Genomic DNA, 55448 nt, shown 5'->3' with positions numbered 1-55448 from the left:
GCCACCACCCCCCGCTCGCACTCGCCGGCCACGGCCCGCACGTCCGGCTCGCCTCCCCCGGGCGCCGGCTGCCCCGGCGGCAGGTCGGCGGGCACCCCACCGGCGTCGCCGCCGCTCCCGCCGCCGGTGTAGCGGTCCGCGCAGGTGCCGAAGACCGGCTCGTTGCGGCCGCCGCACGTCTCGCCGTAGGCCTCGTACTCCGATCCGACGTCGCTGTCGAAGTAGAGGGAGTCGCAGGCGGCCCAGTCCGCGGCGAAGCAACCCTCGACCAGGGCGTCGAGCTCCGGGTCGTCGCCCAGAGTGCCCGGAGGCCGGCCCGCCGGCACGTCCTGCGGCCCGCCCGGCGGCGAGGACGAGGACGAGGTGGACGACGAGGGAGCAGACGAGGACGTCGAGGAGGAGGAGGAGGAGGACGAGGCCGACGACGAGGAGGTGGCGGTGTCCGTCGTGGTCGACGCCGGGTCGGGGTCGCCATCGCCCCGGAGCAGGAAGAACGAGCCGGCGGCGATGGCGGCCACGACCACGACCGCCGCCACCACGATGGCGATCACGCGGTTGCGACCACCGCTGCCGCCGGGGCCGCCGCGCCCCTGACCGCCCGGCCCGCCAGGCGGTCCGTACCCGGCCTGCCCGTACCCGGGAGGTCCGTACCCGGCCTGCCCGTACCCGGGAGGTCCGTACCCGGGAGGTCCGTACCCGGGAGGTCCGTACCCGGGCTGCCCCCACGGCGGCTGCCCCTGCTGCGGGGCCTGCCCGTACTGCGGCGTCGCCCCGTACTGCGGGGACGCCCCGTACTGCGGCGCCCCGTACTGGGACGGCTGACCGTGAGGAGGCGGCGCCCCGTACTGCGGCGGCGGACCCTGGGGTGGCTGCGGGCCGGAGGGGGGCTGACCGTAGGGGGGCTGCTGACCGAACTGCGGCTGGTCGAACTGCGCGGTCTCCTGCCGGTCCTGCCCTGCGGGAGGTGGCAGGGACCCGCCGGGTCGGATCTCCCGCGTCGTGCCGCCGGGCTGCCCCAGCACCTGCGTCTCGTCGTCCGGCCGCGCGAGCTGCTGGGTCGGCTCGTCGCCGTCCGGATCGCGCTTGCTCAGCCAGGCCGGCAGACGCGGCTGGTCGCCCGTGGGGTCCGGGCCACCCTGCGGCGGGTCGGGCGGCTGCGACATCGGTCCGGGCTCCTCGGGTGCGGGTGGCGGCGGTCGGGATGCTAGAGGCCCCCTGCTGCGCGGGACAGGACGGCGGCCGCCCTCCGGCGCGGTCCCGGGCGCGTCCTGCCGGGGATCTAGGGTCGGCCCCGGAGAACTGTGACCACACACCACACACGGGAGCTGCAGCATGCCCGCCGACAACACGGCCCCTCAGGACGGCGCAGCGCAGGACGGCGCTGAGTACCGCGTCGAGCACGACTCCATGGGCGAGGTGCGGGTCCCCGCCTGGGCGAAGTGGCGGGCGCAGACGCAGCGCGCCGTCGAGAACTTCCCGATCTCGGGGACCCCCATCGAACGGGAGCTGATCGGCGCGCTGGCCGCCATCAAGGGGGCGGCCGCCGCGGTCAACGCCTCCCTGGGTGTGCTCCCGCAGGAGGTCGCCGACGCCATCGTCACCACCGCGGCTGCCGTCGCCCGTGGCGAGTGGGACGACCACTTCCCCATCGACGTCTTCCAGACCGGCTCGGGGACGTCGAGCAACATGAACACCAACGAGGTCATCGCCACCCTCGCCACCGAGGCGCTGGGCAGCCCGGTCCACCCCAACGACCACGTCAACGCCTCGCAGTCGTCCAACGACGTCTTCCCCTCGGCGATCCACGTGGCCGCGACCGGCGCCATCGTCCGCGACCTGATCCCGGCGCTGCAGCACCTGGAGCTGTCGCTCTCGCGCAAGGCGGACGAGTTCGCCGAGGTGGTCAAGAGCGGGCGCACGCACCTGATGGACGCCACCCCGGTCACCCTCGGCCAGGAGTTCGGCGGCTACGCGGCCGCCATCCGGTACGGCGTCGAGCGGCTGCGCGCCTCGCTGCCCCGGATCGGCGAGCTGCCCCTGGGCGGCACCGCTGTCGGCACCGGCATCAACACCCCGCCCGGGTTCGCCGCCGCCATCATCGAGCGGCTGGCCGGCGAGCTGGACCTCCCGCTCACCGAGGCCCGCGACCACTTCGAGGCGCAGAGCTCCCGCGACTCGCTCGTCGAGGCCTCCGGGCAGCTGCGCACCATCGCCGTCGGCCTGGTGAAGATCGCCAACGACCTGCGCTGGATGGGCTCGGGCCCGCGGACCGGACTCGGCGAGATCTTCCTGCCCGACCTGCAGCCGGGCAGCTCGATCATGCCGGGCAAGGTGAACCCGGTGATCCCCGAGGCGACGATCCAGGTGGCCGCCCAGGTCATCGGCAACGACGCCGCGGTCGCCTTCGCCGGCACGACCGGCAACTTCGAGCTCAACGTGACCCTGCCGCTGATGGCCCGCAACGTGCTCGAGTCGATCCGGCTGCTGTCCAACGTCAGCCGGATCCTGGCCGACCGGACCGTCGACGGCATCACCGCCAACGTCGAGCGCTGCCGAGAGCTGGCCGAGTCCTCGCCGTCCATCGTGACGCCGCTGAACAAGTACATCGGCTACGAGGAGGCGGCCAAGGTGGCCAAGCAGTCGCTGGCCGAGCAGAAGACGATCCGTCAGGTCGTGGTGGAGCGCGGCTACGTCGAGCAGGGCAAGCTCACCGAGGCCCAGCTCGACGAGGCGCTCGACGTCCTCTCCATGACCCACCCCTGAGGACGGGCCCCGTCCTCCGACGCTGAGGGCGGGGCCCCCGACGGGGTCGGACGCCGGGGCCCTGTGCGGCGTCCCGACGTCGTGAGTAGCGTCCGTACCGATGAGCGAGACAGCGAGCGCACCCGCGGCCGGCAACCCCGACGTCGCCCTGCGCTACCCCGGTGGAGAACTGCCCCTGCGCGTCGTACCGGCCACGGAGGGGTCCGACGGCCTGGACACGGGCAAGTTGTTGTCGACGACCGGTCAGGTCGCGCTCGACATCGGCTTCGTGAACACCGCGTCGTGCACCTCGGAGATCACCTACATCGACGGTGACGCCGGGATCCTGCGCTACCGCGGCTACCCGATCGACCAGCTCGCCGGCAAGGCCAGCTTCGTCGAGGTCAGCTACCTGCTGATCTACGGCGAGCTGCCGACGGCCGACCAGCTGGCCGAGTTCGACCAGCGGATCCGCCGGCACACGCTGCTGCACGAGGACCTCAAGCAGTTCTTCAAGGGGTTCCCGCGCGACGCGCACCCGATGCCGGTCCTGTCCTCGGCGGTCAGCGCCCTGTCGACCTTCTACCAGGACTCGCTGGACCCCTTCGACCAGGAGCAGGTGGAGATCTCGACGCTGCGCCTGCTGGCCAAGCTGCCGACGATCGCGGCCTACGCCTACAAGAAGTCGGTCGGCCAGCCGTTCCTCTACCCGGACAACTCCCTCGGGCTGGTCGAGAACTTCCTCCGGATGACCTTCGGGCTGCCGGCCGAGCCGTACGAGGTCGACCCCGAGCTCGCCGCGGCGCTGGACATGCTGTTCGTCCTGCACGCCGACCACGAGCAGAACTGCTCGACCTCCACCGTGCGGCTGGTCGGCTCCTCGCACGCGAACCTCTTCGCCTCGGTCTCGGCCGGGATCAACGCGCTGTTCGGCCCGCTGCACGGCGGCGCCAACCAGTCCGTCCTGGAGATGCTCGAGGCGATCCAGCGCGACGGCGGCGACATCGACCGCTTCGTGGCCCGCGTCAAGGACAAGGAGCCGGGGGTGAAGCTCATGGGCTTCGGCCACCGGGTCTACAAGAACTACGACCCGCGTGCGGCGATCGTGAAGTCCACCGCCGACACCGTGCTCGACAAGCTGGGCGGCAACAACCAGCTCCTCGACCTGGCCCGCCAGCTCGAGGAGGTCGCGCTCTCCGACGACTACTTCGTCCAGCGCAAGCTCTACCCGAACGTCGACTTCTACACCGGGCTGATCTACCGGGCGATGGGCTTCCCGACCCGGATGTTCACGGTGCTCTTCGCCCTCGGCCGCCTGCCGGGCTGGATCGCGCAGTGGCGCGAGATGATCGCCGACCCGTCCACCAAGATCGGCCGGCCGCGGCAGGTCTACACCGGCGCCACCGAGCGGGCGTTCGTGCCGATCGCCGACCGCTGAGAGAGGACCCCGCTGCCCCCATCGCTCGCCAGCTCGCGGCGGGACCTGCAGCGGGGACACGGCGATGCTCCCCGCGGCGTCCGACGCGGACGACGGGACCTGGGCGTTTCCGGCAGCATGCACGCCGGGACCGCCGACGCCACCGCCCGGGAAGGAGCCGCATGGCCGAGTCCTCCACCGCCGGGGATGCCCTCGTCCTCCCGCCGCTGCCGCTGGCGACCGGCCGGGTGGTGCGGGTCGCGGGCGCCGACCGTCGCGTGGCGCGGGTCGAGCTGGTCGTCTCCACCGAGGACGGCGGTGAGCTCCGCATCCCGCTCGAGCACCGTCACGGTGCGTGGTGGCCGCCGGCGGCCGACACGTACGCCGATCGGGTGCCACCTGTGGATCACCCTCCCCCGGAGGGGTGACCCCGCCCCCGGAACCCCTCCGCTGGCCTCCCGGGCCCGTCGATACGACGGCACGAGCTCCGCTGCACCTGCGGAGCCGGCCGCGTAGGACGAGACCGCCGGGGGACCGCAGTGCCTGCACCACGCACGCCCGGTCCCCGGCCGGGCCGGCCCCGCCCCGCGGACGCGCGCGGCGCCACGCCCGATGCCGCCCTGCTCGCCTCGGCCCGCGAAGCCGCCGCCCGCCGCACCGGCGCCCGCCCGTCCTCGGCGGGCCGACCGTCCACCCGGACCTCCCCCGCCGGGACGGCGCGGTCCCGCCCCCCGCTCACCCCCGCGCAGGCGAAGGCGCTCGAGGCCGCCCTCGCCGCCCGGACCGCCGGCTCCACGACCGGCCGCCCCGCCCGCCGCCCGGCCCCGGGCCGGCGCGGTCGCCCCACGGCGGGCAAGCCCGCCCGGACGTCGCGCAGGAAGCCCGGCTCCCGCCGCACCGAGCCCGGCACCGGGACCCGGCGCTGGCGGCTGCGGCTGTCGCTGGCGGCGCTCGGTCTCGCCCTGCCCGTGCTGGCCGGCCTGGTGTTCCCGGGCACGCAGGCGACCGGCACCGCCGCCGAGCCGACCGGCACACCGGACCTCGCCCTCACCGCCCACAGCAGGATGACCGACGGCGCCGCCCGCTACCGCTCCCTCGAGCAGGACCTCGCTGCCCGGCGGGCCGAGCTGGCCAGCGCCCAGGAGGCCGAGCGGGCCGCCCGGGCGCGGGTCGCCGCCGAGCGGGCCGCCGTGGGCGCCCGGGCGGCCGCCCTCTACCGCTCCACACCCGAGAGCCGCCATCCGCTGCTCACGCTGGACCTGGACGACCCGGCAGCGGCCCCCGACGTGCTGCACGAGTCGTCGGTGGCCGAGCGGGCCGACCGCGACCTGGAGCGCACCGTCGTCCGGGCCGGGCGGGCCGGGACCGATCTCGAGCTCGCCGTCCACCGGGTCGCCACCGCGCAGGCCGCCGTCGCCGCGATCGAGGCGCAGGCCGCCGGCGTCCTCGCGGACCTCCGCGCGGAGGCCGGCGGGCTGCCCGCGGACGTCGCCGCCCGGCTCACCACGGTCGGCGCCGTCCCGGTCCCCGCCCAGGAGGGCGCCCAGCAGGCGCTGCGCCGCTGGCAGGACCTCCTCGGCACACTGGCCGCGGCCGGCATCCGGCCGCCGTCGGCGGCGTCCCTCGCCGATCCGGCGGCCCTGCCCCCGGGCTTCTCCCCCGCGCTGGACGGCGAAGGCCAGCCGGTCCCCGGCGTGGCATGGTCCGTCGCCGGCAACCGGCCGGTCACCGTGCTGCCCGCGGAGACCGTGGCCGCGGTGAGCAGCGCGCTGGCCCAGGTCGGCAAGCCCTACGTCCCCGGCGGCGTCGGGCCCGACGCCTACGACTGCGGCGGGCTGGCGGCCGGCGCCTGGCTGCTGGCCGGCCACGCGGTGCCGACCTCGGCCGCCGACCAGTGGCGGACGGGGTCCGCCGTCCCCCTGAGCCAGCTGCAGATCGGCGACCTGGTGTTCGCCGACGGCGGGTCGGACGTGGGCATCTACCTCGGCGAGGGGCAGGTCGTCGGCGCGTCGGCGGCCACCTACCAGGTCGGCGTCCGCCCCCTGTCGGACGTCACCGGGGCGGTGCGGGTCACCCTGGCGGCCGCGGCGCAGCCCAACGCCGCACTCCCGGCCGGCACCTCGGGCCGCAGCGCCTGCGGTGCCGTGCCGCCGCCACCGGGTCCGGTGAGCCCGGCCTGGGGCGGCTGGACCAACGGGGGCATCCCGGCGCCCGCGCTGTGCTCGATCGCCCGCGGGCACGCCCTGCGGTGCGATGCCGCGGCCGGCTACGCGGCGCTGGCCGAGGCGTTCACGGCCGCCTTCGAGCGCCCGCTGTGCATCACCGACTCCTACCGCTCGCTGGCCGCCCAGGTGACCGCGTTCCGGACCAAGCCGGCCCTGGCCGCCGTCCCCGGCACCTCGAACCACGGCTGGGCGCTGGCGATCGACCTGTGCGGCGGCGTCAACGTGGCGGGGACGCCGCAGTCGGCGTGGATGGCGGCCAACGCGGGCCGGTTCGGGTTCGTCCAGCCGGACTGGGCGCGACCCGGCGGCGAGAAGCCGGAGCCGTGGCACTGGGAGTTCGGCCACCTAGCCTGAGAGAGGCCCCCCGGAAGGACCCCACCCCCCTCACCTCTCGCAGGCCCGCGGCGAGCCTGGGCCACGGCAGGGCGTGGAGCCCGGGACGGGGTCTTCAGGTCCAGCGCAGCTGGGACAGCTGACGCCAGGGCAGCCGGAGGCACGCCTCGCCGGTCTCCCCGGCCAGCCGCGCGGCGACGCCCGCGTCGGCGCAGGCGACCGCCGAGCGGGGGGTCACCACGACGTGCGGGTCGGCCATCCGCAGGCCGGCCGCGGCGATCCGGGCGAGCAGCCGCTCGGGGCTGGCGAGCACCGCGGAGGCGAGCAGTGGCAGCTCCGGATGCGACCAGAGCGCCACCGGCCCCTCGACGCGCAGCTCACCGGCGACGCTCTCGGCGCGGCCGAGCGCCGCCGTCCGGACGGCGTGCACGGCGCGCCCGTCCGCAGCGGCCGACGGGCGCCACGGCAGCGCGGCCGGACCCCGGCGGACGACGATCCGCCAGCCGACCGCTGACTGGCTGCGATCGGTCCAGTCGAGGACCGCGATGCCGGTCGCCGCCGCCGCCGCATCGGGGACGGGGCGGGCCTGGACCCAGGCGGTCAGCGCCGCGGCCAGCGCCTCGGGCGTCGCGCCGACCCGGGCGTCGGTCATGTCCTCGGCGAGGTCGCGCAGCGGCGTCCGGGCCCGCCGCTCGCCCTCCTCGACGACGAGGACCGGGCCATCCGCCCGGTCGTCGGTCACGCCGAGGACCAGTCCCTCCGTGGCCAGCGCGGGGAGCACCCGGTCGGCCACCCGGCGCAGGTCGGCCGCGGTGACGGGCACGGGTCGCAGCCGCTGCAGGAGCCCGGCGCCACCGAACCGCCCCGCGGTCACGGCCGCCCTCCGACCAGCCGCCCGCGCAGCGGGTCCGGCGTCGTCGGCAGGGCGAGCACGCTCGCGAGCTCGCGGGCGGACAGCCGCACGGGCAGGACGTCGGCACTCCACCCGGTGACCCGCCGGACGCGGGCCGCCGACGCCGGCCACACCGCGTCGCGGGCGGCCGCGACGTGCAGTTCGGTGAGCACGTCGGCCAGGTGGACGGCGGCGACGGGATGCAGGTCGGGGTCCTCCAGCGCGGCACGGACGACGTGGGCCAGCAGCGCACGGTCGGTCTCGGCCAGCCAGTGCGGCACCAGGACGTCGGGCATCGGCTCCCCCGCGGCGAGCGCGCTCACCGGGCGGTATCCCGGGGCGGCGCCGCCGGCACGGGCCCGCTGTCGCGGTGGGCCCCCGTGCAGTCGGTCACGCTGGAGATATCGGCAGGCCGGGGCCCCGATGGACCCGGATCGGCGGCATTTCGGCGCGGAACCCGGTCAGTCCGCGAGCTCCTCCAGCCGCTGCTTGAGCACCTTCTCGACCCGGTCGGCGTGCACGTTCATGTTGCGCACCGAGGTCCCCAGGTCGGCGGAGAGCTGGGTCTTGGTCCGGCCACCCCACGTGGTCAGGTACCACGTCGCCCAGCCCAGCACGTTGGGCTGCCCGGCCCGCTGGTCCGGCCGTGCCGACGGATCGGGCGCGCACGCCGCGGTCAGGGCGTGCGAGAGGAGGGTCTGCTCCGCCTCGCCCATGATCTCGTCGGGGGCCTCGCTGGTGTCGGGCAGCATGATCTCGGTGGCGTCGGGGCCGCCGTCCAGCGACTGCAGGTTGCGCAGCCCGTTCAGCGTCGCGACCGTCTGCGAGTTGCGCCGCAGCGTCGCCACGGTCTGGCCCATGTAGGCGGCCAGCTCCTTCTCGCTGGGGCGACGCTGGTGCTCGGTCAGGAACGCCGCGATCGCCTTCTGCTGCTTGTTCTCCGTGTCGGCCGCGGTGCGCCCGTGCGCGTTGCGCCCCAGGTCGTGGACCCACTTGGACAACTGGGTGGCCAGGAACGCGCCGAAGGGGACGCCCTTGGTCTCGTCGTACTGGCCGACCGCCTTGAGGATCCACTCGCTCACCTGCTGGGTGAGGTCGTCCGGGTCGGGCAGGTGCAGCCGGATCGTGCTCATGTTGCGCTGCAGCCGCTTCAGGCTGACCGGCAGGTAGTGGCGGCACAGCGCGTCCAGGTAGGCCGGCGGCAGGTCTCGCGGCGCGCGGCGCCGGACGTCGGCCTCGGCCCGCAGGCCCACGGTGCTGCACCCACGCCCTGCGCACCAGGCACGCACCCAGTCGGCCAGCACCTGACCCGAGCCACTGGCGCCGTCCACCCGGTAGAGGCCCTCGCCCTGGTCGTAGCTCACCGTGACGCCGTCGGGCAGGTCGCGACGGAACTCGTCGAGCGGGAGCTCGCGGTCCACCCGGAAGTGGACCCGGTCCCGGGCGGTGATGGGGGCGAGGACCCAGCCCTCGGTCTCGGGGAGGCCGCCGAACACCAGGGGTGCGCGGTCGCGGAGCTGGGCGGCGCGGTCGGCGGGGACGGTTGCGGACATACGGGTGTTCACCGGGACTCCTGAGCGACTGTGGGGAAGACAGCGGCGCCGTGCACGCCCCCGCCCGCGGACCTGCGGGCGGTGGGGCAGGGACTCGCGACAGGCAGCAGGTCCCCTGCAGGGGCCCGCCGTGCGCCTACGAGTGGTGGGGGGCAGGGGGTCCTTGCTCAGGCCAGGACGTGCTCGGCCGGGGAGGGCTGCCGGGGAGCCGGGACGACGTCGCCCGCGGAGCCGGGGACCAGTCGGGTCATCAGGTCGGCCGCGGCGGTGCGCTCGGCACCGCTGGGCTCCACCGCGTAGACCGGCATGTGGTCGTAGAGCGACGTGAACACGGCGCTCACGAACGCGTAGGCGGCCTGGGCCTGGGGCGAGAACCGGGCGACCGCATCGCGGGGGCCGAGCTCCACGCCGACGGTCACCCGGACCACGCGGTCGTCCTTGCTCAGTCCCGTGACGGCGAAGGACACCTCGGGGTGCTCGCCGGCCAGATCGGCCAGCGCGGCCAGGCACCGCCGGGTCGAGCCGCGCCGGGGCCGCAACTGCACGTGGACGACGACGGTGTCGGACTCGGTGCCGAGACCCGCGGTCGATGCGGCATCGATGCCGGACCCAGTGACTGCGTTCTGTTGCATGTTGATCGCCCCCTGTAATGCGCTTGGGGCAACTCTGGCGCATGAGGGGCGCGACATGGGCACAACACTCGATGTGCGATCCGCAGTTGTGCGGGCATCTCTTCGGCAGTTCTTGCCCGTGTCGATGGCCCGGTCGACCCCTCCCGTGCGGTCATCAGCAGATGTAGCCAACCGGGAGGGGTTCAGACCGGGCGTGTCCTGTCAGGTCGTCGCGTCCTCCGTGGCCGGGTCCTGGGCTGCGCCGGCGGAGGGCATCGAGGGCGGGGCGAAGGCAGCGAGCGCGCTCAGGGTGTCGGCGGTGACCTGGGCCGCCAGGAGGTTGGCCTCGGCGATCTGCCGGTAGACCTCCTCGCGGTGGATGGTCACCTCCCGGGGGGCCTTGAAGCCGAGACGGACGGTGCCGCCCCGGACCTCGACGACGTGCACCTCGATGTCGTCGCCGATGCGGATCGTCTCGCCGACGCTACGGGTGAGTGTGAGCATGGGTACCCCTCCATGGGTGTGGGTGGCCGTCCGTGGCGGTGCCCGCGGCGCGGGCGGAGGAGCGGCGGTGCCGCCCAGGTGTGTTATCGGCGCAGGGGACGCCGGATCTGATGCGAACTGTCGGTGAGGACCACCTGGACGGCACGCCAGTTCGCCGGGTTGACCACGATCGGGGCGCGCAGGTTGGCCGTCGCGGCGGACGGTCCCTCCGGTGGCACCGTCAGGAGGCAGTACAGCCGCATCTCCGTCGATTGCTCGAGTCCGAGCTCGCCGCACACGGTCGGCGGCAGCGTCGGCGCGTACTCCGGGAAGTACATGGCCGGGTCGATCGCGAGGAAGCGCGGGCCGTCGGCGTCCATCGACTGCAGCCAGAACAGCCGCCCGTCGCCATCGGCGGTGACCAGCACGTAGTCCCGGTGCCCGGGGAAGCCGGGCAGCGGCTCGGTCAGCGACAGCAACGGCAGGGTGGCAACGGCCGAGAGGGTCATCGCAGGAAGTCCACGAGCGTCGGCTGGAGCGCCTTGGCGGTCGCGGCGAGGGCAGCTTCGTAGCCGACCTTCTGCATCTCCAGGTCCATGATCGTCTTGGGCAGGTCGATGTTCTCGGTCTCGGCCAGCAGGCTGCTCAAGGACAGCGACAGGTCCGTGTTGATCTGCTGCGCGCCCTCGATCCGCTTCGACCGGGTACCGATGTCCGCCAGTGCGCCGAGCATCGTGTTCATCACCGCGTCCAGGGAGTTCAGGTGGTCGCTGAGCTTGTCCGGGTCGGTGACCACGTCACCCGCGATGGCACCGACGACGGCGAACAAGTCCTCGCCGTCAGCACTCACGAAGGCCTCAGGTCCGGTGATGTCGATGCGGATCTGCTCGACGTCCGACACCCGGCGGGTGATCGGGGGACCCGCCTGCCCGACGTATGTCCCGTCCGCGGCGTAGGCAGCCGTTCCCGGGGTCACCCCGCCGAAGATCGGCCGCCCCTGCACGTTGCGGTTGGCCAGCCCGACCAGCGCCTCCCGCAGCGAGGCTACCTCGGTGGCGATGGCCGACCGGCTGCTCTCCGACGACGACCCGGTGCTGGCGCCCTGGACGGTGAGGTCGCGGACCTTGCGGACCATGTCGAGCATGCCCTGGATCGTCGAGTCGCTGCTCTCCAACCACGACTTGGCATCGCTGATGTTGCGAGCCTGCTGCGCGGTGGCGGCCTGCTCGCTGCGGGTCTGCATGGCCCGGTTGGCACCCGTCGGGGAGTCCGACGGGTTGCTGATCAGCCGGCCGGAAGTCAGCTGCTGCTGCAGCCGGCCGACGGCGTCGAGATTGCGGTTGAGCCCCTGCAGACTGGTGAGCGCGACGGCGCGCTGGGTGATCCGCATCAGGTCAGCGCCCCACGACGCCGGTGCGGTTGATCAGCACGTCGAGCGCCTCGTCGATGGCGGTCACCATCCGCGCCGCGGCGCTGTAGGCGTGCTGGAACTGCAGCATGTTCGACATCTCCTCGTCGAGGTTGACCCCGGACACCGACTCCCGCGCCGCGTCGACCTGGGTGAGCACGACCGACTGGATGTCGAGGTTCCGCTTGCTGACCGCGCCTTGCACACCGAGGTCGACGATCATCCGCCGGTAGTCGGCGTCCGGCCCGGAAGGCCGGAGCCGCAGCTCGGAGAGGGCGTCGGCGTTGCCGCTGTCCAGGGCCGGCACGCCTGCCGTCGGCCCGACCGACGAGGCGGCGACCTTCAGCGGGTCGGTGATCTCGAGCCGGAGGTTGGCGGCGGTGATGGTCGTCGCGCCTCCCTTGGCGCCGAGCAGGTCCGTGCCCGGGTCTCCGTTGCGGTCGAAGCCCTTGCGGTGGGCGGTGTTCAGGGCGGACGCCAGGTCCTGCGCCAGCTGATCCAGCCGCGCCCGGTACTCCGGGACGACGGAGTTCAGCGCGGTGAGCTGACCGCCGGCCTGCCCCCCGGCGGGGATGGTGACGCCACCCGGTGTGGTGACGATGCGGGGCCGATCGGCGAAACCGGGGTTGCGCAGGTCGTCGGCGGCGAGCGTCCCCTGCACCTCCAGCGCGGTCGCCGTCGAGCCGGACACCAGGCTGATCCCGCCGACGACGACGTCCACGGCACCGTCGGCCCCCGGACGGGCAGTGGCGCCGACCTGTCCGGCGAGCTTCATCACCAGCACGTCGCGCCGGTCGGTCAGCTCGTTGACCGGCATCCCGGTCAGGCTGGCGCGCGCGATCGCGTGGTTGAGCTCGGCGATGGAGCGGCTCGAGCTGTTCACGTCCGAGACGAGGACCTCGATGTTGTCCCGGTTCTGGCCCCACTGGGCGACCAACGCCGCGTCCGCCGTGTTGATCCCCGCCACCAGGGTGGACGTGCGCTGCAGCACCTGGCTGCGCGCCGCCTCGTCCTTGGGGGCGTTGGCCACGTCACCCCAGCCGGACCACATGTCCGACAGCAGGCTCTGGATGCCGGTGTCGCCGGGCTCCCGGAAGGCCTGCTCGACCAGTCCCAGCGCCTCCGTCTCGGCCGTCAGACGGGCGTGGTTGCCGAGCTCCAGGTGCCCCCGCCCCTCGAGGAAGGAGTCACGGATGCGGATGACGTCCTCGACCTTCACCCCGCCACTGGTGGCCGGGCTCACTGAGTAGAACGCCGCGACGCCGGTGCCGCCCATGGCCCGCAGCTCGGCGCGCTGGCGGGAGTAGCCCTCGGTGTTGACGTTGGCGATGTTCTGCCCGGTCACGTCGAGCCCGCGACGCTGCGCCCAGAGCGCGGTGGTCGCCGTGTTGAGCGACCCGAAGGTGCTCACAGGGCACCGTCCAGCGTCACGGCGCGGGCGGACCGCTCGGTCGTCCGGCCGGTGGCGCCGTACGTGCCGGCGGTGGGTGCCTTGACCGACAGCAGGGCGTCGCCGATGGCGGCGAGGCCACCCTCGATCAGCTCGCGGTTGGCGTCGGAGAGGCTGCGGAGGTCGGTCACCAGGACCAGCAGCGCCTCGTGGTGCTTCGCGAAGAGGTCGTCCCATGGCGCCGGAGCGGCCTCGGCCAGCTTCCGCAGTGACGGATTGACACCCACACCCAGACCGGCGGCCAGCGCCTCGGTGGCCGCCGCCCGCTCCACCTCGAGGGTGCGCAGCTGGTCGAGGACGACCTCGATCTCGTGAGCGATGCGGGCCAGCCAGCGGGTCTTGCCCGTGACGATCAGGTACTGCTTCTCCTCCGCCTTGAACAGCAGCAGGTCCAGCAACTCCTGCTCCCGCCACAGCAACGTCGACAGGTGCTGGTAGTCGGTGCTGATGACCATGGCCCCCACCGTCCTTCCGTCGTCTCCCCACGGCCGGCATGGGTGCCGTCGGCGGGTTCTCAGGAGGTGGCTTCGGCACCTCGGCCAGGTCCCTCAAGCCGAGGGCCGGAGTTCGGCGAGATCATCCCGGCCGGGCGGTGCCGACCGGGGTCAGGTCCGCCGAGAAGGAGGACGTGAGAGCATCTGCCGCCTCGGCTCCTCCGTGGATCCCCGCCCCGCGGCCGCCGTCCCCTCCGCGGGACGTGGTGACCAGGGACGTCGACGCCCTCGTGACCGCGCACCTCCCGCTCGCCGCGTTCGCGGTCAACGCGGTGGCCTCTCGCATCGCGCTGCCCAGCCACGTCAGCCGCGACGACCTGCTCTCCTGCGCGCGGGTCGCGCTGGTCGAGGTGGCCCGGCGGTTCGACCCGTCGGCCGGCGCCTCCTTCGCCACGTATGCGCTCGCCCGGCTGCAGGGCGCCGTCCTCGACGAGCTGCGCTCCGGGGACTGGGCCAGCCGCAGCGTGCGGGCGGCCGCCCGGCGCACGGACGCCGCTGCGGACGCGCTCGCGATGTCGCTGGGCCGGCCGCCGACCCGCGAGGAGCTCGCCGCCAGCCTCGGGATCGCGCGCAGCGACCTGGAGAGCCTGCAGGTCGACGTGCACCGCGCCGTGATGGTGAGCATCGACGCCGAGTCCGGGCCCGACGGCGGCTCTCTCGACCTGCCCGACACCGGCGAGTCCCCCGAGCGCGCCGTGCTGCGCAACGAGCGGTCCCGGTACCTGCACGACGCCATCCGCGCGCTGCCCGACCGGCTGGACGAGGTCGTGGAGCGCAACTTCTTCGGCGGGGAGTCCCTCACCGACATCGCCGCCGACCTCGGCGTCACCCTCTCCCGCGTGTCCCAGATGCGGGCCCGCGCGCTGACCCTCCTGCACGCGGCGATGAGCGAGCTGTGGGAGGGGCAGGCGGTCCCCGCCGACGGCGGGGTGCGCGCCCGCAACCAGCAGCGTTCCTACGTCGACCGCGTGGCCGGGCGGAACGCCCCTCCCCTCCCCGCACAGCGCAGCGCGTGGGCCGGCGGTGCTCGGAGCGCCGCGCGACCCGCCTGAGTGAGACGGGACGGAGAAAATCCGGAACTCGCCTCAAGTCCCGGTTCACCCCAGCCGTAACAAGGGGTGCACGGCCCGCAGCACGGATGCAGCGGGAATCAGGAGAAAGACCCCATTCCAAGGAGGAACACCATGGGTCTGCGCATCAACCAGAACATCGCGGCGATGAACTCGTACCGCAACCTCTCGGCCACGGACACCCAGATGTCCAAGAGCCTGGAGAAGCTGTCGAGTGGTTTCCGCATCAACCGTGCCGCCGACGACGCGGCCGGTCTGGCGATCTCCGAGGGCCTGCGCTCGCAGGTCGGCGGGCTCAAGGTCGCTGTGCGCAACGCCCAGGACGGCATCTCCGTCGTCCAGACGGCGGAAGGCGCGCTGACCGAGGTGCACTCCATCCTCCAGCGCGTCCGTGACCTGGCCGTCCAGGCCGGTAACGACAGCAACAACACCGAGTCCCGGACCAACATCGCCACCGAGGCCACCAGCCTCGTCGCGGAGCTGGACCGCATCGGCAAGTCGACCAACTTCAACGGCATCAAGCTGCTGGACGGCACGGCCGGCACCCTGAAGTTCCAGGTCGGCGCGGACGGCAACGCGAACAGCAAGATCGACGTGGGTCTCACCACGTCGAACGTCGTTGCCATTGCCTCCTCGCTGTCGGTCGGTTCGGCTGGTGCCGAGATCGCGGTGGCGACCCCCACCGCGGTGACCGGCGCCCAGTCGTTCTCCGTCACCAACAGCGCCGGCAACACCAGCACGGTCAACGTCACCCTCGGCGCGGCTGGTGACTACGACACCGTTCAGGACGTCGCTGACGCCCTGAACAAGGACGCCGGCTTCAGCCAGTCGCTGAGCGCCACGGTGAACTCGGACAACGAGCTCGTCGTCCGCTCGCTGAGCGGTGGCACGGTCGTCGGTGGCGCCACCGCGGGCACGCACGGCGCGGCCGGTACCGGTCTCGCCGCTAGCACCGCCGGTGCCGCCGGGGCGCTGGACTTCAGCAGCCACGCCGGCGCTCAGGCGGCCGTGACGCTGCTCTCGACCAAGATCGAGGCCGTGTCGACCGCCCGCGCCAACCTGGGTGCGCTGCAGAACCGGTTCGAGCACACGATCAACAACCTGAACGTGTCGGTCGAGAACCTGTCCGCGTCGGAGTCGCGCATCCGCGACGCCGACATGGCCCAGGAGATGATGCAGTTCACCCGCAACCAGATCCTGTCGCAGGCCGGCACCGCGATGCTGGCCCAGGCCAACCAGGGTTCGCAGGGCGTCCTGCAGCTGCTCCGCTGATCCCCGCCAGGGACCAGCTGACGCAGTAGCACCACCGCACCACCCGGTGAGGGGGGAGGTCCTCGGACCTCCCCCCTCACTGGTACCTGCCCCATCCGCACCAGCAGCACCGAGCACCAGGAGGCCCCACCGTGGCAGGCATGACCGTCGACGGGATGATCTCCGGGCTCGACACCACCAGTCTGATCAACTCCCTGGTCCAGGCCGAGGGCGCGCCCCAGGCGCAGCTGAAGACCCGTCTGTCGACGACGACGGCCAGCGCGAACGCCTACCGCTCGATCAACACCCGCTTCGACGCAGTGCGTGCCGCTGCCGAGACGCTGACGAAGCCCGAGACCTGGGCGATGTCCAGAGCCAGCAGCTCGACGAACACCGTGACCGCCTCCCTCGGCTCAGCTCCGCAGACCGGTTCGCTGGCCTTCTCCGTCGAGAAGCTCGCCTCCTCCCACGCCGTCATCACCAACGGCACCCCGTTCGGGAGCACCGCCGACAACGCCGGCTTCGGCAGCTCGATCCAGGTGCTGAACAAGGACGGCTCCTCCCGGGGCACTCCGATCGCCATCGGCGGCACCGGCTCGCTCGCCGACGTCGTCACCGCGATCAACGGCAGCACCGACGCGAAACTGAGCGCCACCGCCGTCCAGGTGTCCCCCGGCAAGTACCAGCTCCAGGTCACCTCCAAGGAGACCGGGGCGGCCGCCGAGTTCTCCCTCGCCGGCCAGACGATGGGCATCGTCACCCCCGCAGGAGACGCCCAACTCAAGGTCGGCACCGGGCCTGGCGCCTACGACGTCTTCTCGGCCACCAACTCCTTCGTCGAGTTGATGCCGGGGGCGACGATCGCAGTCAGCAAGGCCGACCCCGGCGTCCAGGTCACCGTCGGTGTGACCGCCGATCCCGAAGGCGTCGCCGCCAAGGTGAAGTCGCTCGTCGACGCCATCAACAGCGCCCTGGGTGGCATCAAGACCTTCACCGCGGCAGAAGGCGGCCCGGCCGCGGTGCTCAAGGGCGACTCCGCCCTGATGAACCTGTCCGGCCGTGTACTGACGGCGGTGTCGGACGCCGTCGGCAGCAGCGGCTCCCCCGCCGCCGCAGGCCTCCAGCTGCAGAAGGACGGCACGGTCCTGTTCGACGCGGGCAAGTTCGCCGAGAAGCTCAAGGCCGATCCGGCGCTGGTGCAGAAGCTGTTCACCGGCACCCCCGCCGATGGCGGGGCGGCCGCGGTCAAGGGCGTCGTCCAGCGGGTGCACGAGCTGGCCAAGAGCAGCACCGACGTGACCACCGGCACTCTCACCCTCCTGGCGCAGGGCCGGGACGCCCTCGCCAAGAACATCCAGACCCGCATCGAGGCCTGGGACCTGCGGCTGGCCCAGCGCAGGGACACCCTGACCCGCCAGTTCACCGCCATGGAGACGGCGCTGAGCTCGATGAAGAACCAGTCGAGCTGGCTGGCGGGCCAGATCTCCTCCCTGCCCAGCTACAGCTGACCGCCGTCCCGGCCGATCCTCCTTCCAACGCCCCGCCTTCCCAGGAGCTTCGATGAGTGCCGCCTCTCTCCGCGCCCGCTACATCGGTGACACCGTCACCACCGCCTCGCCCCAGCGGCTGCTGGTCATGCTCTACGACCGGCTCGCCCTGGACCTCGAGCGCGCCCAGGCAGCGCTGGCTGAGGGCGACCGGGCCGGCGCTCGGGAGCAGCTCCAGCACGCGCAGGAGATCGTGCTGGAGCTCCGCAGCAGCCTGCAGGTCGACGCGTGGGAGGGGGGCCCCCGCCTCGCCGCGCTCTACACGTGGCTGATCGGCGAGCTCGTGCAGGCCAACATCAAGGGCGATCGCAACCGGGTGTCCTCCTGCCTGCAGGTGGTCGAGCCGCTGCGTGATGCCTGGCGGCAGGCGGCGGCCGCCCTGGCCGCCACCCCCGCATGACCGCCGCCGGCGACGGGGTGCCGGCCGACTGGGCGACCGTCCTCGACGACCTCGAGGGCGAGGTGCTCGCCGCCGAGGCGAGCATGGACCGCGCCCGCACCGAGGAGATCGCCGAGTGGGGCCGCCGGGCCCAGGAGTGGGTGCCACCCACCGGGCTCGGCCCCGTCCCGCCGGACCTCCGCGAGCGCGCGGCCCGCCTGCTGCAGCACCAGCTCGCTGTCGCCGAGGCCCTCGTCGAGGCGATCATCCAGTCCCAGCGCCAGCGCGACGTCGCGGCCCGGATGTCCTACGCGCCACCGCGTCCGGTGGCCTCCTTCATCGACCGGGCTCTGTAGACCCGCACTCCCCCGCCCCCCGCGGCCGCCGGATCCCCGGCGTCCCGGGGGGCTCTCGCGTTCCGGGCGACGATCGCTCCCCGTTCGCCACACGAGCCACCGGCACACCATCTGCCAACGGCAGTCACTCCCGTGGGCGACACGTGGTCATCCCTGGGGCCGGGGATGCCGATGGAACAGGAGCACGGACAGCACAGCCCTCGCCACGGATCGGCGGACCCCTCACTCGCTCGCGAGTGTCTTCCGCCTACCCGGAGGCCGATCGTGTCCTGCCGTCCTGCCCGCTCGACGAGCGTCGCCCGATGATCGGCGACGTCACCTCGTCGGCCCTGCACGCCGCCCTCAGCGGGCTCTCCCAGCGGCAGCGCGTCACCGCCGACAACATCGCCAACATCCAGACGCCGGGGTTCCTCGCCGGCCGGGTCGACTTCGAGTCCGGCCTGCGCGGCGCCCTCGCCAGTGGGCAGTCGCCGACCGCCTCCGGTGGCAGCATCGCGCGCTCGCTGGAACCGACGAACACCAACGGCAACAACGTCAACCTGGACGCCGAGACGGTCATCGCGACCGAGACCGGGCTGCGATACCAGCTCGCTCTCAACGCGCTCGACGGCAAGTACAACGTCATGCGCACCGCCCTCAGGACGCAGTGAGATGGCCGTCTTCGACACCCTCGGCATCTCCGGTTCGGGACTGCTGGTCCACCGCAAGTGGATGGACGCCGTCTCGGACAACATGGCCAACGTCAACACGGTGAACCCCTTCGACGAGGAGCCCTTCCGCGAGCGGCTGATCGTCGCCCAGTCCGTGGACTACGGATCCGGCGAGGGTGGCGTCCGCGCGGCTCGCGCCGAGTTCGGCGGCGACCCCCAGGGCCGCATCGTCTACGAGCCCGACCACCCCCTCGCCAACGAGGAGGGCTACGTGCGCTACCCCGACGTCGACATGGGCGACCAGATGGTCCAGCTGCTCATGGCGCAGCGCGGTTACCAGGCCAACCTCGCCGTCGTCGAACGCGCCACCAACGCCTACCAGGCCGCACTCAACCTCGGGAGGGGCTGACCATGACCTCACCCATCGGCGGCATCTCGTTCCCCGTGATGCCCACGCCCGCCATCGGCAGCGTGGCCGGCCCGGAGGCCACCACCGGGACGGCGGCCGCCCAGGGCGGCGACTTCGCCTCGGTGCTGGCTGCGTCGCTGGACCAGCTGCAGGCCACCCAGTCCGCGTCCGACAGCCTGGCCACCCAGGCCGCCACCGGCGACCTGCGCGACGTGCACGACTACATGATCGCCGCGAACGAGGCGAAGCTCGCGACCGAGATGGTCGTGACCATCAAGAACAAGGCGGTTGACGCCTTCACCGAGATCATGAGGATGCCGGTCTGATGCCCGCCGCCCTCGCCGGGCCGCTGGAGCGCATCCGCTCCACGCTGTCCACGATCAGCCTCGGCCAGAAGGTGGTCATCGGCCTCCTGGCCGTCGGCCTCCTCCTGGGCGGGTTCTTCTTCGTCCGCTGGAGCACCGCGCCGACGATGGCGCCGCTGTTCTCCAACCTCGCCTCGAGCGACGCCTCGGCGATCGTCGACGAGCTGAACGCGGCCGGTGTCGCCTACGAGCTGGCCGACGGCGGCGGCACGATCATGGTCGCCAACGACGCGGTCTACGACCTGCGCCTGTCGATGAGCGGCAAGGGCCTGCCGGCCGGCTCCGACACCGGGTACGCCCTGCTCGAGGAGCAGGGCATCACCACCAGCGAGTTCCAGCAGCAGGTGTCCTACCAGCGCGCGCTGGAGGGCGAGCTGTCGAAGACCCTGGAGGCGCTGGACGGCGTCCGGTCCGCCGTGGTGCACCTCGCGCTGCCCGAGGAGGAGGTGTTCGTCAGCGACCAGGCCGAGCCCACCGCGTCGGTGCTGCTGGACCTCGCGCCGGGCACGACCCTCGCGGGCGAGCAGATCCAGGCGGTCACCAACCTGGTGTCCTCGAGCATCCAGGACATGGCGGCCGACCAGGTCACCGTGGCCGACTCCACCGGCCAGGTGCTCTCGGCTCCCGGCCAGGGGGTCACCGCGGCCGCCGGCGACGCCCGGTCGCAGCTGGAGCAGGAGTACGAGGGCCGGCTCGCCGCCAACGCGCAGATCATCCTCGACCGCGTGCTCGGCCCCGGCCGCGCGCAGGTCTCGGTGCGGGCCGACCTCGACCTCAACCGGCGTGACACCACCTCCAAGACCTACAACTACGAGGCGGGCACCCCTCCGGTCTCGGAGAGCACCTCGACCGAGGACTACACCGGGACCGGGGCCGCCGTCGGCGGTGTGCTGGGCCCGGAGAACGCCCCGGACGCGGCGGGGGGCGGCGACTCCACCTACAACAAGGAGTCGACGACCGCGAACAACGCCGTCGGGGAGACCGTCGAGACGGTGCAGGGCGCACCCGGCGCGATCAACCGGCTCACGGTGTCCGTGGTCATGGACCAGGCCGTCGCCGGCAACCTGAACCAGGGCCAGGTCGAGGACCTGATCGGCAACGCGGTCGGCCTGGACGTGGCGCGTGGCGACGACATCACGGTGGCCGCGATGGCCTTCGACACGACCGCCGCCGACCAGGCCGCCGCCGAGCTGGAGGCCGCCCGCGAGGCCGAGCAGCAGGAGCAGCTCTGGTCGATGGTGAAGACCGGTGGCATCGCCCTCGGCATCGGGCTGCTGGTGCTCATCGTCTGGCTGCGCTCGCGCCGCCGGCAGGACGACGAGGAGGACTACGAGGCGCTCGACCTGCCCGACGACGTCATGGCCGAGCTCGACCGCATCCGGATCGCCAGCACCCGCGACGAGGCGATCGACAGCGAGCAGATGGAGCTCGAGGCCGCCGAGCGGGCCCGCGTGCGGGGGGAGATCTCGTCGATGGTGAGCGAGAAGCCCGACGAGGTCGCGGCGATGCTGCGCGGCTGGCTGTCGGAGTCGAAGTCATGACGATCGCGAGCGTCGAGCAGATGGTCGGGCTGACGCCCAACCTGCCCGCCACCACCGCCGTCCTGCCGGTCGCCCGGCGTGCCGAGATGCCCGGCCTGCGCAAGGCCGCTGTGTTCATCGCCCAGCTGTCGAAGGAGGAGGCCGGCGCGCTGCTGGCCAAGATGCGCCCGCGGGAGGTGGAGCTGGTCACCCGCGAGCTGATGAAGCTCGGCACGGTGGAGGCCGACGACGTCGACGGCGTGCTCGAGGAGTTCCACCACCTCATGAGCGCGCAGCGGTTCGTGGGGCGCGGCGGCGTCGACTTCGCCCGCGAGATCCTCGCGGCGGGTCTGGGCGAGGACAAGGCCGACGGCATCCTGTCCCGGCTCAACGTCGTCTACACCGAGGTGCCCTTCGCCTCGCTGCGCAACGCCGACGTCCGGCAGCTGGTCACCTTCCTCAAGGACGAGCACGCGCAGATCATCGCCCTGGTCCTGGCGCACCTGACGCCGGCGCAGTCGGCCGAGGTGCTGTCCGGGTTCGCCCCCGAGCAGCAGGCCGCCGTCGCGCACCGCATCGCGACGATGGACCGCACCTCGCCGGAGATGGTCCGCCTCGTCGAGGAGGAGCTCGGCCGGCGGATGGGGTCGCTGCTGGCCCACCAGGACATGAGCACGGTGGGCGGTGTCGAGACGCTGGTCGAGATCATCAACCGCTCGCCGCGGCCGACCGAGCGGTCGATCCTCGAGTGGCTGGAGAACACCGACCCCGACCTCGCCGACCAGGTGCGGGCGCAGATGTTCGTCTTCGAGGACATCGTCACCATCGACGACCGCTCGCTGCAGCTCGTGCTGCGCGAGGTCGAGGCCAACGACCTGGCCACCGCGCTCAAGGGCGTACGTCCCGACGTCCGGGACAAGGTGGTCCGCAACCTCTCCGAGCGGGCAGCCGAGAACCTCGCCGAGGAGATCGAGCTGCTCGGCCCGGTCCGCACCCGGACGGTCGAGGAGTCGCAGGCCAAGGTCGTCGGGGTCATCCGCACCATGGAGGAGCAGGGCGTGCTGACCATCTCCCGGGGAGTCGACGATGAGTTCGTCGCCTGAGAGAGGACCCCGTCCCCCCCACCCCTCGCACGCTCGGGGCGGGACCCTGGACGGGGCCGGGGGACGCCCGGGGACACCGCGGGAGTCCCTGCTGCTGCGGGGCGACACCACGGCACAGGCGGCGCCCTACACCCGGGTCGCGGTCCCCGAGCCGCAGACCGCGGAGCGGCGGACGACGATCCGGCGGGCGGCGGACATGCCGGTACCGGCCAACCGGACCTCCTTCCGGCTCGGCGACGTCTACGCCGAGGAGCTGGCCCGGCTGCGCGAGCACGCCCACCGGGAGGGCTTCGCCGCCGGCCACGCCGAGGGCAGCCTGGCGGCCGAGTCCGTCGTCGCCGAGGCCGAGCGGTCCGCCGAGGCCCGGCTGGCCGAGGTGCAGGCGCGCTGGGAGCGGCGGCTGGTCTCGGCCACCGCCGCCCTCGGCGCGGCGGTCACCCAGCTGGAGGAGGCCGCCCTGCCCGTCGCCGAGGACGTCCGCGACTCGATCGTCTCGATCGTCGTGACCCTCGTCGAGGACCTCCTCTGCCGGGAGCTGGCGCTCGCCGACTCCCCGGTGATGGACGCCGTCCGCCGGGCGCTGACGCTGTGCCCGGTCGACGCGCCCTCGGTGGTCCGGCTGCACCCGGACGACCTGCGCGAGATCCCCGCCGAGGCGCTCGCCGAGCTGCCCGCCACCGTGCGGGTCGTCGCCGATCCGGCCGTGGAGCGGGCCGGCGCGGTCGCCGAGACCGGCTCCTCCCGCATCGACGCCCAGCTGGGCACCGCCCTCGAGCGGGTGCGGGCGGTGCTGGTGCCGTGAGCACCGGTCTGCTCGACCGCGCCCGTGCCGCGGCGCGCCCCCAGCTCACCGGGCAGGTGGTGGGCGCGATGGGCCTCACGCTGACCGTCGAGGGCATCGTCGCCTCGGTCGGCGACCTCGTGGAGGTCAACCCCACCCCGCACGGCGGCCTGCTGGCCGAGGTCGTGGCGGTCGGCCGCGAGCGACTCACCTGCATGCCGCTCGGCGAGCTCTCCGGCGTCCACTCCGGTGCGCCGGTGCGCGCCACCGGGATGCCGCTGCAGGTGCCGGTCGGCGAGGCGCTGCTGGGCCGGGTGCTCGACGGACTCGGCCGGCCGCTGGACGGCGGACCGCCGCTGGACGCCGGCATCGAGTTCGTGGACCTGGCCAGCGAGACCCCCCACGCGCTGTCCCGCAGCCGGGTGGACCGGCCGCTGACCTTCGGCGTCCGGGCCCTGGACACCCTCGTGCCCTGCGGGAAGGGCCAGCGCCTGGGCATCTTCGCCGGCTCCGGCGTGGGCAAGTCGACGCTGCTGTCCCAGATCACCCGCGGCACCGACGCCGACGTCCGGGTCATCGGCCTGATCGGGGAGCGTGGCCGCGAGGTCAAGGAGTTCCTCGAGGAGAACCTCGGTGCCGAGGGCCTGGCCCGCACCGTCGTCGTGGTCGCCACGTCCGACGAGCCCCCGCTGGTGCGGCTCAAGGCGGCCTTCGTCGCCACCCGCATCGCCGAGGGCTTCCGCGACCAGGGCCGCGACGTCCTGCTGCTGATGGACTCCATCACCCGCACCGCGATGGCCCAGCGCGAGGTCGGCCTGTCGGCCGGCGAGCCGCCCGCGACCCGCGGCTACCCGCCGAGCGTCTTCGCGATGATGCCGCGGCTGCTGGAGAAGGCCGGCACCGCGGAGATCGGGTCCATCACCGGGCTCTACACGGTGCTGGTCGAGGGCGACGACCACAACGAGCCGATCGCGGACACCGCCCGTTCCATCCTCGACGGGCACATCGTGCTGACCCGGAAGCTCGCGACCACCGGCCACTTCCCCGCCATCGACGTGCTCGAGTCGATCTCCCGGGTCGCCGGCGCGGTCGTGCCCGCCCCGCAGATGGCCGACGCCCGCGAGGTGCGCCGGCTGCTCGGCGCGCTGCGTGACGTGAAGGAGCTCATCGAGATCGGCGCGTACCAGGCCGGCAGCGACCCGCTGGTCGACCGCGCCCGCCAGCTGGCGCCGGCGATCGAGGCCTTCCTGCAGCAGCCGACCGGCGAGCTGACCGACGCGCCCGAGGCGTGGGAGTGGCTCAACCGGATCATCCGGTCGGCGTGACGGGCCTCGCGGGCCGCCGGGGCGGGACGGCGTGAAGCGGGCCGCGTTCCGGCTGCAGCCGGTGCTCGAGCTGCGCCGCACGCAGGAGCGGACCGCCGGCCTCGCAGCGGCGGAGGCAGCTCGCGCCGCCGCCGACGCCGACCGGCGGGCCACCGAGGCCGAGACCGCCCTCACCTCCGCCGTCCCGGCCGGTCCGATGGGCCCGGGGGTGTTCCGCGCGGCGATGGTGCTCGCGCGGGTGGCCGCCGAGGACGCGGCGGCCGCCCGCGCCCTGGCCACCGCCTCGGCGGAGCAGGCCGAGCTGGTGCGCGTGTCCTGGACCGCGGCCGCCCAGCGGACCAAGGGCCTGGAACGGCTGCGGGAACGGCACCTGGAGGCGGTGCGACTGGCCGACCAGGCTGCCGAGGAGAGAGGTGTGGACGATCTCGTGACCGGCCGCTCCGGCCGCCGGTCCGCCGCCGGGGAGGTCCCGTGGACGGACTGACCCAGGTGCAGACGCGGATCAGCCAGATCCAGGCCCGCTTCCTCCCGCCCGTGCGCACGTCGGTGGCCGGGGACTGGGCGAGCGCTGCCACGGCCGCCGGCCTCACCGGCACGGCCACGACGTCGGCCGCCCTGGCCTCTCCCGCGGGCTCGGCCTCGGAGCGGTCGGTCGTGACCCAGGCGCAGAAGTACCTCGGGGTGCCCTACCTGTGGGGCGGCACCGACCCGGCGAAGGGGCTGGACTGCTCCGGCTTCACCCAGCGCGTCTTCGACGACCTGGGCATCGACCTCCCGCGCACCTCCTCGCAGCAGGCCACCGCGGGCCGCCCGGTCGCCTCGCTGTCCGAGGCCCGGCCGGGCGACCTGGTCTTCTTCGACCACTCCTCCCGCCCGGGCATCGACCACGTCGGCATCTACGTCGGCGACGGAAAGATGATCGCCGCCCCGCAGGAGGGCGAGACGGTCAAGGTGCAGCCGGTCGGCGACCCGGCGGTCATCCGGCGCGTCCTGCCCGCCCAGGCGGCCGCCGCACCGGCGGCGGCGGCCGGCTCGCTCTCCGGTGTCCCCTACGCCGACCTCTTCACCCGCGCCGGCAACCGGCACGGGGTCGATCCCGCGCTGCTCGCGGCGGTCGCCTCGCAGGAGTCGGGCTTCGACTCCCGTGCGGTCTCCCCCGCCGGCGCCCAGGGGCTCATGCAGTTCATGCCGGCCACCGCCCGTGGTCTCGGGGTGGACCCGCTCGACCCGGCTTCTGCCGTGGACGGCGCCGCCCGGTACCTCAGCCAGCTGACCGGCCAGTTCGGGTCGACCGAGCTCGGCCTGGCCGCCTACAACGCCGGCCCGGGCACGGTCAGCCGCTACGGCGGCATCCCGCCCTACGCCGAGACCCAGAACTACGTCCGTGCCGTGACCAGCAAGGCGGAGACCTACCGATGACAGCGCCCGTCCTGCCCGCCGCACCGCCGGTCGCCCCCGCGTCGGCGTCCCGCGCGCCCGCGACCGACCCGGCCGCCGGCGAGCGATTCGCCTCGGCGCTCGACGACGCGGTCTCCGGTGGACGCGGCCGCCCCACCGGCGAGGCCGCGGGTCCCGGCGACGAGCCCACCGCCGAGCCCACCGCCCAGGCCCCGGCCGAGGACGCGCCGGCCGAGGCCACGCCCGTTCCGGCCGTCCCGGTGGTCCCGCCGGCCGGCATGCCGCCGGCGCTCTGGGCCCTCGTGGCCGGCGCCGGACCGGTCGCGACCGCCCCGGCCACGGAGACCCCGGCCGTCGCGGCCGCAGTGGTCGACGCCGTCGCCCTGCCCGGGGCTGCGCCCCTCCCGCTGGCCAGCGCCGCTGCTGCCGGCGTCGACCTGCCCGCGACACGGCTGACCGCGGCGGCCGCGACGGCACTGCCCGCCGCGCAGGCTCCTGCCCTCCCGGCGACTCCCGCGCCAGCTGTTCCGCCGGTGCCCGCCGCTCCGGCCACTCCCGACGGCGTGGCCCCGTTGCCCGGCTTGACCGTGGTCGTCGCGGCGCCGGCCGAGACCGCCGCTCCCGCCGTCGGCACCCCGGTCCCCGCGACTCAGGCGGTTGCGCTCGCGGCCGCCCCGGCCACCACTCCGGCGTCCGACCCCTCCACGGCGGACGCCGCGACCCCGACGCCTGGCGCCGTCGTCCCGGCAGCTGCAGCTTCGGGGACGCCGGCGGACGGTGCCTCGGCCGACGCCCCGAGCTCCCCGCACCAGGAGTCCTCGGCGCCGGGCCCCGCGATCACGCCAGTGACTGGGCTCGCAGCGTCCCCCCCGGTGTCTCCCACCGCCTCGGCGACGACCGCGGCCACCACCGGGACGTCAGCACCGGCCGGTGCGCAGGTCGCCTCGCACGTCGCCGTCCTGCGCTCCGCCCCGGACGGGACGCACACGATGACCGTCGTCCTGACCCCCGAGATCCTCGGGCCGGTCGAGGTCCGGGTGACCCTCACGCATGGCTCGGTGGACCTGAGCATGCGCGGCTCGACCGAGGCCGCCCGGGCCGCCCTGCTCGAGTCGCTGCCGGACCTTCGACGCGACCTGGAGACCGCCGGGCTGACCTGCTCGCGCGCCTCCGTCGACAGGGACACCGGCGGCGCCTGGTCGTCGGGTCAGCAGCAGGCCCCCGGCGACCGCGCCGGTGGGCACCACGACGACGGCCGGCCTCGCGGCTGGCTGGGCGCCGACGAGGCTCCCACCCCGGCTCCCCGCTCCTCTTCCACGTCCACCGGCGTGGACGTCCTCGCCTGAGAACGGAGAACCATGACCGCCCCGGTCAGCGGCACGACCGCGACGTCCCACACCATGCCGACCTCTTCGGTGGACCGCCCGGACCAGATGGGCAAGGACACCTTCCTCAAGCTCCTCGTGGCGCAGATGCGCTATCAAGACCCGTCGAAACCGGTCGACAGCAGCCAGATGATGTCGCAGACGGCGGTCTTCAGCCAGGTCGAGAAGCTGGAGCAGATCGCCACCCAGAACGCCTCGATGCTCGCCCTGCAGCGGGCCAACAGCGCCGGCAGCTTCGTCGGCCGGTCGATCACCTACACCGACAGCACGGGAAGCCGCACGTCCGGTGTGGTGACCTCGGTGCGCCTGGGCAGCGGCACGGACGAGGCGGTCGCCATGATCGGCAAGATCGCCGTCCCCCTGGGCCGGATCACCGAGGTCGCCGCCGTGACACCGGGTCCGGCCACCACGACCGCGACCGCCCCCACGACGACGCCGTCCACCGTGACGACGTCCACGGGGACGCCGGATGCCGCGACACCGGCTGGAGGCGCCTCGACCGCAGGTCCCGTGACCGCTGGCCCCGCACCGACGCCCGATTCCGACTGACCGTTCCGCGGTCCCCCAGGACCACCGCATCCCCACCGGTTTCCCCGGAAGCCGTCCGACCACGCCGTCCGACCACGAGGAGACCCTCCCCATGCTCCGCTCCATGTTCTCTGCCATCTCCGGCCTCAAGGCCCACCAGACCAAGATGGACGTCACCGGCAACAACATCGCCAACGTCAACACCGTCGGCTACAAGAGCCAGTCGACCGTCTTCGAGGCCGCGCTGTCCCAGATGATGCGCGCCGGCGGAGCACCGGCCGAGGGCACCGCCGGGAGCAACCCGGCTCAGGTCGGACTCGGCGTCAAGGTCGCCGGCATCTCCACGAACTGGGCCCAGGGCGCCACGCAGACCACCGGCCGCGCCACCGACTTCATGATCGAGGGCGACGGCTTCTTCGTCGTCCAGTCCGGCACCCAGCAACTGTTCACCCGGTCTGGGTCGTTCGGCTTCGACTCGGCGGGCAACATGATCACCGACAGTGGCGCGATCCTGCAGGGCTGGTCCGCCGACGCCAACGGGGTGGTGGATGCCAACGGCCGTATCGGGAACCTGTCGATCCCCTTCGGCCAGGGCACCGCGCCGAAGGCGACCGGCACGGGCGCGATCGACGGCAACCTCTCCGCGGGCACGGAGGTCGGCAAGAAGGCCGAGTCCTCCATCACCATGTACGACAACCTGGGCAACGAGGTCCCGGTCACCTTCGTCTTCGAGAAGACGGCGACCGGCTGGAACGTGAAGGCGTCGAAGCCGGACCCGGCCGACCCGACTGCCACGCTCCCCCTGAACGGCGCGACGGGCCAGGACATCACGTTCGACGCAGCCGGCGCGCTGGCGACGCCGGCCAGCGGTGAGCTGACGCTGACGGGTGTCTCGACCACGGCGGTGACGATCGACATCAGTACCGTGACCCAGTACGGCAGCCCCACCACGGCCGCCGCCGCGAAGCAGGACGGCTACTCCGCCGGCGTCCTGGAGTCCTTCAGCCTCGGCAACGACGGCATGATCACCGGAGTCTTCTCCAACGACCAGACAAAGGTCCTCGGTCAGCTGGCACTCGCCACCTTCGCCAACCCAGGCGGTCTGGAGAAGGCCGGCAGCAGCACCTACCGGCCCGCGACCAACTCCGGGCTCGCGCTGATCGGACAGGCGGCGACGGGCGGCCGCGGCGCCCTCAACGCCGGCGCGCTGGAGATGTCCAACGTCGACCTGGCGGAGGAGTTCACCGGCCTCATCGTCGCCCAGCGCGGGTTCCAGGCCAACAGCCGCGTGATCACCAGCTCCGACGAGATCCTCCAGGACCTGGTCAACCTGAAGCGCTGATGAAGGGCTTCTCTCCACCCCACCACTCACACGCTCGTGGCGGGCCCCTGGAGGGACGCCCGCGGCCCGGTTCCTCCACCGAGGGGCCGGGCCGCGGCCGTTGCACACCGGCGCGACCCACTCCGGGGAAGTCAGCCCCGGGACGCCGTCCGCGAAGCCGCTTTCGGGGAACTCGGCGCCGCGAGCAGGCGGTCGACGCACCCCACCCGTCGGGGTGAGACCACCCGTTCGGCTCAAGCCGTGTCGCCGCCACGCCGATGACAAAAGCAGCCGGCGCCGCCGTCGCGGTCGCCTCCCCCCTGCCCGACCGAGCAAGAGGACCTCCCGTGATCCGTGTGACCCGCCTGAACGGTGAGCGGTTCGCGCTCAACCCGGACCTCGTCGAGCGGGTGGAGGGCCACCCCGACACCGTGGTGTTCCTCGTCGACGGCACCAAGTACCTCGTCACCGAGACCGTCGACGACGTGCTGGTCGAGATCCGCGAGTACCGCGCCAGCATCCTCGCCACCGCCTACGAGATGGACCGCGGCACCTACCGCACGCCCACCCGGACCACCGAGGACGACGGCCGCTCGTCGGTCGTCCCCTTCCCGGCCCGCGAGGAGCGCTGACCCGTGGACCCCGCCACCCTGATCGGGTTCGTCGTCTCGATGGTCGCCCTCCTGATCTTCATGATCATGGAGGGCGCCGATCCCATGTCGCTGCTCTTCCTGCCGGCGATCATCCTCGTCGTCGTCGCCACCTTCGGCGCGGCGATGTCCAGCCAGACGATGGACGACCTCAAGAAGATGCCGGCCTGGTTCAAGATGGCCGTCATGCCGGCCAAGGTGCCGCCGGCGACCGACCAGATCCAGACCCTGGTCAGCCTCGCCGAGAAGGCCCGCAAGGAGGGCCTGCTGGCGCTCGAGGCGCAGGTCAAGCAGATCGAGGACCCGTTCCTCAAGCGCGGCCTGCAGATGGGCATCGACGGCACCGACCCCGAGGAGCTGCGCACCGTCCTGGAGAGCGAGATCTCGGCCAAGAAGGCAGAGGACAAGGTCGCCGCCAAGTTCATGAACGCCATGGGCGGATACGCCCCCACGATCGGCATCGTCGGCTGCATCGTCGGCCTGATGAACGTGATGGGGAACCTCAGCAACCCGGAGGCGCTCGGCCCGATGATCGCCGCGGCCTTCGTCGCCACGCTGTGGGGCGTCATGGCCGCGAACTTCTGGTTCCTGCCCATGGGCGCCAAGATCCTGCGGGTCAGCGAGCTGCAGGCCGCCCAGATGGAGCTGCTCGTCGAGGGCATCACCGAGATCCAGGCCGGCACCAGCCCGCGGGCGGTGCGACTCAAGCTCAGCGCCCTCATCCCGCCCAGTGAGGCCGCCAGGGACGCGGCGTGAGCACCGGTCACGGGCGGCGACGCGGGAAGAAGCACGAGGAGGAGGAGCACGAGAACCACGAGCGGTGGCTGGTGTCCTACGCGGACATGATGACGCTGCTCCTCGTGCTCTTCGTCGTCCTCTACGCGATGAGCCAGGTCGACAAGCAGAAGTTCGCCCAGCTCGCCAGCGGCCTGTCCGAGGCCTTCGGGACGCCGGTGTCGGCGATCCCGGCGGCCACGACGGAGGGGTCGGTGCTCGACGGGCTCCCCGGCGCCATCGACATCGCCTCGGCCATCCCGCCGGAGGAGACCGTCGAGCAGGCTGCGGTGGACCGCGCCGCCGCCCAGGCGGCCCTCGCCGAGGCCCGGCAGGTCGCGGCCGAGGCGCAGGCCCAGTACGACGAGCTGGCCGCCGCCCGCGAGCGGATCGAGGCCGCGCTCGAGGCCGCCGGCCACGCGGGCGCCGCCCGGTTCGAGATCGACGAGCGCGGCCTGGTGGTGCACATCGTGGCCGACCAGGTCCTGTTCGACGCCGAGCGCGCCGAGCTGCGCCCGGAGGGACGGCAGATCCTGGACGCCATCGCGCCCACGCTCCGCACCCTGCCCAACGGCCTCGGGGTCGAGGGCCACGCCAACCACCTGCCGGTCACCGCCGGCGGGCCGTGGCCCTCGAACTGGGAGCTGTCGGCCTATCGCGCCACGACCGTCGTCCGGCAGCTGGCCGTCGGCGGCGTGCCGCAGGTCCGCATGGTCGCCAACGGCTACTCCGACACCCGCCCGCTGGTACCCCCGACGGACCCCGCCGCCATCTCGGTCAACCGGCGCGTCGACGTCGTCGTGCTCTCCACCGCCTCGGCCGAGGCCAACGACCTGCTGCCCGGCCTGGATGCCGGCACCACCCAGGGAGGGACCCCATGAGCAAGAAGAAGGACGCCGACAAGCCCACGCCCGAGGACGGCGAGGAGGGCGGCGGCGGGAAGAAGAAGATCCTCGTCCTCGGCCTGGCGGTGCTGCTCGTCGCCGCCGGAGCCGCCTACTTCTTCCTGTTCGCCGGCAGCGGTGAGGCCGCTGCCGAGGAGCCGGTGGCCGGGGAGGTCCTCCCCCTCGAGTCGATCGCGGTGAACCTCTCCGGCGGCGGCTACCTCAAGGTGGGCATCGCGCTGCAGCTGACCGAGGCGGCGGCGGCCGGCGGGCACGGGGGCGCGTCCCTCGACGGCTCCAAGGCCCTCGACCTGGTCATCTCCACGTACTCGCAGGCTCAGCCGGCCGACGTGACCGCCGCCCGCGACGCACTCAAGGAAGCCCTCGAACACAAGATCGTCGAGGCCTACACGGAGGACGGCCACGAGATGGTCATGGACGTGTACCTCACGGAGTACGTCACCCAGTAGGCCCGCAGCACCGCCCGCGTCGGCGAGCACCGGAGCTCGCGCACCACCCGTCACACCCGTCGCCCTGACCGACAGCGCTCGTCGCCGCCGGTCAGGGCGACGTCGTCCCCCGCCGATGAGGGGAGGGTGACCCGCCCTGACAACGGACCCGCGCCGGGTTCGCCGGCCGCGTCATCGAGGCCGGCCGGCCACCGCCGACGCGGGGAGCCGCGCACCTACGACTTCCGGCGGCCGACCAAGCTCTCCCGCGAGCACGTCCGGGTGCTGCAGATCGCCCAGGAGGCCTTCGCCCGCCAGGCGACGACCGTCCTGACCACCATGCTCCGGGCCGGCGCCCGCCTGGAACTGGTCGGCATCGAGCAGCACTCCTACGACGACTACGTGGCCACGCTGCCCAACCCGTGCTTCATCGCCACGTTCACGCTCGAGCCGCTGGCCGGCAAGGGGCTGCTGGCCTATCCCCTCGACATCGCCATGTCGAGCGTGGACCACATGCTCGGCGGGTCCGGGGCGGCCGACCAGCCCGACCGGCCGATGACGGTGATGGAGACGACCATCACCAACCACCTGCTGACCAGGTTGCTGCAGGAGCTGACCGCCTCCTTCAGCCACATCGTGCAGCTGCAGCCCGAGCTCAGCGACGTCGAGTACAACCCGCAGCTGGCCCAGGCCGCCGCCGGGTCGGACACGGTGATGGTGGCGTCCTTCACGATGGCGATCGGCAGCCGCGCCGGCGAGGCCACCCTCGTGCTGCCCTTCTCGTCGTTCGCCGCCGCCCTGAACAACGCGGCGTCCCCGCAGCTCTCGGAGTCGGCCCAGGCCAAGCGACGGCGTGCCGCCGAGGCACTCGAGCAGCGGCTCAACCTGGTGCCGGTCGACGTCAGCGTGCGGTTCACCCCGCTGGAGGTCTCCTCCGACGACCTGCTCTCCCTGGCCGTCGGCGACGTCCTGCTGCTGCGCCACCCGCAGGACGCCCCGCTCGAGGTCACCACCAACGACGTGACGTTCGCCTTCGCGATCGCCAGCAACCACCGGCGCCGGCTCGCCGCCGCCATCGTGCCCACCCCGTCCGCCGCTCAGAAGGACACCGCATGACCGCCTCCCTGGAGCACACGCCCGCCTCCGAGACCGTGATCGCCGTCGTGGCCTCGGCCGCCCGCGCCGCGGCCGCGCTGGTGCCGGCGACAGCCGGTTTGGTGCCCGGCCCTCCGGTCAGCGACGCCGACGCCGTCCTGCTGCCGACCGAGGCGGCTGCCGCCGTCATGGCGCGGCTCTCCGGCGAGGTGAGCGGGGACGTCGTCCTCGTCGTGTCCGCCGAGATCGTCGACGCCCTGGCCAACTCGCCCGTCGGCCCCATGGACGTCGCCGCCGCGCTGCGGCCGGCCCTCGAGGCCGCGGCCGCGACGCTGGGGCGCGTGCGGGTGGACTCCGAGCGCACCGAGGACCCCGACACCGCGATGGACGGGCTGCGGGACAAGGGCATGTTCGTCGCCGTCCCGCTGCTGGCGGGTGGCGGCACCGTGGAGGCGACCTTCGCCCTGCAGGTGACCCTCCCCCAGGCCCGCGCCCCGCGCGGGAGCATCGACCTGCTTCGGCACGTGGCCATGGAGGTCACCGTCGAGATCGGCCGCACCCGGATGACGGTCAGCGAGCTGCTGTCGCTGCACCCGGGCGAGGTCGTGGAACTCGACCGGGCCGCCAGCGCCCCCGCCGACCTGCTGGTCAACGGCACGCTGATCGCCCGCGGTGAGGTCGTGGTCGTCGACGAGGACTTCGGGCTGCGGATCAGCGAGATCGTCTCCGAGCTCGGGCAGGGCCCGTCATGACGTGGATGGTCATCCGGCTGGTCCTGTCCCTCGCCTTCGTCGGCGCCGTGCTGTGGTTCGCCGCGCGGGTGGCCAAGAAGCGCGGGCTCGGCCAGGGCAACGGGCTGATCGAGGTCGTCGCCCGGCAGCGCATGGGCCGGGCCAGCACCGTGAACGTCGTCCGCATCGCCGGGCGGGTGCTGGTCGTCGGAGCCACCGAGGAGCAGGTGACCCTGCTGGCCGAGGTGGACGGAGACGCGGTCGAGGCCGCCCTCGAGGAGCGCCATGCCGCCGTCCGGACGACGACCGAGGGCGCCGACGGGGTCCGCGCGCCCGTCGCCCGCCCCTCGACCGGCGCCCTCGCCGGCTCGGTGTTCGACCGCGCCGGCTGGACCACCATCGTGGCGCAGCTGCGCGAGCGGACGGTCCGCCGCTGATGACCTCCTCCCCCGCACCCGTCGCCGCGCGGGGCGCGCCCTTCGCTCGGCGGGCGGGTCTGGTCCTGCTGCTCGTCGCGCTCGCCGGCGTCGTCCTGGCGCTGCTCGCCGACCCGGCGTCCGCGGCGCCCACCGTCCCGACCGCGCCGACGGCTCCCACCGCCCCGGTGGTCCCGGCCGTGGACGGCGGCGTGGACATCTCCATCGGTGACGGCAGCCCGAACAGCTCGGTGACGCTGATCCTGGCCATCACCGTGCTGTCGGTGGCTCCGGCGGTGCTGCTGCTGACCACGTCGTTCACCAAGATCATCGTCGTCCTGTCGCTGACCCGCAACGCGCTGGGCATGCAGCAGTCCCCGCCGAACTCCGTCCTCACCGGACTGGCCCTGTTCCTGACCCTCTTCGTCATGGGGCCGGTTCTCGCCGACGTCAACGAGGTGGCGGTGCAGCCCTACCTCGACGGGACGATCACCGTGTCGCAGGCCTACGAGACCGGGGTCGTGCCGCTCAAGGAGTTCCTGCTCGACAACACCCGGGACGACGAGCTGTCGTTGATGGTCGGGCTGTCCGGGGAGGAGGCGCCGGCCGACCGCGAGGCGGTCAGCATGACCACGCTGGTGCCGGCGTTCGTGCTCTCGGAGCTCAAGAGCGCGTTCATCATCGGCCTGGTCGTCTTCATCCCGTTCCTGGTGCTGGACATGCTGGTCAGCGCCGCCCTCATGGCGATGGGCATGATGATGGTGCCGCCGGTGATCGTGTCCCTGCCGTTCAAGCTGCTGCTGTTCGTCGTGGTCGACGGGTGGGCGCTGATCACCACGGCGCTCGTCGGGAGCTACGGGTGACGCGCGATGTCTGACGCCGACGTCACCGAGATCGCGGTGCAGACGATGCTGGTCGCCGCGAAGGTCGCCGCCCCGATCCTGCTCACCGCGCTGCTGGTCGGGTTCCTCATCTCGCTGTTCCAGGCGGCGACCCAGATCCAGGAGCCGACCCTGTCCTTCGTGCCCAAGATGATCGCGGTCGCGATCGCGCTGCTGGTCACGGGCAACTGGGTGCTCGCCGAGATGGTCAGCTTCACCGAGGGCCTGTTCGACGCGCTGCCCCGGCTGCTCGACCGGACCTGAGGCGGCCATGGACCTCGAGGTCCCGGCGGTCACCCTGGCGGCGCTGCTGCTGGGCACCGCACGGGCGGCCGGCTTCATCCTGCTGTCCCCGCCGTTCAACTCCCGGAGCATCCCGGCCCCGGTGAAGGGCGCGTTCGCCCTCGCCCTGTCGGTGGCCCTGATGACCCGGATCGCACCGGACCTGCCCGACCCGACCGCCGGCTTCCTCGTCGTCGGGGCGGTCACCGAGGTGGTCATCGGTGCGGCACTGGGCTTCGTCGTGCAGGTGCTGTTCGCCGCCGTGCAGTACGCCGGTGACCTGATCGACCTCACCGGCGGCTTCTCGCTGCAGCCGGCCTACGACCCGCTGTCGATGACGACGAGTTCCTCGGTCGGCCGCCTCTACTACCTGTTGGCGACCACGCTGCTGTTCACCAGCGGCGGGCACCTGCTCATCGTGCGCGGGTTCGCCACCTCGTACGAGGGGCTGCCCGTGGGTGGCGGCTTCCCGGTGGATGACGTGGCCCAGGTGCTGCTCACCGCGTTCACGATGATGTTCCTGGCCGCGCTGCAGATCGCCGGACCCATGGTGGCGGTGCTGCTGCTGGCCGACGTCGCCCTGGCCCTGCTCAGTCGCGCGGCGCCGGCGCTCAACATCTTCGCGTTCGGCTTCCCGGTCAAGATCATGCTGACCCTGACCCTGCTCGGGCTCACCTTCCCACTGCTGCCGTCGGCTCTGGACGCCCTCCTCGAGAACGCCGCGCGCGCGATGGTCTCGCTGCGGAGCGGGTGAGCGATGGCCAAGGACGGACCCGGTGGGGAGAAGACCGAGAAGCCGACTCCCCAGCGCCTCAAGAAGGCGCGCAAGGAGGGGCAGATCCCCCGCACCCAGGAGCTCGGGACCTGGCTGGGGGCGGCGGCGGCCAGCGTGCTGCTGCCGATGCTCGTGGGCAACGCGTTCGACGGCATCGGCGAGCTGTTCGTGCGGGTGGGGACGGTGACCGCGCACCCGGACCCCGCCGCGCTGTCGGCGATGTTCGGTGCCGCGCTGAGCACCTTCCTCACCGCACTGCTGCCGATGGCGCTGACGCTGATGGTGGTCGGCACCGCCGCGTCGGCCGCGCAGGGCGGGGTGTCGGTGTCGGGCAAGCCGCTCAAGCCGACGCTGAAGAAGCTCAACCCGTTCCCCGGCATCAAGAAGATGTTCGGCACCCAGGGCCTGTGGGAGGCGGCCAAGGCGGTCATCAAGACCGCGGCCCTGCTGACGGTGGTCATCCTGACCAGCAGCCGGGCCCAGGAACTGGTGTCGGCGTCGGGGGCGCTGCCGCTCTCGGCGGTCGCCGCGACGTTCTCCGAGTCCGCCGTCCTCATGTTCCGGGTCGTGGCCGTGACCGGGTTGGTCATCGCGGTCGCCGACTACGTCGTCGTACGCACCAAGATGATGAAGCAGCTCAAGATGAGCCTGTACGAGATCAAGCAGGAGCACAAGCAGTCCGAGGGCGATCCGCACGTCAAGGCCCAGCGCCGGGCCACCCAGATGGCGATGTCGCGCAACCGGATGATGAGCGAGGTCGCCAACGCCGACGTCCTGCTGGTCAACCCGACGCACGTGGCGGTGGCGCTGAAGTACGAGGCCGACCGCGGCGCGCCCCGGGTGGTCGCGAAGGGCTCCGACGAGATCGCCACCAAGCTGCGCGAGAAGGCGGCCGAGGCGGGGGTGCCCCTGGTCCAGGACATCCCGCTCGCCCGCGCCCTGCACGCCTCCTGCGAGCTCGGGCAGGAGGTGCCGGCCCAGTTGTTCACAGCCGTCGCCCGGGTGCTGGCGTTCGTCATGCAGCTGTCCTCCCGCGGGGTCCGCGGGGGGTTCCACCGTCCGGGGTTCGCCGCGCCGGACGTCGCGGACCTCGTCCCCGCCCGCCGCCGCCGCTGAGGGAGGCCCTCCTGCCCCACCACTCGCAGGCTCGCGGCGGGGCCCTGCAGAGGGCCGACGGTGCCGCTGGGGCGGGTGGGACGGACGGCGCCCCGTCGGTGCCCCGGTCAAGCCGAACTGCCGATGAGTTGACTCGTGCAGAAGCTGACGAAGGCCGCCGTCCCGATCGGCGTGGTGGCCATCGTCCTCATGCTGGTCGTGCCGCTGCCGGCCGCCGTCCTGGATCTGCTCCTGGGCCTGAACATCACCGCGTCGCTGCTGATCCTGCTGGTCGCGATGCAGATCAGGAAGCCGCTGGACTTCGCCGTCTTCCCGTCGCTGATCCTCATCGCGACGCTGTTCCGGCTGGCCCTGAACGTCTCCTCGACCCGCCTCGTCCTCACCGACGGCTACGCCGGGAAGGTCATCGAGGCCTTCGGGCACTTCGTGATCGGCGGCTCGCTGATCGTCGGCCTGGTGATCTTCGTGATCCTCACGATCATCCAGTTCGTCGTCATCACCAACGGTGCCGGCCGCGTCGCCGAGGTCGGCGCCCGCTTCACCCTCGACGCGATGCCCGGCAAGCAGATGGCTATCGACGCCGACCTCAACGCCGGACTGATCAACGAGAAGCAGGCCCGCAAGCGGCGGCACGAGGTCACGGCCGAGGCCGACTTCTACGGCTCGATGGACGGCGCCTCGAAGTTCGTCAAGGGCGACGCCATCGCTGCCATCATCATCACGCTGATCAACCTCATCGGTGGCATGGCCATCGGCGTGATGCAGCGCGGCATGGCCCCGGCCGAGGCGGTCTCCACCTACTCGCTGCTGACCGTCGGCGACGGGCTGGTCTCCCAGATCCCCGCGCTGCTGCTGTCCACCGCGACCGGCATCATCGTCACCCGCTCGGCCTCCGACGGGGACATGGGCAGCGACCTGCTCGCCCAGCTGGGCCGGTTCCAGCAGCCGGTGCGCATCGCCGGTGGCGCGGCCATCGCCATGTGCCTCATCCCCGGGTTGCCGAAGCTGCCGTTCCTGGTCATCGGCGGGCTGTTCCTCTTCATGGCCGCCCGGATGAAGGACGTCGCGGAGGTCGACGAGGAGGCGGAGACCCAGGCGACCGGGGACGAGGAGCCCAAGCCCGACTCCCCCGAGGCGATCGCCGAGAAGATGCGGGTCGACCCGCTCGAGCTCGAGGTGGCCTTCGACCTCGTCGACCTGGTCGACACCGCCCGTGGCGGGGACCTGCTGGACCGGGTCAAGGCGCTGCGCCGCAAGGTCGCCATGGACACCGGCCTGGTCATCCCGCTCGTCCGCACCCGCGACAACCTGGACCTGCCGGCGTCGCAGTACGTCATCTGGCTCAACGGCGTGCCCGCCGCCAAGGGGATGTCGCCGGCGGGCACCGTCCTCGCCATCGGCGACGCCCTCGACGGCCTGCCCGGCAAGGCCACCCGCGAGCCGGTGTTCGGCCTGCCGGCCAAGTGGGTGCCCGCCGAGCTGCAGCGCCAGGCGGAGATGGCCGGCGCGACCGTCGTCGACCGCTCCTCGGTCATCACCACCCACCTGGCCGAGGTCGTCCGGCAGCACGCCGCCGAACTGCTCGGCCGGGAGGACGTCCGGCTGCTCGTCGAGATGGTCCGCCGCACCCACCCGATCGTCGTCGAGGAGCTCACCCCGACCCTGCTCACCCTCGGGGAGATCCAGCGCGTGCTGCACGGGCTGCTCGAGGAGAACGTGTCGATCCGCGACCTGGTGCGCATCTTCGAGGCGCTGTCGGTCCGCGCGAAGGTCTCGACCGAGGTCGACGGGCTGATCGAGGCCGCCCGCTCGGCGCTGGGGGCGGCCATCAGCCACCCCTACGTCACACCCGACGAGCGGCTGTACGTGCTCACCCTGGACCCCGCCTTCGAGCAGCGGCTGCTCGAGTCGGTCCGGGTGGGCGAGGGCGGTCAGGTGCTCGCGCTGGACGCCGGCACGGTCGACGGACTCGTCAACGGCTGCACCGGCCTGCTGTCCGAGGCCGAGCGGCTGGGCCTCGCCCCCGTGCTGGTGTGTTCCCCGCAGGTCCGGGCCGCCCTGTCCCGCCTGATGCGTCAGATCCTCCCCCGCCTGCCGGTGATCTCCTACACGGAGGTCTCCCGGACGGCCCAGATCGAATCACTGGGAGTGGTGAACGGTGCAGTTGCCATCCGTTGAGGCAGCCTCGCGCGAGGCGGCCATCGCTGCCGCGCGCGAGCAGTACGGCTCGTCGGTCCGCATCGTGGGGATCCGGAAGATCCGCTCGGGCGGCGTGATGGGCTTCTTCACCACCGAGCGGTACGTGGCCGAGGTGGAGGAGGTCGCCCCGGCCGTGGAGCGCCGGCCGGCGTCTCGCGCCGAGTCCGCGGCCCGCATCGAGGCCGCGCTCCGGCGCGACCCGGTGCTGCCCGACCCGGTGGACGAGATGGCCGGGCTCTTCGCCCGGGACGCCGGTGAGCCCGACGTCGACCTGTACTCCCGGACGGCGATGCCCCGGGCGACCCGGCAGGCCCAGCCGCGGGCCGCCCGTCCCGCCGACGCTCCGGCGCGGTCCGCGGCTCCGGCGCGGTCCGCGGCCGCGGCGTGGCCGGCGGCATCCCCGCGGTCGGCAGCCCCCGCCCGCGCGGCCGGTGCGGTGCACACGGTCGCGCCGCACCACGACCTGCCGGCCGGACCGCTGCCGGACGACGCTCCGCTGGCCCCCTCCCCGTTCACCGCGGCGCTGGCGCAGATGGTCGCCGGCGACGTCGACGTCCGTGAGGCGGTCGACGAGGCCATCGCCGCGGTCACCGCCGCCTCGGCCGCGGCCACCGCGCCCGCTGCCCCCGCACCGGTCGCCCCTCCCACGCCCGTCGCCCCTCCCGCGCCCGTCGCCCCTCCCGCGCCCGTCGCCCCTCCCGCGCCCGTCGCCCCTCCCGCGCCCGTCGCCCCTCCCGCGCCCGTCGCCCCTCCCGCGCCCGTCGCCCCTCCCGCGCCGGTGGCCTCCGTGCCCGTGGTCCCGCCCGCACCGGTCCCTCCGCCGGCGCCGGTCACCTCCGTGCCCGTCACGCCGGTGACCGTCGAGACCGTGGCCCCTGCGCACGTGGCCCCTCCCGCACCCGTCGCGCCCCCCGTCGAGACGGTCCCGGTCGTCGAGGCCGTGGCCGCCCACGCTCCGGTCGCGGCCCCGCCCGTCGTCGAGCCGGTCACCGTGGCGCCCGTCGCCGAGGCCGCCGTGCCGACGGCACCCGTCACCGAACCGCAGCCGGTCGTCATCACCGTCCGGCCGCCCGTCCCGGCTCCTGCCGTTCCCCCGGCAGCGCCGGTGGAGCCCGTGCCGGTCCCCGAGTGGGTGGACGAGCCGGACTTCGCCACCGGGCCGATCACCTCCCGCGAGGAGGCCATCGCCGAGGTGCTCCGGGCCGCGCTCGCGCACGACACCTCCGACGCTGCCCTGACCCAGCTCCTGCGCGGCGTGCTGGCCGGCTCCTCGGCGGCCGCGGACGAACCGGCTGCGGGGTACCTCGACGACGGCTACGGGTTCCTGTCCGACGAGGAGTACGCACTCGCCGAGGCGCACACCGCCGAGATGCCGGTGTGGGTCGACGCCGACGCCGAGGCCGACGAGTGGGAGGTGGTCGCCGAGGTGCTCGCCCCGACCGCGAGCGACCCGGCGCCCATGCCGCTGGACGCCACCACCGTGCTCCCGCCGCTGTCGCTCCTGCCCCCGCGCGCGCCGGGGACCGCCGTGGCCGTCCCGCCGCTGCTGTCCCGCCCGCCGGTGCCGCCCTCGACCCGCCGTCCGGGGTCGGGTCAGCAGGTGGCCCGGGCCTCCGGCGGACGCGGCACCGTGGGGCTGGCGACGGTGACCCGGCTGCCCGTGGCCCAGCGCGCGGCCACCTGGCGCCGCAGCGCTCCGGTCGTCGTGACGTCGGTGCGCGAGCGCCCCCTGGGCGGCGCGCCCACGGCACCGGGCGCCGGCGCGGCCGAGGAGGAGATCGTGCAGCGGCTGGTGGCCCTCGGCGTGCCGCAGCGGCTGCTCGGCGACGGGTTCGCCGCGGAGGTGGCCCGCTCCGGCACGTATGCGGCGCTCACCCGGGCACTCGCCCAGGGCCTGCCCGCCGTCCCCTTTCTCCCCACCGGACCCGGCGAGGTGCTGCTCGTGGTGGGCCCGGGCGTCGAGACCCTCGCCGCGGCCCGCTCGATCGCCGCGTCCCTCCGGCTGGACGGCGAGCGCCTGCAGTGGGCCTCGCGTGGTGACCTGGCGGCCCTCGCCCCGCGCAGCAGCCGGATCGCCAGCATCGACGTCGCCCTGGAGCGCAAGCAGGAGGCCGACCGCTCCGGGACCCTCACCATCGTCGCGGTCGACGCTCCCCTGCGCACCGGCGGCGGCACGTGGCTCGAGCAGATGATCGCGGTCTTCGCCCCGGCCGGCGTGTGGGCCGTGATCGAGGCGACGCGCAAGCCCGAGGACGTCGGCCCCTGGCTCGACGGGCTGTCCCGCGTGGACGCCCTGATGGTCCAGGACACCGACCTCACCGCCGACCCGGCCGCCGTCCTGTCGCGGACCGCCCTGCCCGTGGCCCTCCTCGACGGCGCCCGCGCGACCGCGCACCGGTGGGCGTCCCTGCTGTGCGAGCGACTGGAGAGCTCGGGGACATGAGCCCGCTGCGGTGGGACGTGCTCGCGGTGGGCTTCCTGCTCGCCGTCCCGGTCCTCGCCCTGGGGCTGCGCGGTGACCTGACCGCCGACGAGGTCGTCGTCCGGCTGCCGTGGTGCCTGGCCGCCGCCTGGGCCGCCGTGGCCCTGCTGCGCTGGGCGAGCGCGCCACCGCGCCGGCCGGCGGCAGCACCCCCGGACCCGGCCCCGGAGCAGCCCCCGCCCGCCTGACGCGTGCACCGTTCGGCTCCCTTGCGGGAGTCGCTCGCAGCTGGCCCGCACGCCCGCCGCGGGCAGCTGACCCGACTCCGGCGCGGTGCCCACCTGTCGGACGGAGCCCCCAGCGGCGACTCGGCGCGGCACCAGCTGCTCGTGCACGCGACGATGGCGGCCCTCCGTCGACCCGCCGTGGTCAGTCACCAGTCGGCCGCCGTCCTGCACGGCCTCCCACTCCGGGGCGTGGGCCTCGCCCGGGTGCACGTGACCCGGCAGCCCCCGGCGTCCGGTGAGCTCGGGCGGTTCCTGCGCTGCCAGGTGGCCCGGCTCCCGGACGACGACGTGATGACGGTCGACGGGCTGGCCGTGACCTCACCCGCACGAACGACCGTCGACCTGGCCCGCGTCCTGCCTGGCGAGCCGGCGGTGGTCACCCTCGGCGCGGCTCTGCGGTCGGAGTTCGTGCCGCCTGGGCTTGCCTCCCTCGACGCTGCAGCTGCCGGTGTGGTCGGCGGACGGCGCCCTGCTCGGCCGTGCGGACTCCGGTTGGCAGGAGCAACGCGTCATCGGTGAGTTCGACGGCCGGGCGAAGTACGGCCGCCCGCTCCGGCCCGGGCAGCCGGGCGACGTGGTGTTCGCGGAGAAGCGGCGCGAGGACGCCTTCCGCGAACAGGGCTGGGGCGTCGTGCGCTGGACGTGGGGGGACCTCGCACCCCGGGACCGTGGTCGCGGACCGGGTCCGTCGAGCGCTCGACCGGAGCCGCCGCCGGCCGGCGTGACACCGGATTGAGGGCGTCCCTCGCGCATGGCGGGCACTGCAGCACCGGCACTGCGCGGGGAACGCCCGCAACGCGGGTGCCCCCAGGCTCAGATCGGGAGGTCCTCCAGCATCTCGGTGACCAGGGCGGCGATCGCCGAGCGCTCGGACCGGGTCAGCGTGACGTGCGCGAACAGCGGATGCCCCTTGAGCGCCTCGATCACCGCGGTGATGCCGTCGTGCCGGCCGACCCGCAGGTTGTCCCGCTGGGCGACGTCGTGGGTCAGCACCACCCGCGACCCCGAGCCCAGGCGCGAGAGCACGGTCAGCAGGACCCCGCGCTCGAGCGACTGCGCCTCGTCGACGATGACGAACGAGTCGTGCAGCGACCGCCCGCGGATGTGGGTCAGCGGCAGCACCTCGATGAGGTCGCGGGCGGCGATCTCCTCCAGCACCGCCGTGGAGACCAGCGCGCCGAGGGTGTCGTACACCGCCTGCGCCCAGGGCGACATCTTCTCGCCCTCGCTGCCGGGCAGGTAGCCGAGCTCCTGACCGCCGACGGCGTACAGCGGCCGGAAGATGACCACCTTCTTGTGCGCGCGCCGCTCCATCACCGACTCCAGCCCCGCACACAGCGCCAGCGCCGACTTGCCGGTGCCGGCACGGCCGCCCAGCGACACGATGCCGATGTCGGGGTCCAGCAGCAGGTCCAGGGCCACTCGCTGCTCCGCGGAGCGACCGTGCAGCCCGAACGCCTCGCGGTCGCCACGCACCAGCCGCACCTGCTTGTCCGGGGTCACCCGCCCCAGGGCGGAGCCCCGGGAGGACAGCAGCACCAACCCGGTGTGCGGGGGCAGCTCGGCCGCCGCCGGCACGTACACGGTGCCGTCGTCGTAGAGCGCCGACAGCTCGGTGTCGTCCAGGGACAGCTCCGCCATGCCGGTCCACCCGGCGTCGACGGCGTCCAGCGCGCGGTACTCGTCGGTCTCGAGGCCGACGGCTGCGGCCTTCACCCGCAGCGGGACGTCCTTGGTCACCAGGCAGACGTCGCGGCCCTCGGCCCGCAGGTTGAGCGCGACCACCATGATCCGGCTGTCGTTGCTGTCGTTCCGGAAGCCGGCCGGCAACACCGACGGGTCGCTGTGGTTGAGCTCGACGTGCAGCGTGCCGCCCTCGTCACCGACCGGCACGGGCGCGTCCAGCCGACCGTGCTCGACCCGCAGGTCGTCGAGCAGCCGCAGCGCCTGCCGGGCGAACCACCCCAGCTCCGGGTGGTTGCGCTTGTCCTCGAGCTCCCCGATGACGACCAGCGGGAGGACGACGTCGTGGGCGCCGAGGCGGAGCAGCGCGGCAGGGTCGGAGAGCAGGACGGAGGTGTCGAGGACGAACGTGCGGCGAGTGGTCACGAGTCGACTCCCGTGGGGCGCCACCACGCGGACGTGGCGCGCCCCGGCTCGAGGGTGGCCGGGACCCGGCTGAGGAGCCGGGTGCCGGCCCCTCTGCTCGACGTGGACGTCAGCACCGGGCCTCCCGTGGAGAGCGAGGTGAGCTCGTCCTCCACTGCGGACGGTAGGCCCGGCAGGTGACAGGAACGTGTCGAGCAGCAGGCGTGTCCCTCCTTCGGGTCACCACGGGCCACAGCCGTCTCAGCGGCTCCCGCGAGGTCGCCGCGGCCGCATGGCGACCAGCACCCAGACCAGCGGGACGACGAGCACCGGCCACTGCAGGCTCAGGTCGCCGATCCACCAGATGCCGCCGACCAGGAGCACCGCCAGCCAGCCCGCCGTCCACAGCCCGAGGTCCCGGGCCTCCTCGGGAGTGTGCCGCCGCGCCATCTGCTCAGGCGGCCCGCAGCTCGCCGGCGATCCCGGCCGGCGTCAGTGGCTCGTCGAGCAGCCGCACGAACCGGTCGGCGACCGGCTGCCCGACCGGACGCCCGTCGAGCCACGCCGACAGCAGGTCGAACCCCTCGACGTAGGTGGTGATGTAGGCGCGCCACAGCGGGTGGGTGAGGAAGCGCAGCTGCTGGCGGGCCCGGTCGGCGCTCACCAGGGACCAGCGCTGGATGTACCCGGCCACCTCGTCGGCGTCGGCCCCGCGGTCGTGCAGGAGGACGGCGGCGTCCTGGCGGACCCGGTTCAGCGGCGCCGCCGCGGCCGCGATCTGCTCGGCCAGGTGCCCGTCGAAGCGCAGGCCCAGGTCACCCAGCACGTCGGCCGCCCACGGTCCCCAGCCCGCGCCGATGGAGGCCTGGACGCCGAGGTCGGCCAGGCCCTCGGCCATCAGGCACTCGGGGGTGTTGACCAGGAACACGGTGTGCTCCAGCCGGGCAGCGCGCTCGACCAGGCCGAGCTCCTTGCGGCAGTGCTCGGTGTGGTGCCCGGGATAGGCCTCGTGCGCGACCAGGTGCGGCAGCTGCCCGAGCCGGTGCGGCAGGTCGGCGTTGATCGCCACCCGCGAGCGGTAGTCGCCCTCGTAGTAGTTGAACCCCGACCACGGCTGGTCGGTCACCACCTCGTACCGGACGGTCTCGCTCTCCGGCAGCCCGTACTCGCCCCGGACCCGGTCGCGCAGCGCGCTGGACAGGGCGTGCACCGCGTCGGCCAGCCGGTCGGGCGGGCACTCCTCGCGGCGGCGGTGCGCGGCGTACCGCTCGGCCAGCGGGGCGCTGCCCGGCAGCAGCCGGTCGAGCTCGGCGTGGGCGGCGGCGTAGGCGCCCGGGTCCCCGAGGGTGAGGTCGACCTGGAAGTAGCTCGACACCTCGTCGAGGAAGGGCACCGGCTCGCCGCTCATCTTCCGGGCGCTGCACTCCAGGCCGGTGAGCTGGCCGCGCAGGAACTCGGTGCGGTCGGCCGGCAGGTCCGCGGCGGGCAGCTCGCGCAGCAGCGCCCGCGCCTGGTCGCGCAGCCCCTGCGGCGTGGGCGCCGGCTCGTCCGCCACCTCCGCGCGGATCCGGCGGTGACCGGTGTACGCGTCGACGAAGCCCGACTCCAGGCGGTCGAACCGCAGACCCAGCCGCACGTACTCCAGGGGGACGTCGAGCGCGTCGGCTGCCATGGACCGCAGTTTCTCAGCCGCCGAAGCGGCGGTGCCGGGCGGCATAGGCGCGCAGCGCGCGGAGGAAGTCGACCCGCCGGAAGTCGGGCCAGTAGACGTCGGTGAAGTGGAACTCCGAGTGCGCGGTCTGCCACAGCAGGAAGCCCGAGAGCCGCTGCTCCCCGCTGGTGCGGATGACCAGGTCGGGATCGGGCTGACCGCGGGTGTAGAGGTGCTCGGCGATGTGCTCGGCGTCCAGCACGCCGACCAGCTCGTCGAGCGTCGTCCCCCGCTCGGCGTGCTCGGCCAGCAGCGACCGGACGGCGTCGGCGATCTCCCGCCGTCCCCCGTAGCCGACCGCGAGGTTGACCGACGCCCCGGGCCGGTCCCGCGTCTCCTCCTCGGCCTGCTTGAGGACGGCGACGGTCTCGGCCGGCAGCAGCTCCAGCGCACCCACCGGGCGCAGCTGCCAGCGCCGGTCCGGGGCGGCGAGGTCCTCGGCGACGCCCTCGATGATCCGCAGCAGCGGGAGCAGCTCGGGCTCGGGCCGGGAGAGGTTGTCGGTCGAGAGCAGGAAGAGGGTGACCACCTCCACGCCGGCCTCGTCGCACCAGCCGAGGAACGCCGCGATCTTGTCGGCCCCGCGGCGGTGCCCCGCGTTGGGGTCCTCGAGCCCGATGGCCCGCGCCCAGCGGCGGTTCCCGTCGACGATCACGCCGACGTGACGCGGGATGTCGGCGCCCACCAGGGCACGGGCCAGCCGCCGCTCGTAGACCTGCGTCAGGAGGTCACGGCCCCACTGGCGCACCCCCACGGGAGGTCACCCTAGGCCCCTCCTCGACCCCGCTGCGTACCCGTTCCCCGACCAGCACCGGAGCTGCCGGCGACTGACAGCGAGCTCACACGTCGGTCGCGCTGCGACGCAACCTACGGCTACGTAACCTCGGTCCATGAGTGCTCTGCCCGACGACCGTGAACCCGTGCGGATCGAGGCGGACAGCGCGGAGATCGAGGCGCCTCGCGGGCCGGCGGTCGCCACCGTCCTCGCCGAGGGCGAGCGGGTCGAGCACGCGTGGACCGCCGAGGACTTCGCCGACGACGACTGGGAGCATCCCGACACCCGTCCCCGGATGCGGGGCTGGCTGCACCTGTTCGCCTTCTTCGGCTCGATCGTCGCCGGCGCAGTGCTCATCCCGCTGGCCGCCGTGCAGGGCGCCCGTGCCGGGTTCTCCGTGGCGCTCTACTGCCTGACCATCCTCGGGTTGTTCGGCATCAGCGCCCTCTACCACCGGCGCCGCTGGTCACCGCGCGGCTGGAAGATCATGAAGCGGCTCGACCACTCGATGATCTTCCTGTTCATCGCCGGCACCTACACGCCGTTCGCCCTGCTCGCCGTCGACCAGCCGACCGGGTACTGGATCCTCGCCGGGGTCTGGGCCGGCGCGCTGGCCGGCGTCTCGCTCAAGCTCAGCTGGCCGACCGCGCCGCGCTGGCTGGGCGTGCCGCTCTACATCGGCCTGGGCTGGGTCGCCGTCTTCATCCTGACCGACATCCTGCACATCGCCGGCGTGACCTCGCTCGTGCTGCTGGCCGCAGGGGGCCTGCTCTACACCGCCGGCGGCATCGCCTATGCGATCAAGAAGCCCAACCCCTGGCCGGGCACCTTCGGCTACCACGAGGTCTTCCACGCGCTGACCATCGTCGCGGCCATCTGCCACTACATCGCCGTCTACTTCGCCGTCTACAACTCGCCCTTCCTCTGACGGAGGACCCTGCTCTCCCCGCCGCGGCGGGTCCTCGCGGGAGGGCCGGGGGCCCGGGCGGGTCGGTCAGGCCGTGAACGGGGGGCGGTCGTCGAGGCGGACGGAGGCGCGGCCGGCGAGTCGCCAGGCGCGCGCGACCACGTCGCGGTCCTCCTTGGTCACCAGGTTGCCCATCACCCGCAGTGCCACGGTCATCAGCGCCTCCGAGCGCATGCCCACCGGCCCGGCGGCGGGGAGGAACCGGGGGACCGTCAGCAGCCCCGCCAGCCGGCGGGCGATGGAGAAGGCCTCGCCGTAGTGCCGCCGCAGCGTGGCCGGCCAGGCCGCTGACCAGTCGTCGTCGGACAGCAGGCCCGCGATGCTGCGCCCGGTCTCCATCCCGTAGTCGATGCCCTCGCCGTTGAGCGGGTTGACGCAGCCGGCGGCGTCGCCGATCAGCGCCCAGTTGCGGCCGGCCACGTTCGACACCGCGCCGCCCATCGGCAGCAGGGCGGAGGCCGGCGCCTCGACCGGCCCCTCGAGCTGCCAGTCCGCGCGGCGGGCCGCGGCGTAGACCTCCAGCAGCGCCTTGAGCGCCACCCCGGCCGGACGCCGGGCGGTGGCCAGCGTGCCGACGCCGATGTTCACCTGTCCGGACGCCGCGCCGAGCGGGAACACCCAGCCGTACCCGGACAGCAGCTCCCCCTCGGCGCCGCGCAGCTCCAGGTGCGAGGAGATCCACTCGTCGTCCGCCCGGCCCGACCGGACGTAGCCGCGGGCGGCGACCCCGTAGGCGGTGCCGCGGTGCCACTCGCGGCCGAGCACCCGCCCCAGCGGGGACCGGGCGCCGTCGGCGACCACCAGCCGCCGGCAGCCCACGGTGACGGTCTCGTCGTCGGCGAGCTCGAACACCACGCCCGTGACGCGGTCGCCGTCCCGCTCGACGTCCACCGCCCGGGCGCCGTCGAGCGGGACGGCGCCGTCGGCGAGCGCCACCGCCCGGATCCGGGCGTCCAGCTCGGTCCGCGGCACCGCGCTGCCGTGGTCGGGGAAGGCGCCGCCCGGCCAGGGCAGCTGCCACTCCCGGCCGAACCCGGCCGCGCGGAGGCCGCGGTTGCGGGCGTGCCCCCGGGCCCAGTCGCCCAGCCCGAGGGAGTCGAGCTCGGCCATCGCCCGGGGGGTGAGGCCGTCGCCGCAGGTCTTGTCCCGCGGGAACGTCGCGGCGTCGGCGAGCACCGCGTCCCGCCCGGCGCGGGCGGCCCAGGCGGCGGCCGCCGAGCCGGCCGGGCCGGCACCGACCACGAGGACGTCGGTCGACGAGGGGAACCCGGTGCCGGCAGTCACCACCCCAGTGTCCCTGGTCGCCGGATCCCCTCCGGCGCCCTCACCCGAACAGCGGGAACCGCTCCACCGCCGGACCCAGCAGGGCACGGTCGGAGTCGTCGAGGGGCGAGCGTCCCGTGCCCCGGCGGGCGGCGGTGACGTCGTCCCAGCCCGCCGGGAGGGGCCCGCCGAGCAACCCCTCGAGCACCCGGCGGACCTCGGCCAGCGGCGCCGCGGCCGGCCCCGGCCGGTCCAGGTGGGCGACCAGGTCGAGGTGGTGGACGGCGGCCTCCACCGCCAGCGTGGAGAGCAGGTCGGCCACCGTCATGACCCTGCCCTGGGTGCGGACGAGGTCCGAGGCGTCGACCCGTCCGGCGGCGACGAGCACCGCGGCGGACGTCTCGGCGTAGCGCCGACCGACCGGCCCGAGGCCGCCCTGCACGCTGGCCACCACCCGCGTGCTCCACAGCTCGTCCTCGTCGCCGGGAGCCGGCGGACGCCACGCCAGCCAGTAGTCGACGGCGGTGGTGTCCGCCGGCCCGTCGGCGGGGGTGTTGAGCGCGACCAGGGCCCGGCGGGCGTCGCCGAGCAGGTGGACGCCGAGGTCCACCGGCGTCCAGCCGGCGCAGCCGGTGGGCTGCCAGCCCTCCTCGGCGGTCAGGGCGGACAGGGCCGCGGCCAGGTCGGCGTAGGCGGTGCGCAGCAGGTGCAGCGGCTCGGACACGGCCCGAGCCTGGCAGGTCTCAGCCCACCGAGGGTCCCCGCCCGCGCACCTCCTCGACCGAGGCCATGGCCTCGCGCAGCTCGGTCAGCCAGTCCTCGGCGTGCTGCCCGACCAGCCGGACCGCCCAGACCAGCGCCTCGGACCGGGAGCGCGCGACGCCGGCGTCGACGAGCGTGTCCAGGACCAGCCGCTCGGGCTGCCGCAGCCGGGTCATCACCGGCACCGACAACGTGGTGAACAGCTCCCGGACCTCGCCGCAGCTCGCCCCCCACGCGACCGACCGGCCGTACCGGGCCTGGGCGGCGTCCGCGATCGCCATGCGCTGCTCGCGGGTCTCCTCGCGGAAGCGCGCGATCCGGCCGGCCCGCGCGGCCGCCGCGTCACCGTCGACGGGCGACGGCTCGGCCAGCGGGCCGACGACGGTGATCTCGTCGCGGTCGATCAGCAGCTCCACCGGCCCGGTGAACCAGCCGTCGGGCAGGCGGCCGGCGAACCAGCCGGCGACCTCGGCACGCTCGACGGGGGGTGGCGCCTCGGGTCCGCGGCCGCGGCCGCCCGGGCCGCGGCCCCCGCGGAACGCTCCGCGCATGCCGGCGAACGGGGTGTCGGAGAAGCGGTGGTGGTGTCCGTGCACGACGGCCTCCTCAGGAGTTGATTACACGATTACACGGTAATCGTCCGGTGCCCCGTTCAGGAAGGGCCCAGCACTCCGCCGAGAGGGGACAGCTCGGTGACCGGCGCCGAGCAGACGAAGCCCCGGCACACGTAGACGGCCGGCCGCCCCTGCGCCAGCGGCCGGCCCGCCAGGAGGGGCACCCCGGGTGTGTCGGGGTCACCGACGACGACCACGGCTCCCGGGCTCACCGACGCCCGGGCCGCCGCGGCGAGCGCGTCGCGCTCCGCGCCCGCCGGCCCGCTGACCGCGATCTCCAGCGGACCGGCCAGCAGCGCCTCCCCCACCGCCGCCGCCCATCCGGCCGCGCGTGGGGCCTGCGCGACCAGCCGGGCCAGCGACCCGACCGCCGCCTCGCCCAGCTCGCGGTGTCGCGGCGCCCCGGCCAGAGCCGCGTAGGTGACCAGCGCCCCGCCCGCAGCGGCCACGCCGGCCGGCGTCGGGCCGTCGGCCGGGTCGAACGGCCGGTGCACGAGCGCCTCGGCGTCCGCGGCGGTGTCGTGCCAGCCGTCGGCGTCGATGAACTGCTCGGCCACGACGTCGAGCAGGTCGCCGGCGAGCTCGAGCCAGCGCCCCTCCCCGGTCGCCTGGTGCAGGGCGAGCAGGCCCTCGGCGAGGTCGCCGTAGTCCTCCAGGACGCCGGCCGGAGCACCGGCGACCCCGTCGCGCGAGGCCCGTCGCAGCCGGCCGTCGACCCAGTGCACGTCGGCGACGAGGACGGCGGCCCGGCGCGCGGCGGCCACCGACGCCTCGTTCCCCGTCAGCACCCCGTGCTCGGCGAGCGCGGCGATGGCCAGGCCGTTCCAGGCGGTCACCACCTTGTCGTCACGGGCCGGCTGCGGACGCCCGGCACGGGCCGCGACGAGCCGCTCGCGCACCGACGCCAGCCGGGCCGGCTCGTCCGGGTCGCGGAGCAGTCGGAGCGTCGAGGCGCCGTGCTCGAAGGTGCCGGCCGGCGTCACCGCGAACACCTCCGCGGCCCACCGGCCGTCGTCCTCCCCGAGGGCCTCGACCAGCTGGTCCGGTGTCCACACGTAGGTCAGCCCCTCGACGCCGTCGGTGTCGGCGTCGAGTGCGGAGGCCAGACCCCCCTCGGGCGTGCCGAGGTCGCGGATCAGGAAGGCCGCGGTCTCGTCGGCCACCCGGCGGGCCCACGACTCGCCCGTCGCCCGCCACAGGTGGACGTACACCCGGAGCAGCAGGGCGTTGTCGTAGAGCATCTTCTCGAAGTGCGGGACGACCCACTCCGCGTCGACGGCGTAGCGCGCGAACCCGCCGGCGAGCTGGTCGTAGATGCCACCGCGGGCCATCGCCTCACCCGTGCCCGCGGCCATCCGCAGCGCCTCGGGGTCGCCGGTGCGCGCCCAGTGACGGAGCAGGAACTCGAGCAGCATGGACGGCGGGAACTTCGGCGCTCCCCCGAACCCGGCGAACTCCTCGTCGTAACCGCCGGCCAGCGCGGCGACCGCGGTGTCGAGCACCTCGGCCGTCAGCGGCATGGGGGCACCCAGGTCCAGCCGGGCGGAGATGCCCTCCACGATCCGGGTGCCCGCCGACTCCAGCTCCTCCCGGCGGGTCGTCCACGCCTGCGTGACCGCACCGAGCACCTGCCGGAAGGCGGGCATGCCGTGCGCCGGCCTCGGCGGGAAGTAGGTGCCGCAGTAGAACGGCCGGCCGTCGGGCGTGGTGAACACCGTCATCGGCCACCCGCCGTGCCCGGTCAGTGCCTGGGTGGCGCTCATGTAGACGCTGTCGACGTCGGGCCGCTCTTCCCGGTCGACCTTGACGCAGACGAAGTCGGCGTTCAGCTGTGCCGCGGTGGCCTCGTCCTCGAAGGACTCGTGGGCCATGACGTGGCACCAGTGGCAGGCGGCGTACCCGACCGACACCAGCACCGGGACGTCGCGGGTCCGGGCCTCGGCGAACGCCTCCTCGCCCCACTCCCGCCAGTCGACGGGGTTCTCCGCGTGCTGCAGCAGGTAGGGGCTGGTGGCGGCGGCGAGGCGGTTCGGCACGACGAGGGCCTACCCGACGGGCTCGCCGGCACGCGCCGGGCGGCGGTCCGCACCGGACTCCGTCACGGACAGCACATGTGCTCGGACGGCGCGATCGGACGCGCCGGAGAGTTGTCGAACTGTGCCCGAGCCTGGGCACCAGCTTCGGCGTTCCTGGACGAGCACAGGTCTTTCCCAGGCGCGGCGCGTCGGCGGATTCTCACCACACCGCACCCCATGCGGCACATCAACCACAGGAGGCCCGCCATGACCCGCAATCGCTTCCGGATCCTCGTCCTGATCCTCTCCGCCCTCGCCCTGCTCGGCGTCGTCAGTCCCGCCGCCGCGGCGACCAACGCCTGCGCGACCCCGTGGGGCTCGCTGGCGAAGTCGGTCCACCCCAACGACCCTGGCCGCAACTTCGTGCACGACATCCGTGCCGGGAAGCACGCGTGCTACGACCGGGTGGTCATCGACATCGCCGAGGTCGAGGGCTTCGAGTCCTACTCCGTCCGCTACGTGCCCCAGGTGCGCATGGACGGCAGCGGGGCCGTGGTCCCGCTCCGGGGTGGGGCGAAGCTGCAGGTGACCATCGGCGCCACCGGCTACGACGACGACGGCGACCCGACCTACACGCCGGCCGTCCCGCGTGAGGCGGTCGGCGTCGCCGGGTTCAGCACCCTGCGCCAGGTGGCCTGGCTCGGGTCCTACGAGGGTCGGTCGGACGTCGGCATCGGCACGCGGGCGCGGCTGCCGTTCCGCGTGTTCGTGCTCGAGGGTGGCTCCAGCCACGTCGACCGGCTCGTGATCGACGTGGCGCACCGCTGGTAGTCCGGTGCGCCGGATGACGGCCGGTCGGTCAGCCCCGCGAACGCGGGGCGTCCGGCCGGCCGTCGTCGTCCCGCGGTGGCTCGATGGCCAGCGGCGCGCGCCGGAGCGTGTCGAGCAGCTCCTGCCCAGGCCCGGGCGGCGGCTCGAGCAGCTCGGCCGGGGTGTCCGGGACGACGACCTGCGGCTCGTCGTCCTCGGGGTCGAAGCTGCGCGGCAGCCGCTTGAGGTGCCGCGACATCGACTTGACCAGGAGTGCGGTGGCGATGAGCAGCACCACGATCAGCAGGAGCCCGAGGGGTCCGGACTTGCCCACGTCCTCGGGGAGCTGGTCGCCCGCCGCGGCGAGGACGACGGCCGCACTCATCGGACGGTCACCTCGCTGCGCACACCGGCGAACAGGTCGTCCTCCGGCACGGGGGAGTCGACCACCGACCGGGCGAGCTCGTAGTCCTCGGTCGGCCACACCCGCTGCTGGACCTCCAGCGGGCAGGCGAACCAGCGGCCGGTCGGGTCGATCTGCGTCGCGTGGGCGATCAGCGCGGCATCACGGACCGCGAAGTACTCGGCGCAGTGCACGCGGGTGGTGACCCGGTGGGACAGGTCCCGGTCGGGGTCCCAGTTCTCCAGCCACTCCGCGTAGGGCGACTCGTGGCCCGACGCGAGGATCGCCTCGTGCAGCGCCCGCGTCCGGGGCAGGGTGAAGCCCATGTGGTAGTAGAGCTTGCTCGGCTGCCAGGGCTCGCCCAGCCCCGGATAGCGGTCGGGGTCGCCCGCCGCCTCGAAGGCGTGCACCGAGATCTCATGGGTCTTGATGTGGTCGGGGTGCGGATAGCCGCCTCGCTCGTCGTAGGTCGTGATGACCTGCGGGCGGAACCGGCGGATCAGCTCGACCAGCGGCGCCGCGGCCTCCTCGAGCGGCACCAGCGCGAAGCACCCCTCCGGCAGCGGCGGCAGCGGGTCCCCCTCGGGCAGGCCGGAGTCGACGAACCCCAGGAACTCCTGCTCCACGCCGAGGATCTCCCGCGCCCGGGCCATCTCCTCGACCCGGATCTGCGGCAGCCGCTCCCACACGTCGGGCCGGTCCAGCGCCGGGTTGAGCACCGAGCCGCGCTCACCCCCGGTGCAGGTCGCCACCATCACGCGGACGCCCTCCGCGACGTACTTCGCCATCGTCGCGGCGCCCTTGCTCGACTCGTCGTCGGGATGGGCGTGCACGGCGAGCAGGCGCAACGGGTCTGCTTCGGTCACCCGGTCATTGTCCCCCGCCGGTACGACCGTCCGCCGCAAAGGGGCCCCTCGTTCGGGTGGAGGTGGTGCTCGTCACCTCGTGTTCCACTACCGTTCCGGAACTCCGGCACCGTGCTGGAGCCCCGCACACCCTCGTGCGCCGGTGTTAGGTTGGCCGGATACAAGCGGCCGTTCCCCGGACGGGGGGCGGCCACCGACTTTTTCCAGGAGCAATGCCGTGTCCACCCCCACTGACGAGCAGAACCAGGGCGTCTGGCTGACCCAGGAGGCGCACGACCGGCTGAAGGCCGAGCTCGACCAGCTGGTGGCGGGCCGTCCGGCGATGGCCGCCGAGATCAACGCCCGCCGCGAGGAGGGCGACCTCAAGGAGAACGGCGGATACCACGCGGCGAAGGACGAGCAGGGCAAGCAGGAGGCCCGCATCCGGCAGCTGACCGACCTGCTGCGCAAGGCACGGGTCGGCGACGCCCCGAAGACCGCGACCAACGCCGCCCTCGGCACCGTCATCAGCATCCGGTTCGCCGGCGACGACGACGTCGAGAAGTTCCTGCTCGGCTCGCGGGAGATCGCCGGGACGACGGACCTCACGGTCTACTCCCCCGAATCGGCGATGGGCGCGGCGATCATGGGCGCGGCCCCGGGCACGACGGTGACCTACCAGGCGCCCAACGGTCGCGACATCAGCGTCGAGGTCGTCGCCGTCGAGCCGTTCGTCCCCTGACCCGGGCGATGGGGGCCCGCTCCCGTCAGGCGGAGAACACCGGCTTCGAGTGCGTGCACTGCACCGCGCCGGTGCCGGCCAACACCGACGGGCACTACCGCAACCACTGCCCGTACTGCCTGTGGTCCCTGCACGTCGACGAACTGCCCGGTGACCGCGCGAGCGGATGCCGGCAGCCCATGGAGCCGATCGGGCTGGTGGAGAAGTCCGGCAAGGGCTGGCAGGTGGTGCACCGCTGCACGGCGTGCGGTCACCGCCAGCCCAACCGGCTGGTGCGCGACGGCGAGAGCCCCGACGACCTGGACCTGGTGCTCAGCCTGCCCTGGCTCTGACCTCGGCGGCCTCGGCCGCCGACCACGCCTGGACCCGCATCCCGGCTGCTGCCGGACCGTCGACACCGGGACCGCGCCCGCGACGGGTGCCGGCCGCGGCGGTGCTCAGGCGGCCGGGACCAGCCCTCGGCGGCGCAGGAGCGGCTGGGGATCGGCGTCGCGAC

General features: G+C 73.7%; 62 protein-coding genes (2 of these 62 running past the window's edge). 41 read left to right on the top strand and 21 right to left on the bottom strand.

Annotated elements, in window-relative coordinates; all coding sequences use genetic code 11:
- A protein-coding gene (locus tag GCU56_RS08215; RefSeq protein WP_163480785.1) for a hypothetical protein crosses the window boundary here: on the bottom strand, nt 1–1163 show its 5' portion. Its footprint begins 127 nt before the window's first position; only the first 1163 of its 1290 coding nucleotides appear in the window; the start codon lies at nt 1161–1163; its stop codon lies beyond the left edge, outside the window.
- A gap of 169 nt (nt 1164–1332) precedes the next feature.
- Between GCU56_RS08215 and GCU56_RS08210 the strand changes: the two genes are divergently transcribed.
- The 4 genes from GCU56_RS08210 to GCU56_RS08195 all read left to right on the top strand — a co-directional run bounded on the left by GCU56_RS08210 (nt 1333) and on the right by GCU56_RS08195 (nt 6738).
- A complete protein-coding gene (locus tag GCU56_RS08210) occupies nt 1333–2763 on the top strand; it encodes a class II fumarate hydratase (RefSeq protein ID WP_163481019.1) in 1431 nt (476 codons plus the stop codon).
- A 100-nt stretch (nt 2764–2863) separates the two neighbouring features.
- On the top strand, nt 2864–4180 hold the full coding sequence (locus tag GCU56_RS08205; protein WP_163481018.1) for a citrate synthase: 1317 nt from the start codon (nt 2864–2866) through the stop codon (nt 4178–4180).
- A gap of 161 nt (nt 4181–4341) precedes the next feature.
- Nucleotides 4342–4587, top strand: a complete 246-nt coding sequence (locus tag GCU56_RS08200) for a hypothetical protein (protein ID WP_163481017.1) — start codon at nt 4342–4344, stop codon at nt 4585–4587.
- A 111-nt stretch (nt 4588–4698) separates the two neighbouring features.
- The gene (locus GCU56_RS08195; RefSeq protein ID WP_345771721.1) at nt 4699–6738 is read left to right on the top strand and encodes an NlpC/P60 family protein; all 2040 of its coding nucleotides are present in this window, start codon (nt 4699–4701) and stop codon (nt 6736–6738) included.
- Nucleotides 6739–6832: 94 nt separating this feature from the next.
- Here GCU56_RS08195 and GCU56_RS08190 read toward each other — a convergent pair whose 3' ends face one another.
- From GCU56_RS08190 to GCU56_RS08150, 9 genes are all read right to left on the bottom strand, one after another.
- Nucleotides 6833–7591 carry a hypothetical protein gene (locus tag GCU56_RS08190; protein WP_163481016.1) on the bottom strand — a complete coding sequence of 253 codons (759 nt, stop codon included), beginning with the start codon at nt 7589–7591 and terminating at the stop codon, nt 6833–6835.
- A complete protein-coding gene (locus tag GCU56_RS08185; RefSeq protein ID WP_345771720.1) occupies nt 7588–7932 on the bottom strand; it encodes a hypothetical protein in 345 nt (114 codons plus the stop codon). The genes GCU56_RS08190 and GCU56_RS08185 overlap by 4 nt, the downstream gene beginning before the upstream one ends.
- 138 nt (nt 7933–8070) lie before the next feature.
- Nucleotides 8071–9174 (bottom strand): flagellar biosynthesis protein FliA, encoded by a 1104-nt coding sequence (locus GCU56_RS08180; RefSeq protein WP_345771719.1) that lies wholly within the window; start codon nt 9172–9174, stop codon nt 8071–8073.
- Nucleotides 9175–9329: 155 nt separating this feature from the next.
- Entirely contained in the window at nt 9330–9794 is a 465-nt protein-coding gene (locus GCU56_RS08175; protein ID WP_163481015.1) for a hypothetical protein, read from the bottom strand.
- Between the two features lie 201 nt (nt 9795–9995).
- Nucleotides 9996–10277 (bottom strand): carbon storage regulator CsrA, encoded by a 282-nt coding sequence (csrA, locus tag GCU56_RS25485; RefSeq protein WP_163481014.1) that lies wholly within the window; start codon nt 10275–10277, stop codon nt 9996–9998.
- A gap of 83 nt (nt 10278–10360) precedes the next feature.
- Nucleotides 10361–10765: a flagellar assembly protein FliW gene (gene fliW / locus GCU56_RS08165; RefSeq protein WP_163481013.1), complete on the bottom strand. Its 405-nt coding sequence runs from the start codon at nt 10763–10765 to the stop codon at nt 10361–10363.
- The gene (gene flgL / locus GCU56_RS08160; RefSeq protein WP_163481012.1) at nt 10762–11646 is read right to left on the bottom strand and encodes a flagellar hook-associated protein FlgL; all 885 of its coding nucleotides are present in this window, start codon (nt 11644–11646) and stop codon (nt 10762–10764) included. Before flgL ends, fliW begins: the two co-directional genes overlap by 4 nt.
- A gap of 4 nt (nt 11647–11650) precedes the next feature.
- Complete coding sequence (gene flgK, locus GCU56_RS08155; RefSeq protein ID WP_163481011.1) at nt 11651–13075, bottom strand: flagellar hook-associated protein FlgK; 1425 nt, start codon at nt 13073–13075, stop codon at nt 11651–11653.
- Nucleotides 13072–13569 carry a flagellar protein FlgN gene (locus tag GCU56_RS08150; RefSeq protein WP_163481010.1) on the bottom strand — a complete coding sequence of 166 codons (498 nt, stop codon included), beginning with the start codon at nt 13567–13569 and terminating at the stop codon, nt 13072–13074. Before GCU56_RS08150 ends, flgK begins: the two co-directional genes overlap by 4 nt.
- Nucleotides 13570–13811: 242 nt before the next feature.
- Between GCU56_RS08150 and GCU56_RS08145 the strand changes: the two genes are divergently transcribed.
- The 33 genes from GCU56_RS08145 to GCU56_RS23390 all read left to right on the top strand — a co-directional run bounded on the left by GCU56_RS08145 (nt 13812) and on the right by GCU56_RS23390 (nt 42693).
- A complete protein-coding gene (locus tag GCU56_RS08145; RefSeq protein WP_345771718.1) occupies nt 13812–14660 on the top strand; it encodes a sigma-70 family RNA polymerase sigma factor in 849 nt (282 codons plus the stop codon).
- Between the two features lie 132 nt (nt 14661–14792).
- Complete coding sequence (locus GCU56_RS24540; protein WP_163481008.1) at nt 14793–15950, top strand: flagellin N-terminal helical domain-containing protein; 1158 nt, start codon at nt 14793–14795, stop codon at nt 15948–15950.
- A 140-nt stretch (nt 15951–16090) separates the two neighbouring features.
- The gene (fliD, locus tag GCU56_RS08135) at nt 16091–17437 is read left to right on the top strand and encodes a flagellar filament capping protein FliD (RefSeq protein WP_163481007.1); all 1347 of its coding nucleotides are present in this window, start codon (nt 16091–16093) and stop codon (nt 17435–17437) included.
- A 52-nt stretch (nt 17438–17489) separates the two neighbouring features.
- Nucleotides 17490–17876 (top strand): flagellar export chaperone FliS, encoded by a 387-nt coding sequence (fliS, locus tag GCU56_RS08130; RefSeq protein WP_163481006.1) that lies wholly within the window; start codon nt 17490–17492, stop codon nt 17874–17876.
- Nucleotides 17873–18211, top strand: coding sequence for a hypothetical protein (locus GCU56_RS08125; RefSeq protein ID WP_163481005.1), 339 nt, complete (start codon nt 17873–17875; stop codon nt 18209–18211). Before fliS ends, GCU56_RS08125 begins: the two co-directional genes overlap by 4 nt.
- 302 nt (nt 18212–18513) lie before the next feature.
- A complete protein-coding gene (gene flgB / locus GCU56_RS08120; protein ID WP_163481004.1) occupies nt 18514–18861 on the top strand; it encodes a flagellar basal body rod protein FlgB in 348 nt (115 codons plus the stop codon).
- 1 nt (nt 18862) lies between these two features.
- Nucleotides 18863–19270 carry a flagellar basal body rod protein FlgC gene (locus tag GCU56_RS08115; protein ID WP_163481003.1) on the top strand — a complete coding sequence of 136 codons (408 nt, stop codon included), beginning with the start codon at nt 18863–18865 and terminating at the stop codon, nt 19268–19270.
- Between the two features lie 2 nt (nt 19271–19272).
- Entirely contained in the window at nt 19273–19596 is a 324-nt protein-coding gene (gene fliE / locus GCU56_RS08110; protein WP_163481002.1) for a flagellar hook-basal body complex protein FliE, read from the top strand.
- A complete protein-coding gene (gene fliF / locus GCU56_RS08105; RefSeq protein WP_163481001.1) occupies nt 19596–21176 on the top strand; it encodes a flagellar basal-body MS-ring/collar protein FliF in 1581 nt (526 codons plus the stop codon). Before fliE ends, fliF begins: the two co-directional genes overlap by 1 nt.
- Nucleotides 21173–22258, top strand: coding sequence for a flagellar motor switch protein FliG (gene fliG, locus GCU56_RS08100; RefSeq protein ID WP_163481000.1), 1086 nt, complete (start codon nt 21173–21175; stop codon nt 22256–22258). Before fliF ends, fliG begins: the two co-directional genes overlap by 4 nt.
- Entirely contained in the window at nt 22242–23060 is an 819-nt protein-coding gene (locus GCU56_RS08095; protein WP_163480999.1) for a FliH/SctL family protein, read from the top strand. The genes fliG and GCU56_RS08095 overlap by 17 nt, the downstream gene beginning before the upstream one ends.
- The gene (locus tag GCU56_RS08090; protein ID WP_163480998.1) at nt 23057–24364 is read left to right on the top strand and encodes a FliI/YscN family ATPase; all 1308 of its coding nucleotides are present in this window, start codon (nt 23057–23059) and stop codon (nt 24362–24364) included. The genes GCU56_RS08095 and GCU56_RS08090 overlap by 4 nt, the downstream gene beginning before the upstream one ends.
- A 31-nt stretch (nt 24365–24395) precedes the next feature.
- Complete coding sequence (locus tag GCU56_RS08085) at nt 24396–24848, top strand: flagellar export protein FliJ (protein ID WP_163480997.1); 453 nt, start codon at nt 24396–24398, stop codon at nt 24846–24848.
- Nucleotides 24836–25783, top strand: coding sequence for an NlpC/P60 family protein (locus GCU56_RS08080; protein WP_163480996.1), 948 nt, complete (start codon nt 24836–24838; stop codon nt 25781–25783). The genes GCU56_RS08085 and GCU56_RS08080 overlap by 13 nt, the downstream gene beginning before the upstream one ends.
- On the top strand, nt 25780–27108 hold the full coding sequence (locus GCU56_RS08075) for a flagellar hook-length control protein FliK (RefSeq protein ID WP_163480995.1): 1329 nt from the start codon (nt 25780–25782) through the stop codon (nt 27106–27108). The genes GCU56_RS08080 and GCU56_RS08075 overlap by 4 nt, the downstream gene beginning before the upstream one ends.
- A gap of 12 nt (nt 27109–27120) precedes the next feature.
- A complete protein-coding gene (locus GCU56_RS08070) occupies nt 27121–27696 on the top strand; it encodes a flagellar hook assembly protein FlgD (protein WP_163480994.1) in 576 nt (191 codons plus the stop codon).
- A gap of 103 nt (nt 27697–27799) precedes the next feature.
- Nucleotides 27800–29017 (top strand): flagellar hook protein FlgE, encoded by a 1218-nt coding sequence (locus tag GCU56_RS08065; protein ID WP_239521914.1) that lies wholly within the window; start codon nt 27800–27802, stop codon nt 29015–29017.
- Between the two features lie 326 nt (nt 29018–29343).
- The gene (locus GCU56_RS08060; protein ID WP_163480992.1) at nt 29344–29628 is read left to right on the top strand and encodes a flagellar FlbD family protein; all 285 of its coding nucleotides are present in this window, start codon (nt 29344–29346) and stop codon (nt 29626–29628) included.
- Between the two features lie 3 nt (nt 29629–29631).
- Nucleotides 29632–30402, top strand: coding sequence for a MotA/TolQ/ExbB proton channel family protein (locus tag GCU56_RS08055; RefSeq protein WP_163480991.1), 771 nt, complete (start codon nt 29632–29634; stop codon nt 30400–30402).
- On the top strand, nt 30399–31301 hold the full coding sequence (locus tag GCU56_RS08050; protein ID WP_163480990.1) for a flagellar motor protein MotB: 903 nt from the start codon (nt 30399–30401) through the stop codon (nt 31299–31301). Before GCU56_RS08055 ends, GCU56_RS08050 begins: the two co-directional genes overlap by 4 nt.
- On the top strand, nt 31298–31774 hold the full coding sequence (locus GCU56_RS08045; RefSeq protein ID WP_163480989.1) for a flagellar basal body-associated FliL family protein: 477 nt from the start codon (nt 31298–31300) through the stop codon (nt 31772–31774). The genes GCU56_RS08050 and GCU56_RS08045 overlap by 4 nt, the downstream gene beginning before the upstream one ends.
- A 126-nt stretch (nt 31775–31900) precedes the next feature.
- A complete protein-coding gene (locus GCU56_RS25085) occupies nt 31901–32869 on the top strand; it encodes a FliM/FliN family flagellar motor switch protein (protein WP_163480988.1) in 969 nt (322 codons plus the stop codon).
- Nucleotides 32866–33600, top strand: a complete 735-nt coding sequence (gene fliN / locus GCU56_RS08035; RefSeq protein ID WP_163480987.1) for a flagellar motor switch protein FliN — start codon at nt 32866–32868, stop codon at nt 33598–33600. The genes GCU56_RS25085 and fliN overlap by 4 nt, the downstream gene beginning before the upstream one ends.
- Nucleotides 33597–34016: a FliO/MopB family protein gene (locus GCU56_RS08030; RefSeq protein ID WP_163480986.1), complete on the top strand. Its 420-nt coding sequence runs from the start codon at nt 33597–33599 to the stop codon at nt 34014–34016. The genes fliN and GCU56_RS08030 overlap by 4 nt, the downstream gene beginning before the upstream one ends.
- Complete coding sequence (gene fliP / locus GCU56_RS08025) at nt 34016–34858, top strand: flagellar type III secretion system pore protein FliP (protein WP_163480985.1); 843 nt, start codon at nt 34016–34018, stop codon at nt 34856–34858. Before GCU56_RS08030 ends, fliP begins: the two co-directional genes overlap by 1 nt.
- Before the next feature lie 6 nt (nt 34859–34864).
- Nucleotides 34865–35140 carry a flagellar biosynthesis protein FliQ gene (gene fliQ, locus GCU56_RS08020; protein WP_163480984.1) on the top strand — a complete coding sequence of 92 codons (276 nt, stop codon included), beginning with the start codon at nt 34865–34867 and terminating at the stop codon, nt 35138–35140.
- 7 nt (nt 35141–35147) lie between these two features.
- Entirely contained in the window at nt 35148–35912 is a 765-nt protein-coding gene (gene fliR / locus GCU56_RS08015) for a flagellar biosynthetic protein FliR (protein ID WP_163480983.1), read from the top strand.
- Between the two features lie 3 nt (nt 35913–35915).
- Complete coding sequence (locus GCU56_RS08010) at nt 35916–37049, top strand: EscU/YscU/HrcU family type III secretion system export apparatus switch protein (RefSeq protein ID WP_163480982.1); 1134 nt, start codon at nt 35916–35918, stop codon at nt 37047–37049.
- Nucleotides 37050–37184: 135 nt separating this feature from the next.
- The gene (gene flhA, locus GCU56_RS08005) at nt 37185–39227 is read left to right on the top strand and encodes a flagellar biosynthesis protein FlhA (RefSeq protein ID WP_163480981.1); all 2043 of its coding nucleotides are present in this window, start codon (nt 37185–37187) and stop codon (nt 39225–39227) included.
- Nucleotides 39208–41691, top strand: coding sequence for a hypothetical protein (locus tag GCU56_RS08000; protein WP_163480980.1), 2484 nt, complete (start codon nt 39208–39210; stop codon nt 41689–41691). Before flhA ends, GCU56_RS08000 begins: the two co-directional genes overlap by 20 nt.
- A complete protein-coding gene (locus GCU56_RS07995) occupies nt 41688–41918 on the top strand; it encodes a hypothetical protein (protein ID WP_163480784.1) in 231 nt (76 codons plus the stop codon). Before GCU56_RS08000 ends, GCU56_RS07995 begins: the two co-directional genes overlap by 4 nt.
- A 153-nt stretch (nt 41919–42071) precedes the next feature.
- Nucleotides 42072–42476 (top strand): type IV toxin-antitoxin system AbiEi family antitoxin, encoded by a 405-nt coding sequence (locus GCU56_RS25480; protein WP_440588737.1) that lies wholly within the window; start codon nt 42072–42074, stop codon nt 42474–42476.
- Entirely contained in the window at nt 42379–42693 is a 315-nt protein-coding gene (locus tag GCU56_RS23390; RefSeq protein ID WP_204331757.1) for a hypothetical protein, read from the top strand. The genes GCU56_RS25480 and GCU56_RS23390 overlap by 98 nt, the downstream gene beginning before the upstream one ends.
- A gap of 77 nt (nt 42694–42770) precedes the next feature.
- Here the strand turns inward: GCU56_RS23390 and GCU56_RS07985 are convergent, their stop codons facing one another.
- From GCU56_RS07985 to GCU56_RS07970, 4 genes are all read right to left on the bottom strand, one after another.
- Nucleotides 42771–44066 carry a PhoH family protein gene (locus tag GCU56_RS07985; protein WP_163480979.1) on the bottom strand — a complete coding sequence of 432 codons (1296 nt, stop codon included), beginning with the start codon at nt 44064–44066 and terminating at the stop codon, nt 42771–42773.
- Nucleotides 44067–44306: 240 nt separating this feature from the next.
- Nucleotides 44307–44495 (bottom strand): hypothetical protein, encoded by a 189-nt coding sequence (locus GCU56_RS07980; protein WP_163480978.1) that lies wholly within the window; start codon nt 44493–44495, stop codon nt 44307–44309.
- A gap of 4 nt (nt 44496–44499) precedes the next feature.
- Entirely contained in the window at nt 44500–45717 is a 1218-nt protein-coding gene (locus tag GCU56_RS07975; RefSeq protein WP_163480977.1) for a DUF885 domain-containing protein, read from the bottom strand.
- 13 nt (nt 45718–45730) lie between these two features.
- Nucleotides 45731–46510 carry an isoprenyl transferase gene (locus tag GCU56_RS07970; protein WP_163480976.1) on the bottom strand — a complete coding sequence of 260 codons (780 nt, stop codon included), beginning with the start codon at nt 46508–46510 and terminating at the stop codon, nt 45731–45733.
- Nucleotides 46511–46646: 136 nt separating this feature from the next.
- On the opposite strand from GCU56_RS07970, the gene trhA reads away from it, so the two are divergent.
- The gene (trhA, locus tag GCU56_RS07965; protein ID WP_163480975.1) at nt 46647–47459 is read left to right on the top strand and encodes a PAQR family membrane homeostasis protein TrhA; all 813 of its coding nucleotides are present in this window, start codon (nt 46647–46649) and stop codon (nt 47457–47459) included.
- A 66-nt stretch (nt 47460–47525) separates the two neighbouring features.
- On the opposite strand, the gene GCU56_RS07960 is transcribed toward trhA, so the two are convergent.
- The 4 genes from GCU56_RS07960 to GCU56_RS07945 are packed head-to-tail and all read right to left on the bottom strand — an operon-like array spanning nt 47526 to nt 52173.
- Nucleotides 47526–48782, bottom strand: coding sequence for a geranylgeranyl reductase family protein (locus tag GCU56_RS07960; RefSeq protein WP_163480974.1), 1257 nt, complete (start codon nt 48780–48782; stop codon nt 47526–47528).
- 40 nt (nt 48783–48822) lie between these two features.
- Complete coding sequence (locus tag GCU56_RS24520; RefSeq protein WP_204331654.1) at nt 48823–49485, bottom strand: maleylpyruvate isomerase N-terminal domain-containing protein; 663 nt, start codon at nt 49483–49485, stop codon at nt 48823–48825.
- Between the two features lie 19 nt (nt 49486–49504).
- Nucleotides 49505–50119, bottom strand: a complete 615-nt coding sequence (locus GCU56_RS07950) for a hypothetical protein (RefSeq protein ID WP_345771717.1) — start codon at nt 50117–50119, stop codon at nt 49505–49507.
- A gap of 56 nt (nt 50120–50175) precedes the next feature.
- Nucleotides 50176–52173, bottom strand: a complete 1998-nt coding sequence (locus GCU56_RS07945) for a DUF255 domain-containing protein (protein ID WP_163480973.1) — start codon at nt 52171–52173, stop codon at nt 50176–50178.
- A 246-nt stretch (nt 52174–52419) separates the two neighbouring features.
- Here GCU56_RS07945 and GCU56_RS07940 point away from each other — a divergent pair, with 246 nt between their 5' ends.
- Complete coding sequence (locus GCU56_RS07940; protein ID WP_163480972.1) at nt 52420–52983, top strand: AMIN-like domain-containing (lipo)protein; 564 nt, start codon at nt 52420–52422, stop codon at nt 52981–52983.
- A 28-nt stretch (nt 52984–53011) separates the two neighbouring features.
- On the opposite strand, the gene GCU56_RS07935 is transcribed toward GCU56_RS07940, so the two are convergent.
- Together GCU56_RS07935 and mca are read right to left on the bottom strand one after the other, a co-directional pair.
- Nucleotides 53012–53347 (bottom strand): hypothetical protein, encoded by a 336-nt coding sequence (locus tag GCU56_RS07935; RefSeq protein ID WP_163480971.1) that lies wholly within the window; start codon nt 53345–53347, stop codon nt 53012–53014.
- Nucleotides 53344–54231 carry a mycothiol conjugate amidase Mca gene (gene mca, locus GCU56_RS07930; protein WP_163480970.1) on the bottom strand — a complete coding sequence of 296 codons (888 nt, stop codon included), beginning with the start codon at nt 54229–54231 and terminating at the stop codon, nt 53344–53346. Before mca ends, GCU56_RS07935 begins: the two co-directional genes overlap by 4 nt.
- A gap of 217 nt (nt 54232–54448) precedes the next feature.
- Here mca and greA point away from each other — a divergent pair, with 217 nt between their 5' ends.
- Both greA and GCU56_RS07920 read left to right on the top strand, forming a co-directional pair.
- Entirely contained in the window at nt 54449–54952 is a 504-nt protein-coding gene (greA, locus tag GCU56_RS25080) for a transcription elongation factor GreA (RefSeq protein ID WP_163480969.1), read from the top strand.
- Between the two features lie 8 nt (nt 54953–54960).
- Entirely contained in the window at nt 54961–55284 is a 324-nt protein-coding gene (locus tag GCU56_RS07920; protein WP_163480968.1) for an RNHCP domain-containing protein, read from the top strand.
- A 105-nt stretch (nt 55285–55389) separates the two neighbouring features.
- On the opposite strand, the gene GCU56_RS07915 is transcribed toward GCU56_RS07920, so the two are convergent.
- On the bottom strand, nt 55390–55448 hold the 3' end of the coding sequence (locus GCU56_RS07915; protein WP_163480967.1) for a M3 family metallopeptidase. The gene runs 2011 nt beyond the window's last position; the window shows 59 of its 2070 coding nt (coding positions 2012–2070); the start codon falls outside the window, past its right edge; it ends in the stop codon at nt 55390–55392.

Origin of the sequence: Geodermatophilus sabuli, from assembly GCF_010686765.1 — a bacterium.
GTDB lineage: Bacteria > Actinomycetota > Actinomycetes > Mycobacteriales > Geodermatophilaceae > Geodermatophilus > Geodermatophilus sabuli_A.
The sequence above is the reverse complement of the archived record's forward strand: the minus strand, read 5'-3'. Positions and strand labels throughout refer to the sequence as shown.

Bases quoted from the DNA above. Each gene is read 5' to 3' on its own strand.
- GCU56_RS08210 (WP_163481019.1), top strand. From the start codon at position 1,333: ATGCCCGCCGACAACACGGCCCCTCAGGACGGCGCAGCGCAGGACGGC.
- GCU56_RS08205 (WP_163481018.1), top strand. From the start codon at position 2,864: ATGAGCGAGACAGCGAGCGCACCCGCGGCCGGCAACCCCGACGTCGCC.
- GCU56_RS08200 (WP_163481017.1), top strand. From the start codon at position 4,342: ATGGCCGAGTCCTCCACCGCCGGGGATGCCCTCGTCCTCCCGCCGCTG.
- GCU56_RS08175 (WP_163481015.1), bottom strand. From the start codon at position 9,794: ATGCAACAGAACGCAGTCACTGGGTCCGGCATCGATGCCGCATCGACC.
- csrA (WP_163481014.1), bottom strand. From the start codon at position 10,277: ATGCTCACACTCACCCGTAGCGTCGGCGAGACGATCCGCATCGGCGAC.
- fliW (WP_163481013.1), bottom strand. From the start codon at position 10,765: ATGACCCTCTCGGCCGTTGCCACCCTGCCGTTGCTGTCGCTGACCGAG.
- flgL (WP_163481012.1), bottom strand. From the start codon at position 11,646: ATGCGGATCACCCAGCGCGCCGTCGCGCTCACCAGTCTGCAGGGGCTC.
- GCU56_RS08150 (WP_163481010.1), bottom strand. From the start codon at position 13,569: ATGGTCATCAGCACCGACTACCAGCACCTGTCGACGTTGCTGTGGCGG.
- GCU56_RS24540 (WP_163481008.1), top strand. From the start codon at position 14,793: ATGGGTCTGCGCATCAACCAGAACATCGCGGCGATGAACTCGTACCGC.
- fliD (WP_163481007.1), top strand. From the start codon at position 16,091: ATGACCGTCGACGGGATGATCTCCGGGCTCGACACCACCAGTCTGATC.
- fliS (WP_163481006.1), top strand. From the start codon at position 17,490: ATGAGTGCCGCCTCTCTCCGCGCCCGCTACATCGGTGACACCGTCACC.
- GCU56_RS08125 (WP_163481005.1), top strand. From the start codon at position 17,873: ATGACCGCCGCCGGCGACGGGGTGCCGGCCGACTGGGCGACCGTCCTC.
- flgB (WP_163481004.1), top strand. From the start codon at position 18,514: ATGATCGGCGACGTCACCTCGTCGGCCCTGCACGCCGCCCTCAGCGGG.
- GCU56_RS08115 (WP_163481003.1), top strand. From the start codon at position 18,863: ATGGCCGTCTTCGACACCCTCGGCATCTCCGGTTCGGGACTGCTGGTC.
- fliE (WP_163481002.1), top strand. From the start codon at position 19,273: ATGACCTCACCCATCGGCGGCATCTCGTTCCCCGTGATGCCCACGCCC.
- fliF (WP_163481001.1), top strand. From the start codon at position 19,596: ATGCCCGCCGCCCTCGCCGGGCCGCTGGAGCGCATCCGCTCCACGCTG.
- fliG (WP_163481000.1), top strand. From the start codon at position 21,173: ATGACGATCGCGAGCGTCGAGCAGATGGTCGGGCTGACGCCCAACCTG.
- GCU56_RS08095 (WP_163480999.1), top strand. From the start codon at position 22,242: ATGAGTTCGTCGCCTGAGAGAGGACCCCGTCCCCCCCACCCCTCGCAC.
- GCU56_RS08075 (WP_163480995.1), top strand. From the start codon at position 25,780: ATGACAGCGCCCGTCCTGCCCGCCGCACCGCCGGTCGCCCCCGCGTCG.
- GCU56_RS08070 (WP_163480994.1), top strand. From the start codon at position 27,121: ATGACCGCCCCGGTCAGCGGCACGACCGCGACGTCCCACACCATGCCG.
- GCU56_RS08065 (WP_239521914.1), top strand. From the start codon at position 27,800: ATGTTCTCTGCCATCTCCGGCCTCAAGGCCCACCAGACCAAGATGGAC.
- GCU56_RS08045 (WP_163480989.1), top strand. From the start codon at position 31,298: ATGAGCAAGAAGAAGGACGCCGACAAGCCCACGCCCGAGGACGGCGAG.
- fliN (WP_163480987.1), top strand. From the start codon at position 32,866: ATGACCGCCTCCCTGGAGCACACGCCCGCCTCCGAGACCGTGATCGCC.
- GCU56_RS08030 (WP_163480986.1), top strand. From the start codon at position 33,597: ATGACGTGGATGGTCATCCGGCTGGTCCTGTCCCTCGCCTTCGTCGGC.
- fliP (WP_163480985.1), top strand. From the start codon at position 34,016: ATGACCTCCTCCCCCGCACCCGTCGCCGCGCGGGGCGCGCCCTTCGCT.
- fliQ (WP_163480984.1), top strand. From the start codon at position 34,865: ATGTCTGACGCCGACGTCACCGAGATCGCGGTGCAGACGATGCTGGTC.
- fliR (WP_163480983.1), top strand. From the start codon at position 35,148: ATGGACCTCGAGGTCCCGGCGGTCACCCTGGCGGCGCTGCTGCTGGGC.
- GCU56_RS08010 (WP_163480982.1), top strand. From the start codon at position 35,916: ATGGCCAAGGACGGACCCGGTGGGGAGAAGACCGAGAAGCCGACTCCC.
- GCU56_RS07995 (WP_163480784.1), top strand. From the start codon at position 41,688: ATGAGCCCGCTGCGGTGGGACGTGCTCGCGGTGGGCTTCCTGCTCGCC.
- GCU56_RS25480 (WP_440588737.1), top strand. From the start codon at position 42,072: ATGGCGGCCCTCCGTCGACCCGCCGTGGTCAGTCACCAGTCGGCCGCC.
- GCU56_RS07980 (WP_163480978.1), bottom strand. From the start codon at position 44,495: ATGGCGCGGCGGCACACTCCCGAGGAGGCCCGGGACCTCGGGCTGTGG.
- GCU56_RS07975 (WP_163480977.1), bottom strand. From the start codon at position 45,717: ATGGCAGCCGACGCGCTCGACGTCCCCCTGGAGTACGTGCGGCTGGGT.
- trhA (WP_163480975.1), top strand. From the start codon at position 46,647: ATGAGTGCTCTGCCCGACGACCGTGAACCCGTGCGGATCGAGGCGGAC.
- GCU56_RS07940 (WP_163480972.1), top strand. From the start codon at position 52,420: ATGACCCGCAATCGCTTCCGGATCCTCGTCCTGATCCTCTCCGCCCTC.
- GCU56_RS07935 (WP_163480971.1), bottom strand. From the start codon at position 53,347: ATGAGTGCGGCCGTCGTCCTCGCCGCGGCGGGCGACCAGCTCCCCGAG.
- GCU56_RS07920 (WP_163480968.1), top strand. From the start codon at position 54,961: ATGGGGGCCCGCTCCCGTCAGGCGGAGAACACCGGCTTCGAGTGCGTG.